We start from the raw sequence: 57,671 nt of genomic DNA on the forward strand, positions 1-57,671 counted from the left end.
GGGTTTCCGGCGGCCGGCTTTTTTATTCGTCTTCCCTCCGCCGTGTTATCGGCAGGCTTGCCTCCCAGCTGCGCAGGTGCAGATCCCGCTGCGGGAAGGGCACCTCTATGTCTTTCTCGCGGAACTCGCGCAGCAGTTCCAGGTTGTAGAGCGCGTAGGGATCGCCCAGCGGCGACACCATATTGCTGTTGATCCACACCACCAGTTTGAAATTCAGTGCATTGTCACCGAATTCCATCAGCCACACCTCGGTCTTACGCTTCCAGTCGGTGTGGGTGATGTTGACCCGTTCCGCCGCCTCCAGCGCCGCCTCGCGCACCAGGTCCGGGTCCGAACCGTAGGCCACACCGAAGGGCACGTGGATGCGGCGTACCGGGTCATCGAGGGTGTGGTTGATCACGCGGCCGGCGACAAACTCGGTGTTGGGCACCAGTATGTCCACATTGTCGCGGGTGGTGATGCGGGTGGAGCGCACATTGATATCGCGGATTCGGCCGAAGACACCGGACTCCAGCTCCACCAGGTCGCCGACCCGCAGCGGTTGCTCGAACAGCAGTATCAGCCCGGATATGAAGTTGGAGAATATCGCCTGCATGCCGAAGCCGATACCCACCGACAGGGCGCCGGCGACAATGGCCAGCTTGGAGGTGTCGAGGCCGAGCATGGCCAGCACCACGATGATCGCCACGCCGATGATGCTGTAGTGCAGCACCCGGCCCAGGTTGTACATGGAGGATTCGCTGGCGTGCTTCTTGCGCACCAGGCGGTTGAGGAAGCGCCGGGTCAGGCCGGAGATCAGCCAGGCGCAGACCATCACGAAAATGATCTTGGCGATATCGCGCAGGGTGATGGGATTCTGCGCTATGGAGAACAACTGGTAGTCCGCCAGCTGGCGCCAGCGCTTGTAGGCCTGCTCGGCCATATAGCTGGTGCGCTCGCGCACCGTCGCCCACCAGCCCTGGCGCTGTTTGTAGATCTGCAGTTGCGCCGCCTCATAGCGCTGCACATCCTCTACCAGGTCGCTGGCGCGCCCCAGGCCGCTGTCGATGCGCTCGAAGTAGCGCCACCAGCGACTCAGGTCCTCGCCCTCCTCGCCGCGCCAGGCCATTACCTGGCGCTGGCGGAGATTCAGCTCCCGTGAATTGCCGTCGATCAGGGTGCGCGCCGTCTCCAACAGGTCGCGACTCACCACCAGCGTCTGCTCTTCCTCCGCTGTCTCGTCGAGGACATTGTTGATCGACTGCAGCAGTTCCGCCTTGCGCTTTTTCAGGTGCCCTTCAAGCAGGTCGACCTCCAGCTCCATCAGCGTGAGGTCCTTTTTCATATTGGTATCCGGGTCGGTGGAGGTCTCCGGGGAGCCCTGGATACTGGTGCGCGTCGCGCCAATCCTCTCGATTTTCTCCGTCTGCTCTTCGATATCTTTTTCCAGCGCCTTTGCGGCTTCGGCACTGTACTGCAGCTCATCCAGCATCTGATTGAGCTGCCCCTCTGCCAGGTCTACCTTCTCCTGCCAGTTGCCGAGAAATTCCTCCAGGGTTTCACGCTGCTCGATGATGTTGATGTGATTGATCTGAGTCTGCAGCAGCGCCAACGCGGCCGCTTCTTTCTCCGCCTCACCGCTGGCTTCGCGCAGCAGTACCACCTGTTTGCGCAACTGGCTGAGAGACTGGCCCAGCGTTTCATCCAGCTGGCGCGCCTCCAGCTGTATGCCCATCAGGCGCCGGCGCCCGCGGGTCACAGCGGCATCCGCCTTGGCCCAGGCCTGCACATCCGGGTTTTTCGGGAATTTGACGTCCGGCAGCACCGAGATCTTTTCGTATTCCTGGTGCTTCTGCCAGGTGACTGCGACGCCCTTGAGGCTCTGGCTGATCGCCTTGGCCCGCTTCTGCAGCTCCTCGTCCTCGGGCAGGTTTTCGCGCCGCGCGCTCCAGGCCTTGTCCAGCGCTTCCAGCCACTGCTTGCGCTCCTCGGTGGACGCCTCTACCCAGCCCGTCCACCAGTCGGCAGAGGGCTCGGTGAAATCGGGTACGACCGGTTCGAACTTATCCGGCTTCTTGCCGGGAAGCTGGGCGCTGGCAAACAGGGTGCTGGAGGCCAGCAGCAGGGTGAGCAGGAAGGTGAAAATTGCACGAACAGTGTTGCGACCGCGTTCACTGCGCCCAGGGCAAAGGGGGGAAAAGCTGCAGTCACCCGCCATAGTGCGCATCTGTCCGTGATAAAAGATCCGACGCAAGAAGTAACACGGATAACTGAAAATCCGTCTTTTCAGTGTAGCCGAGGCGGAATCGGTGCCCTTTCGCCTCAATCGTTGAGTATCACAATCAGGCTGTTCACCGCCATATTGTCCGCACCGGTCCCGTAGCCTCCCTCGGCGTAGAGCCGTTTTGCCAGGGCGCCGGCGGCGAGACGCCGGTCCAGATCAGTGGCGAAATCGCCGAAGTCAGAGAACATGAAAACGATGTCTCCCACGACCACGACATAGAGACCGCCCTCCTCTACCGGCAGCAGTCGCGGCACCGTAAACAGCGACAGCAGGTCCTCGCGAACAGCGCCGCGGCGGATGAAGTGATCCACGCCCAACAGCTCCTGGGTCAGGTTGATGCTGAGGCCAGTGGCGTCCAGCGCCAGGAAAGGCGCGGCTGTGCCCGTATCAATCCAGTCCACCAGGAATTCACTGCCGCTCTCGCTGAAATCCTGTAGCGAGATGGCGTCGAAGTCCGGCGGTGCCAGGCCGAAGGGCGCGACATAGCCGCGAAACTGCAGTGGTGTGCCTACCGCCAGTGAATCGACGATTAATTCGCTGATATCGACCTGGTAGTTGTCCGGGTCGGCATCCAATGCCTCTTCAGAGCCGGTGCCGGTATAGTCGAACTGCAGCGCGTCGCGCCCACCGAATTCCAGCGCCGTAACCAGCATTTCATCGCCGGCGCGGTCGTTCAGGAGGCTGTCCAGGCGACTGGGTAGCAGACGCACGCGGCCCGCGTCGAGATCCAGTCGCACTAGTTCGCCATCCCAGTGCCCGAGGGCGATGATACGCTGGCCAACGGAAACAGCGCTGATAGTTTCCTGGCGCAGTGGGAATCCCGGTACGCTGACTAAAGTGTTGTCGGTGAGCTGCAGGTCGACCTGATCGCGAAATGCAACGCTGCCATCGGTGCGGATCAGGCGCGCACCGATCATTCTGAGCAGATTACCCTGGCGTCGCAGAACCTGTCCCTTCAGTGCATCCAGGGTGTCACCCGGCACACTGCTGCCGGCGTAGACCTGGTCTGCGATGAAGCTGCGCGCGGCGCGATCGTATTGGCCAAATGCCAGTGTCGCAGTGTCCGGGGGCAGGCCCACCATTTCGCTGAGGCCGCTGGACCCGAAGAAACGCTCGCCGTTGATTTCCCAATCGGTCTCGCCGCGGATCTGGATATCAACCCCGCCGAAGCGCCCCTTGGTACTGTCAAAGGGCCGCACGGCGATGCGGAAGGAAACCTGCCTCTCGTCCACACTGATCAGCGGGCCGCGCAGCCGAAACGCTTTCGGCTGCAGAGGATTGTTGTCCGCAGTGACCACCGGAAATACAGTCACCTGCGGCGGCGTCGGGGCGGTATCGACACGGTTTGAGACGAGCAGGTTGAAGTCCAGTTGCAGCAGCGCCGGCAGATCCGGCTGAACGACTAACGGCCTGAGACTGTCCAGCTCCAGATCCAGGGTGACCTCGCGCACTCTCCGGCCGTCCTCGAAAAAGGCCCGCGCCATTTCGGCGCGACCATCGACATCGACACGAATGTCCGCGTCGGTATATTCGAGGGTGATCTGGCCGCGCACATAGTTACCGATACGCAGTGTCGCCGCCGTCACCAGTTCAGACTTGTCCTGGTACTCAACGAAGTCCACCGCATTTGACGATGACAGGACCTCGCTCCAGGAGCCATCAAAGCGCTGCAGCCGCAGGGAAACCAATTCCACCCGATAGCGGATAAAGTCCCCCTCGAGATCGGTGATGCCGACAAACAGCTGACCGCAATTTTCAGAAGTTGGGCCGGCATCACTGGTTTCGCAACTGATCTCGTCGGCGCCGGAATCGGTATCGGAACCTGACGACCCGCCACTACTGCTGCCACTGCCGCAGGACGACAGACTCAACGCGAGCAACAGGACTGCAATGATGCGCCAGCCCGCGGATAGATCCCTGTTCATCAGTTTGCGCTTCCCTTCCACTTTTCCCTGCGTCCACGCGCGACAGCGGCCATCCGGCTGGCCGCTGTCATTCTTAAATACTAGGGCATAGAGCGGGAAGAACTGCTAGCGCATGCACCGTTTAAACTCATCCCAGTAACCGCCTGGCTGGCGACGATAGGGGCCAACCCCGGCGCGACGCGACTGGTCGCTCGCTATGCGGCGACAGGTCGCTCTGCGCTCGCGGTAGCTTTCGTCGTAGATGTCGTCGCGGAAGCCATAGCGGCCGTAATACTCATCGCCACGATAGTAGTAGTCAGCGCGACTGCGACCGTAGTAACTGTCCGGGCGATATCTGGGATCGGGCTGCGGCTGGGCCCGGGGCATTACTTCCGGACGCTGCGCCGGCTGTGGCGCCGGCAGCGAGCGGAGTTGCGGCGGCGCGCGGTAGTAGTCACGCCAGCCGGGCGGCGGGGTGACGACCGCGAAGTCGTCGCCTTGCGGGTCGTACAGCAGGAAAGCGCCGTCGGAAGTGACGAAATAGCGGTCGCCGCGCAGGGTAAAGGTGCCGCTACTGCCCGGAACACTGGGCACCTTGGCGCCCAGTGGCGGCTCCACGCGCAGGTAGCCGCCCTTGCCCAGACGGTAAAAGGATCCGCGGGAGTAGTAGTAGGTCTTGCCGTTCACCAGGAGTTGCGAGGTGTCGGAAGGCAAGGTGCTCAGCCTGTCCTGGGCCCAGGCGAATGAGACGGCGAGGCTGAGCAGGAGTGCAATGGCATGGTGCATGGCAACGTCCCCTCTGTTGCAAACTACTGCAAGTTTACTCAGCGGCGACGCCTATCCCCAATCTGGGCCTCGGGACTATATCGAACTTCCCGCCTCTTCCCGCGCCGCCACCTCCGACAGCACCTTGACCGCCTGGTCCGGCTGCAGGTTTTCCGCGCCGCGCACTATCACCCGGTCTCCGTCCGCCAGTTCGCCGCGCACAGATATCCACTCGCCGTCGCCGCTGCCGGTGGTTACCGGCAGCCGCTCGGCCTTGCTGTCGGCACCGACGCGAAACACGAAGGCGTCGCCATTGCGCAGCACCAGGGCATCCCGCGGCACCGCCATCACCTGCTGTGCCGCGGCGACGGGTACCGCCACCTGCACCGGCATGCCGGCGATCCACCCCGACTGCTGTGGCAATTCCACCATCAACTTGACCCGGCGCGAGTTGGCGCTGGCCACGGGCACCGACTGCCGCACACGCCCCTCGAGCAGGCCGCCGCCGGCTTCGCGCTTTTCCTGTGTCTGCGACACGGCGTCGCTGCGCAGCGCTATGGGATCGCCGGTGCGCAGAAGGGCCAGCGATGCCAGTGGAATATCCGCCTCCACTTCCAGCTGCGACATATCCAGCGCGCGCAGCAGTTGGGTGCCGGTGCGCACATACTCACCGGCCTGTTGCTCGCGGCTCACCACCAGTGTGTCGAAGGGAGCGTTGATGGTGGCCTTGGACAGCTCATAGGCGCGGCGGTCGCGCTCTATCCCCGCCGCCACCAGGTCCTGGGCCATGGCCTCGCGCTCCGCCTGCTGTTCTTCCAGAGCCGCGCGGGATGTGCTGTTGGTTTCCGCCAGTTTGGACAGCCGCTGCAACTGCGCGTCCAGGTAGGTCAGGCGCGCGCGCAGCTGCGCGATGCGGCTGTCGCTGTTGCGCAGCTGCAGTTTCCAGTGGGTTGCCTCCAGCTGCGCCAGTCGCTCGCCCTTTTTCACCAGGCTGCCCGGCTCGGCGACGAACTCCAGCGCACCGTCCAGTTCCGACGAGATGCGGATATCGCGACGGCTCACCACCCTGCCCGCAGACCACTGGCTGGGCGCTATCTCGCGCAGCTGGGCGCGGTCGACAGTGACGGCCGCACCTTCGCCCTGCTGCGCCAGTGCCGGCGCGGCCGCCAACAGCGCCAGGAAGGAGGCGCCGATTATCTTTCTCATTGGGAATTCCTCGCTATGGTGCGACCGCGCATAAGCGCGAATTTCGGCAGGGCCAGGCGGCCCGTCTGCAACAGGGCCGGCAGCAGCACCAGGGTAAAGAGGGTGCTGACCGCCATGCCGCCGACGATCACCGCCGCCAGGCCGCGGTAGATGACACTGCCCTCCCCCGGTGCGACCAGCAAAGGCAGCATGCCGAAGACACTGGTCAGGGTACTCATAAAGATGGGTCTCAGGCGCAGGCGCAGCGCCTGCTCCACCGCCTCGACGCGGCTCGCGCCCTCCCCCTCGGCGGCGCGGGTCTGGTGCACCAGCAGTATCGCGTTGTTGACCACCAGGCCCAGCAGTATCACGAAGCCGATCATTGTCAGCAGGTCGAGGGGCTGGAAGCCGATCAGGTTCAGTATCTGCAACGCCAGCACGCCACCCACCGTCGCCAGCGGCACCGTCAGCAGCACCAGCCCGGCATCCTTGAGGGAGCGGAAGAGTGCACTCATCAGCAGAAACAGGATCAGTAATGCCAGGGCGAAGTTCTGCGAGAGGGACTGCAGCGCCTTGTCCAGGTCGCTGGCATTGCCACCCACCAGGATGCTGCCATCGGCGGGCATGGCCGCCTGTATCTGCGGTAGTACCTCCGCCTCTATCTGCGCCCTCACCTCCTCCAGGGAGACGTCGTCCGGCGGCACTATGTTGAGGGTGATGGTGCGGCGGCCGTCCACCCGCCGCAGGCTGCCGGGGCCGACGGTGCGCTCGACACTGGCGAGCTGGTTCAGCGGCACAATTTCGCCCCGCGGTGTGACCAGCGGTGTGTTCTGCAGCTGCTCGGGAGTGCTCCACTCGCGCGCCTTGAAGATGACATCCAGGCGCTTCTCACCGTTGAAGTACTCGCCCACATAGAGGCCATCGCCGAGGGCGCGCACCAGGCTGCCCATATCCTGGCGGTTCCAGCCCTGCTCGTGCATGGCGCGGTCGTTGGGGTAGACGGTCAATTCCGGCTCGGACAGGGACAGGCCCGGGTTCGGTTGCACCGGCACTCCGGGCATCGCTTCGCCCATCACTTCCACACCGCGGGCGGCGGCCTTCATCAGGCCCTCGGCGTCGCGGGACTGCAGGTGCAGGGCAATGCGACGGTCGCCGCCGAACTGCCCGAAGAGGTTGCCGCGGGCGGCGAAGCCGCGGAAGTCGGGAATATCTGTCAGGATGTCCTCGCGCAATATGCGCTCCATGTCCTGCGCCTTATCCATGTCTTGGACGCGCACACCCATGGTGCCGCCATTGGGCCAGGTGATGATGTAGTAGTTCTTGAGCGCCGGCTCGCGATCGCCGCTCATATAGGGCGTCATACGCCGGTCAATTTCGGCGACGATTTCCCGGCCTATGGTCTCGACATTGGTGGCGGAGGGAAAATTCATCCACACGTCCACCGCGTCGCGCTTCACCGGCGGCAGATAGTCCAGCTTCGGCAGCAGGAACCAGGTGGCCAGCACCGGCAGCATCAACAGCGCGCCAATCACCTTCCAGCGCCGCGCCGGCGTGCGCGTCAGGCCCATGATTCTCGACGTGATCTTTTCCCACAGCCCGGCGAGACGGTCCCGGCTTGAGATATCCGGCAGCCACTGCCTGGCCGCCAGCGGCACCACCGCCACCGCCACCAGCAGCGAGAAAACAACGGCCACCGCGATGGTCAGTGCCAGGTCGCCGAACACCTGGCCCTCGACGCTGTTGAGGAAAAATACCGGCAGGAATATGGCCACGGTGGTGGCAGTGCTGGCGAGCAGCGCGCCCCACACCTGGCCGGCACCCTGTTCAGAGGCATCCTCCGCGCCCAGGCCCTTCTCGCGCAGGCGCACTATGTTTTCCAGCACGACGATGGCCGCATCCAGCACCATGCCGGTGGCGAAGGCGAGGCCGGCGAGGGAAATCACATTGACACTGCGCCCGGCGGCGGACAGCACCACAAAGGTGGCGAACAGGGAAATCGGTATCGCCGCGGCGACGATCAATGTCGCGCGCATCCGGCGCATAAACCACCAGAGCACCCCCACCGCCAGCAGCATACCCAGCAGCAGGTTGCCGCCGAGTAGATTCAGCGCGCGGTAGACGAATACCGAGGCGTCGAAGGACTGCACCAGCACCAGCTTCTCGTCCTTCAGGGTCGTCTCGTTCAGCTCTGCAACCTTTTTCTTTACGCGCTCCAGGGTGGCGAGCATATTGGCGTCATTGGTGCGGTTGATGCGCATCGAGACCGCCGGGTTGCCATTCTGGGTGGTGACGCCGCCGCTCTCGGAGGGCCCGACTTTGACTTCGGCGATATCGCCCAGGCGCACCGGCTGACCGTCGCGCCACTCGAGCACCAGCTCGGACAGTCGCGCCGGATCGTACTCGCCGACAAAGCGCAGGGTATAGCGGCGCCGGCCCACATCGGTAAATCCGCCGGACACATCCCGCGCCGAGGCCAGCTGGCCGCTCACCGCCGGCAGCTGAATACCCAGCTCGGCGGCCTTCCAGGGATCGAAGACCACCTGCAGCTCCTCGCGCCCGGCGCGCCCGGACTGCGCCTCGACACTGGCCACGCCCTGCACGGCCTCCAGTTCCGGGCGCAGCACATCCTCGATCAGGCCGGTGTAGTCCTCCAGGCTGTTGGGATTGTCTGGCAGCAGCTGCAGGAAGAAATAGGTCAGCGCGGTGGCGTCACCGCCCCAGCCACCCAGCATGACCCGCGGCGGTTCGGCATCGCGGGGCAGCGGCGGCAGGCTGCTCATGCGGCTGATGACGTCGATCAGCACCTTGTCCATATCGGTGCCCATGGTGAATTCCAGGTTCACCCAGGCGAAACCGCGACCGGCATTGACCTGCATCATTTCCAGGCCGGTCAGGCCCTGCAGTACCGACTCGATCGGCTCGACGATTTCCGCCTCCACTTCCTGCGGTGAGGCGGCGCGCCAGCCGGCGGCGATGGTGATCTGCGGGTTTTCGATATCGGGGAAGAGTTGTACCGGCAAGCGGCTGGCGAGAAAGGCGCCGAGCAACACGGCCATGACCACGGCCACCGCGGTGGCGGCGGGATTCTTGAGAGCGGCTCTGGTGAGCGCCATACCCTGGACCTTTTGATTTTTTTAATAATGGGGCAAGGCTAATCGGTTGCCGGGTCGGCGCAAGGGGATTGCGACCAGCGGATCTTTTTAGCGGATATAGTACGACTTATCCTGCGGGCGCCCGCCCGGCTCCCGGACCCGCTGATGCGCGCCATCCCCGACAAAAAACCATTCCCGCGCCGGCCCCGTCAAGAGAATGGAGGGCAGGCGCGGGAAACTATTTCCTAATCGATAGCGGTTAGCGAATCATTTTCATGCAGCGGTTGTACTCCCGGAGATACACCTTGCCGCCTGTACTCGGATTGCGGTTGGCGCGCTCCGAGGCCAGGTTTCGACACCCCTCCTCACTGTTGATGTTGGGGCGCTGTGGCTGCATGTCGCGGCGGTAATAATGCGCCTGCTCGTCCTGCAGCAGGCTCCGGGGCGGCTGCACTTCATAGAAGTATCCGCCCTGCGGGTGGAAACGGTAGAAGGTATCGCCGTGTTGGTAGTATGTCTGCCCCATTACCTGCACCTCAGAAGTATTCGAGGGCAGCTGGCGCAACTGTTCCTGGGCCTGGCTGTAGCCGGCGAGAGAGCACATCAATAGCACGGGAATCAAAATACGCATATGGACCTCCTGCTCTTACGATGTGCCCGGAAGTCTATTTACTGCGGAGGCCAATCCCCAATGCGATTTGGTGCAACGACCCTCCCCAGTTACAGGAAATGCTGCACCTTGTTTTTATAACTGCGGCTCATTTTCAGGCGCTCGCCGTTGTTCAGTACCAGATGATACTCGCCATTGATATGGGCGCAGATCTCGCGCACGCGGCTCAGGTTGACGATGGTGGAGCGATGGATGCGCTGGAAGACTTTCGGGTCCAGCTGCTGTTCCAGTTCCTTCATCGTGATGCGCATCACGTGTGTTTCACCGTTGGCGTGCACGCACATGTAATCGCCGGCGGCGTCGATCCAGTCGATTTCCCGCGCCGGTACCAGGGTGATCTTGCCGGAGTCCTTGATGGCGATTTTTTCCGGATAGGCACTGCCGCCCCACTCACCCTGAAGAGCGCCGGCAACCAGCTTCTGCTCCAGCGCCTCAGGGGATTCCCTGGTCAGGTCGGCGACCGCCTCCAGCAGCTGTTCGCGCTGGCTGGCAATATCGGCGCTGGCGAGCTTGTCCCGCACCCGCTCCAGCGCCCTGGCCAGGCGCTGCTCCTCGATGGGTTTCAGCACATAGTCCACCGCGTTGACTTCGAAGGCCTCCACCGCGTACTGGTCGTAGGCAGTGACGAAAACCACCTGTGGCAGCTTCTCCGGCGGCAGTTGCTGTACCAGCTGCAGGCCACTGACGCCGGGCATCTGGATATCCACGAAGGCCACATCCGGGTGCAGCTCGAGAATCCGCTCCCGCGCCTCGCGGCCGTTGCCGCACTCGGCGACCACCTCGACGCCGCCCACCTGCTCCAGGCGCAGGCGCAGACCGCGCCGCGCCAGCGGCTCGTCGTCGACGACTATGGCTTTCAAAGCGCCCGCGGCCTTGGAGGAAGCGCCTGCGGCTTTGGATGAAGAGAAGTCCGTCTTGCCGTTCATGGTTCTATTCCTGTTCATAGGGGAGGCGGAGGTGTACCGCCAGGCCGCCCTCAGGGCGATTGCGGAAGCGCACCTTCTGCTCGTCGCCATAGAGAGCGCGCAATCGCTCGCAGGTATTGCGGATACCGACGCCGTAGCCGGAACTGGACCTGGTAGCCAGGGTCGCCAGCTCATTTTCCGGTATCCCCGGCCCATTGTCGCTGACTTCCAGCAGCAGTTCGCCGGCAAATACCCGCGCTTTTATCGCCACCTCGCCGCCCCACTCCCGCTGCGAGATGCCGTACTTGATCGCGTTTTCCACCAGCGGCTGCAGCAACAGGCTGGGCACCAGCGCCCGCGGTGAATCCCCCTCGAGATCCAGGTTTACCCCCAAGCGGTCGGCAAAGCGCACCTTCTCGATATCCAGGTAGAGCATCAGTGCCTCCACCTCCTTGGCGAGGGTCACCTTCTGCATCGGGTCGTTGTCGAGGGAGTGGCGCAGGAACTGGGACAGGCGCGTGACCATATCGTTGGCGGTGCGCCCCTCATTGTCGAGAATCAGGGTAGAGATGGCATTCAGGGTATTGAACAGGAAATGGGGGTTCAGCTGGTAGCGCAGCATCTTAAGCTGCGCTTGGTGCGCCATGGATTCGGCCCGCAGCGCCTTTTCCTGCTGCAATAGGGAGGCCTTGTAGAACTTGATGCCGTAGTAGAGCGCCGCCCATGTCATCAGGATCAGGAAGGAATAGGAGAACCAGTAGATGGCCAGCAGTGCCGGGTGCTCGTCGCTCTCCTTGCCGTAGAGCCACAGGGAGCCGCCGAACTTGATCGCCGCCCACAGGACCGCGGCCAGTATCACCACCACCAAGGAACCGAACAGGCGCGACGCCGGCGGCTTGTCCCAGAGCTTCTGGAAACCGCGGCGCATGGCCTCGGACAGCAGCACGCCGGACGCGGTGGCCACGGCGATATAGCCGGTGTGCAGCCAGTGGTCCTTGACCCAGAAAAAGCTGCCGACAAAGGTCAGCAGCGTATAGCCGCCCCAGCCGGACAGTTGCAGTGCCCAGTACTGCCAGTGCTGCATGGCCAGCCGCGCGGACAGCCATTGAATCGTGTTGTTACCCATAAATTCCTGTGATCGCGGCGCCATCTGTGGGGCGTCGATTTGAGGAACCGTTGAAAAATGTCGCGAGCGGGTGGCTGGTGGTGACCGCCGGAGCGCAGCAAGCGGAGTGTACTTTAGTACATGAGCATTGCGACCGGGTCGGCCCACCGGCACCGCCGGACGCCGCCAGGCATCCGCGCAGTAGTTTTTCAGTGGTTCCTTGACACTTTCGTATGGCTCAATACTAAATGGCGATATCTGCCGGCGGAATACCGCCGAGCGCAACATTTGAGCAGACTGCCGCAAGGGCACGCGCATGAACTACTGGTTATTCAAATCCGAACCGGACGAATACAGCATTAGAGACCTGGCCGCAGAGCGGGGCCATATCGGCCGCTGGGACGGCATCCGCAACTACCAGGCGCGCAACTTTCTTCGCGACCGGGTACAGGAGGGCGACGAGGTGTTCTTCTACCACAGCGCCTGCAAGGTGCCCGCCATAGTCGGCACCGCCCAGGTAGTGCGCGCGGCCTATCCGGATCCGGCCCAGTTCGATCCCGGGAGCAGGTACTTCGACCCCAAGGCCAGCGGGGACAAGCCGCGCTGGTACTGCGTGGATATCCGCTGGCAGAGCGAATTAGCCCGGCCTGTGCCGCTGGCTGAGATAAAGCGGAATCCGGAGCTGGCAGAAATGGTGCTGGTGAAACAGGGGCGACTGTCGATTCAGCCGGTGACCAGGGAGGAGTGGAAGGCGATAGTGCGCTTGGGCAGCGCCGCGCCCTGATTGGGCGCCGCTCAGGGCGCGGCAACCCTCGGGAACGGCGGGCACCGAAGTCGCTGCCCGCGCGAAACCTGTTACCCGCCTTCCGGCAGATTGCGCCCCACGCTGTACCAATCCAGCTTGCGGGTCAGCACCATGATGCCGCTGAGCACACCGAATACCAGTAGCGAACCCATCAGCAGGGCGTAGTCTTCGGCGCTGAGCAGGCCGTACAGCAGCCCGTAAAGCGCCGCCAGCAATGCGGCGAAGCCCAGCCCCCGACGCCAACTGTGCAGCACGAAACTGACGTAGAAACCGATCAAGCCGACACAGGCGACGGCGGACAGGACATAGGCGCGGGCGAAGGCGATATGCTCGGACAGCGACAGCAGCAGCAGGTAGAAGAGGGCCAGGGCCAGCCCCACCAGGGCGTACTGCACCGGGTGCACCGCCAGGCGCTTGAGTACTTCGAACAGGAAAAAGGTGGCAAAGGTCAGGGACAGAAACAGCAGCGCGTATTTGATCGCGCGGTCGGTCTTCAGGTACTGGTCCACCGGATCGAGAAAGCTGACCCCGAAGCTGCGCTCGAGCAGGCTCCCGCAGGGCTTGTCCTGTCCGCAGCGCTGCAGCGTCTCCTCCAGGTTGGTGGCAAAGAAGCTGGTCTGCCACTCGGCGGTGAAGCCGCGCTCGGTCACCTCGCGTCGGCTCGGTAAATACTCACCGACAAAGCTCGGGTGCGGCCAGTCTGCGCTCAGCATCACCCGGCTGTCGCGCCCCACCGGTACCAGGCGCAGGTGCTCGGTGCCGGCGAGATCGAGATCGAAGGCGAACTCCAGTGTCTGGCCACCCTCGCGTTGCAACTCAGGCAGTTGTGCGTGCACGCCGGCACCGAGTATCGGTGTGCCACTGCCGGGGGCGAACTCCAGGGTGCGGCCATTCAGCTGCAGTCGCAGGTCGTTGCGGATACCGCGGATATCGCTGATACCCACGGACAGGAAGGGTCTGTCGAAACGATATTGGTCCAGTTCCTCACCCAACCCCAGGCGCGCCGGCAGGCGAAACTGGCCGCTGACCTGGCTGTCGCTGTGGTATAGCAGCGCCTCGTAAATACCCCGTGCGCGCCGTTCGGTGCTCAGTTCGGCATCGAAACTGAAGCGCTCCGGCAGGAAGTACAACTGCCCGCTTTTTTTGCGCTGCTCCGCGTAGCGCTCGCCGGTCTTTTCACGGACTTTCCACTGCTGGATGGTCCTCACGTAGGGCACCACCAGGATGGGCCCGACGATCTGCTGGCTGTAGCTCGAGCTGCGGGCAATATCCCGCAACACCCCGCGCTGGTATTGCTGTCGTTCGTCAATCAGGCCGCCGATCATGCTCAGGGGAATCAGCAGCAGCAGTATCAGCAGGGCGATAGCGCCCAGTTTGAAAGCCAGGGTTCGGTTCATGGTTCAGCGCTCCGTGTCGAATGTCGATAGCACAAAGTCTGAATTGACAATGTGGAGCGCCGATGGGAGGAGTATGGAGACTGTGTGGGATTTTGAGGCGCAGGACTTCCGTTCAAATCCCGGGCAGGCTCAGGCGCACCTGCACGCCGCCCTCAATATTGCCGATGGCCAGTTCACCGCCGTGCAGATCGACCACTTCCTGTACGAAGTTGAGCCCCAGTCCGGTGCTCTTGCGCCCGCCCGCCGGTCGCGGCAGGGAGTAGAAGCGCTCGGTCAGGCGCGCCAGCGCATAGTCGGGAATCGCCTCGCCCTCGTTGAACAGGTAGAGCTCAATAAATGCCCCGCGCCGCTCGGCACCGAAACGGATAAGGCCGCCCGGCGGCGTGAAGTCCAGCGCGTTGTCGAGCAGATTGGCCAGTGCCTGCCGCAACAGGAAGCGCTCACCGCACAACCGCAATGCCGGCTCCAGCGCCAGCTCCACCCGCAAGTCCCCGGCGGCGATGCGCGCCTGCTGGGCCGATACCAGTTCCTCCACCAGGGCCGCCAGCGGCACCTCCACCCGCTCCTCCAGGCCCTGGCGCTGTTCAACCTGGGCCAGGTGCAGGAGGCGTTCGCTCAGTTGCTGCAGGCGCGCGCCCTCCTGTTGAATATTGGCCACGAAACGCCGGCGCTGCTCCGCCGGCATCTCTCCGTCGAGCAACTCTCCACCGAGCAATTCGGCGGCGCCGCGAATGGCTGCCAGGGGGCTCTTCAGTTCGTGGGTCAGGGTGTGCACATAGCGCTCCACATAGGCCTTGCCTTCCAGCTCGGTGCGCATCTGCTCCACCGCCGTCGCCAACTGGCCCAGTTCTCCGCTACGCACCCCCGGCGACTCTGCGCGCCGCCCTTCACTGACGGCCTGGGCAAAGCGGGTTACCCTGCCCAGCGCAGCGCTGAGCCACCAGGACAGCAGTGCCCCAATTGCCAACCCCAGGGCGATCAGCCCGGCGCCGAGCCAGCCCAGACGCCGCTGCGAACGCTCGATATAGGGTTGCAGGGTCCGGTTGGGCTTGGCCACCGAGACCACGCCTATGACCTCCTGGCCATCGAGAATAGGCGCGGCCACATACATTACCGAGGAGTCGGGGTTGTCCGGGTCTTCGCGGGTGGAGCGCGCGCCGTATTCACCGCGCAACGTCAGGTACACATCGTTCCAGCGCGAATAGTCCTGGCCCACCGCGCGGCCGCTGGAATCCAGTAGCACCTCGCCGCGGGCATCGGTGACATAGATGCGGTGGTTGACCTGGTTTTTGGTCAGCCCCCAGATGCTCGCCTGCGGCCGGCGCCGGCCATAGGCTTCCAGCAGCGCGGGCAGGTGGCTCTGGGCCAGGTTGCCGCTCCTGACCTCATCGCGCAGGATTTCGGCCAGCAGGTTGGCGGTGTCCACCAGGGTCTCCTCGGTGGACTGGCGCACACCGGGGCGTATCTCGTCCATCACCGTGCTCAGCACGAACCAGCCGGACAGGCCGACGAACAGGAAGTAGACCGCAAAGATACGCACGCCCAGCGGCATCTCAGTGCTCCAAAAGGCAGCTGTAGCCCAGCCCGCGGTGGGTCTGGATCGGCTTGGTAGCGGGCGCCACCGCGCGCAGTTTGGCGCGCAGGCCCTTGATATGGCTGTCTATATTGCGCTCGTAGCCGGCCTCGCGTGCCACCCCCAGGGCGTCGAGCAGCTGTTCGCGGGAAAACACCCGCCCGGGCTGGCCCAGCAGGGTTTCGAGCAGGCGGAATTCGTGGCGGGTCAGGGGCAGCAGTTGGCCGTGGAAATGGATCTGGTAGCGCAGCAGGTCGATTTGAAAGGCGCCCACAGGATCCGCCGCTGTCGGCGCCGCCGCATGGCGCGGGACCACGCGCTTGAGGATGACCTTGACGCGCGCCGCCACCTCGCGCGGGCTGAAGGGTTTGGTCACATAGTCGTCGGCGCCGATTTCCAGGCCCACAACCCGGTCTATCTCCTCGTTGCGCGCGGTGAGGAAGATGACCGGTACCTCGGAGAAGCGGCGCAGGCGCTTGCAGGCCTCGAAACCGCTGATATCCGGCAGGCCCACATCCAGGATCACCAGGTCAAAAGGCTCGTCTTCGAGCAGCGCCAGTGCTTCGCCGGCCACGGCCACCCAGCGGGTGGCGAAACCCTCGGCCTGCAGGGCATAGACCAGGGTATCGGCGATTGCGGCTTCGTCTTCGACGATCAGTATTTTCGGCATAGGGACTTGTGTTCGTTAGCGAATGGTCGACGCGGGAAGATTTCCTGAGTACAAAATTTAAGCGGAACCTCACCATGCCGGGCAAGGGCGAACTCGAGATTCGTTGCGGCCGCTCCACGCAGTCGCGGCGCCTTCGGCCCCTACAGGGGCGCTATCGTCATTCCGGCAAAGGCCGGACTGCGAAGGCATGGATGCCGTAGCGAGCATTCGCGAAGCGAATGGCCCGAAGGGCGTGGCGCAGGAGCGCTACCTAATCCAAATGCCACCGAACTGGACACCGGCCTTCGCCGGTATGACGAGCCAATGGACGACTGTTTTGCAACAGAGTATCTACAGATAAAATCATTGCGGTTAAATGAAGTCCGCAATTTCCTCCAGCGGTTTCTTGTCTATCGCCGGCACCTGCGCTCCCTCCGCCGGCAGGCCCGTGACCAGGATCATATAGGGCTTCTCCGTCGCCGGGCGGCCGAGGATTTCGTTGAGGAACTTCATCGGGCTGGGCGTGTGGGTCAGGGTGGCGACACCGGCATTGTGCAGGGCCGCGATCAGCATGCCTGTGGCGATTCCGACACTCTCCGCCGTGTAGTAGTTCTTCAGCTTCTCGCCGGCATCTCCACTGGAAAACTTCTTCAGGAATATGACGATCAGGTAGGGCGCGGTTTCCAGGAACGGCTTATTCGCGTCTGTACCCAGCGGTTCCAGGGCATTCAGCCACTCGGCGGACGCGCGGCGCAGGTAGAACTCGCGCTCCTCCTCTTCCGCCGCCTCGCGTATCTGCCGCTTTATCTCGGCGTTCTCCACCACGACAAAGTGCCACGGCTGCATATTGGCACCGCTGGGGGCGCTGCCAGCGGTGCGGATCGCGCCCTCTATGACCTGGCGCGGCAGCGACTCGGCGGAGAAGTCACGCACGGTACGGCGCTGGCACATAAGGCTGTTGAAGGCCTCGGCGCGGCGGCACATCTCCGCATCAGTGAGGCGCTCGAACGACAGGGGCAGAAAAGTCTTTTCTTCGCTCATGGATCTCCTCAAACCACGCCTTTGGTGCGCACTATAAAAATACTGACCAGCGACAGCAGCGTCAGCACACCGACGATCACCAGCAACAGCAGCAGCGGGCGGAAGGGCTTGCGCTCCACCCAGTTGACGCTGCTGTGCAGGTACTTGTCGACCTTGGCCTGGTCTCCGTCGGAGAGTTTATTTTCCGGTTTCTCGGGCATGGACTGCCACCTCCTGCGGCACCGGCTCGGACGAAAAGTCTCGCACATAACGTCGTGTGCGCATCTTCTGGCATTGCGCCTCGGCACGGCACGGCACGGCACGGCACGGCACGGCACGGCACGGCAACAGGTAACTTGCTGTTTGAAGACGCGTAAAATCTAGTGCTTTCGAACTACCCATAGTTACAAGACATATCGTTATTCATACAGCGTATTTCAACTACGTCTTGCACCTATAACATTTACATACACCCAGGATTTGTCACACCCCAATATGCATTTAATATAAATACACTGCTCCCGCCGCATAGGCACTATCATCACGCTGATTACCTCCAACACCAGTAGCTATACTCCACTCCATATCAGCACCGACAGCTAAAACTTCCCCATCTCCGGAAAGAGCTACAGATGAGCCAAAAAAATCAACTCTACCGGTATTGGGAGCTTTTATATATGCCGAATGGCTCCAACCGTTGCCATTCTTTTGATACAGGTAAGCGGCGCCTGCATTGCCATAAGAATTATCATCCTGACCGCCATTAATGGCCCTGCTGCCACTGTCCTCTTCCGGAGCCCCAACCACCAAAAGAAGACCATCGCCTGATAGAGACAAAGATTCACCAAACTGATCACTTGCATCAGTATTCGACGCTTTGATATAAGCCTCTTGCGTCCAGCCTCCATCGGACCTAACAAAAACATAGGCCGCACCTGCCCCTTCATCCGAGCTGCCAGACGCCGAATTATCGACCTGATCACCATTTACGCCAGTAGCCGCGCTTCCCTCATAAGGAGCAGATACTGCCAGACTGTTGCCATTACCTGACAATGCTAAGCCAAAACCAAATCGATCACCGATATCTGGATTAGAGGCCTTAATGTAGGCCTGTTGTGACCATCCGCCCAGTTCTCTGACAAAAATATACACAGCGCCAGAACTCGGCATAGCATTGTCATCTTGCTCCCCATCAACACCAGTAGTTGCGCTACTTTCATATGGTGCGCCAACTGCCAAAGTGTTTGCATCATCCGAAAGTGCAACTGATTGGCCAAAACGGTCCGACGCATCGCTGTTCGAGGCTTTAATATAGGCCTCCTGAAACCAGCCCACCTCACGTCTACGAAATATGTAAGCGGCGCCAGCGCCATTGGCAGAATTGTCAGCTTGCTCTCCATTAATCCCTGCTGCGCTACTATCTTCATGCGCAGCCCCTACCACTAAGGTCTCACCATCGGCAGCAAGAGCCAAGGACTCGCCAAACCCGTCCGAATAGTCTGTATTGGACGCTTTTATATATGCGCTTTGCTGCCAAATCTCACCAGTTCGCGAGAACACATAAACTGCTCCAGAATATTTCCCAATTTCGTCGTTACCCTGATCCCCTTCCACTCCCTTGGCACTGCTCCCCTCCATGCTTGCGCTCACCGCCAGAGTATTTCCGTCTTGGGAAAGCGCTACCGACCATCCAAACGCGTCATCTTCGTCTGTATTAGATGCTTTGATGTAGGCCTGTTGTGCCCAGCCATGCTCCCCTTTACTAAACACATAAACAGCGCCAGAATAGGACGCGTTGTTATCACCCTGATCACCATCTATCCCAGTAGCACCACTTGCTTCCGGCGGCGCACCGGCAGCCATGGTCCGACCATCACCGGAAAGTGCAAGAGAAAAACCAAACCGATCCCATGCACCCGTACTGGTGTTTGACGCTTTAAAGTACCCGATCATGCTTTCCACCGTGACGTCAGCAATGGACACTTCTTCGGAACGGTCTAACTCATCCCCCCCTTCTCCTACAGCGACCAACTGATATCGGGCCAATTCCCAATGCATCAAGTGCAAAGGCATCTCCACCTCTACCACAGTAGAGTCTCCTGCTATTTCCCCATCAATATCCACTTCTTTATAACCGGACTTTCCATCAGGGTTCACCTCAAGAACGAAATGATGCGGATTAGAATCAGAAGCCCAAGAAAACTTTAACAATTTAGGGTTGGCACCATCCCCACCTGGCTCGACTTTAAAATTACTTATATCAGTCACAGGATCTACTGTGATTGCCACAGCGGCAGTAGCACTACTATTATCTTCACCAGTAATTCGATACCGAAAATGATCACTACCATTAAAATTTGGAGCAGGAGTATATAGAAGACTAAATCTTTCGACCCCACTTGATTCAGCGTTGCTCACGACACTAACTTCACCGCTAGCTGGGCCATCCACCACCTCCAATGAAATCAGCTTCCCGCCAATTTTATCATTAGCCAATACATTGGCAGTCAGGCTACCTCCATCCTCGTCCATCAAAAACTCGTCATCTACAGCAGTTATAGACCGGGACGTGTCTCCTCCGCCAGCTCCACCGCTGCTTCCTGAACCACTCATGCCACTGGAGCCACCACCACTGGAACTGCTACTAGAACCACTGCTAGAGCTGCCCCCGCTGGAGTTGGTTACGTCATGTGCGCCAGAACTGCCTCCACCGCCTCCGCAGGCAGAAAGTGATAGTGATAGCAGAGCCACTATCACCACTTTAAATAATGGATTTTTATCGGGTATAGCGATTGACCTGTTCATTTTTTAAACCAGCTCGCAGTAATTAGGAAACCGCAGAATGTATATTCTGCTTACGTAATCTCGAAACAGCATCTATGTATTGGCGGTCAACAATTAACCTATACAACACCTTTAGTGCGCGCGATAAAGATACTGACCAGGGACAGCAGGGTCAGCACGCCGACGATCACCAGCAACAACAGCAGCGGGCGGAAGGGCTTGCGCTCCACCCTGTTGACGCCGCGATGCAGGTATTCGTCGACCTTGGCCTGGTCTTCGTCGGAGAGTTTCTTTCTAGGGTGCTGGTCGGGTTCGTCGGACATGGGCAGTGCTGCTCGTTATTGTTTGCCCCGAGTCTAGGAGATACTGCAGACATAGAAAAGCCCCGCGAAGCGGGGCCTGATCGGCAGATCGTAAGAGTGCATAGACAAGCGGTGCGGGCCCGTGGCCCGGAGCCCTCTCCCCTAACAGGGGATCAGAAGAGATCTTCGTCGATATCCATCAGCGTGGCGCTGCCGGCATTGGCACTGGCGGCCAGGGCCAGGGCCTGGGGCAGCAGGCGGGCGAAATAGAAGCGCGCCGTCTTGACCTGGCCCTGGTAGAAATCGTCCTCGCCGGTTTTCGGCAGCGCCACCGAGGCGGCCCTGGCCCACATATAGGCGTAGGCCACATGGCCGAACAGGTGCAGGTATTCCACCGAGGCGGCACCGGGCGCGTGCGGGTCTTCCTGGCTCGCGGCGATCATATTGGCGGTGGCCTCTTTCAGGCGCTGCAGTTCGCTCGCCAGCGGCTGTACGAACTCGGCCATCTCCTCGCGATCTATTTCAGCATCGATAAACTTCTGCACATCCGCGGCGAACAGGTCGAAGAAGGCGCCGCCGTTGGCGACCGTCTTGCGCCCCGCCAGGTCCAGGGCCTGGATGCCGTTGGTGCCCTCGTAGATCTGGGTGATGCGCACGTCGCGCACCAGCTGCTCCTGGCCCCACTCGCGGATATAGCCGTGGCCGCCGAACACCTGCTGGCCGATGACAGTGCAGTCCAGGCCCTTGTCAGTGAAAAAGGCCTTGGCCACCGGAGTGAGCAGCGCCACCATCGCCTCGGCGTGCTTCTTCTCCTCGCCCTCGCCGAACTTGGCGATATCCAGCCACTGGGCCACATAGGTGGACAGGGCGCGGCCGCCGCCGATCAGCGCCTTCTGGGTCAGCAGCATGCGGCGCACATCCGGGTGCACGATGATCGGGTCTGCGGCCTTGTCCGGTTGCTGCGGGCCGGCCGGGGAGCGGCTCTGGATACGGTCGCGGGCGTATTCCAGCGCGTTTTGATAGCTGCGCTCCGAGGCACCCAGGCCCTGGATACCGACGCCCAGGCGCTCGTAATTCATCATGGTGAACATGGCAGCGAGACCCTTGTTCACCTCGCCCACCAGCCAGCCCCTGGCCCCGTCGAAATTCATCGCACAGGTGGCGGAGGCCTTGATACCCATCTTGTGTTCTATGGAACCACAGGTGACCGCATTGCGCTCGCCCAGGCTGCCGTCCTCATCGACCAGGTATTTCGGTACCAGGAACAGGGAAATGCCCCTGGGGCCCCTGGGCGCGTCGGGCAGCTTGGCCAGCACCAGGTGAATGATGTTCTCGGACAGGTCCTGGTCGCCACCGGTAATGAAGATCTTGCTGCCGGTGATGCTGTAACTGCCGTCCTCCTGCGGCTCCGCCCTGGTGCGGATAATGCCCAGGTCGGTACCGGCGTGGGGCTCGGTCAGGTCCATGGCACCGGCCCAGCTGCCCTCGTACATCTTCGGCAGGTATTGCTGTTTCAGTTCCTCGCTGGCGTGGGCGTCGATGGCCAGGCAGGCACCGGCGGTCAGCACCGGGTAGAGGGCGAAGGAGATATTGGCAGAGTTGATCATTTCCTCCACTTGGGCGCCGAGCATCTTCGGCATACCCATGCCGCCATACTCCGGGTTGCCCAGCAGCGAGCCCCAGCCGCCCTCGCAGAAGGTGGCGTAGGCCTCCGGGAATCCTTTTGGTGTCGTGACCACACCCTCGTTCCAGTGGCAGCCCTCTTCGTCGCCGCTGCGATTGATCGGGTCCAGGGTGTTGGCCGCCAGCTTGGCCATCTCCTCCAGAATTGCGTCCGCAGTCTCGCGGTCCACCGCGCCTTCCAGTCCGGGCAGTCGCGCCCAGAGTTGATCCGCGGCAAATACTTCGTGCAGCAGGAAGTGCATCTCCCGCAGTGGCGCCTTGTACTCGGCCATGCTCCCGGTCCTCATTCAAGCGTTTGAAACAGTTGTTTGAATCTAGGCTCGAAGACAGGGATTGTCAACTGTGCAGGTGGACTGGAAGCGGGGATTGATTCGCGTGGCCACCTGCGCTGCATGGCCGGAGTGAGCGCCTGGGCGCCTATTCGCCCAGGAGTGGGGTCAGGTCCAGGTGTTCGGCCGCACGACGGTAGTCGGCGACCTCGTCGAACGGCAGGGTGCCCAACAGCGGCGCCGGCAGCAGGGTCTTGAGGGTGGCCAGGTTCTCGTCCGGCCGCTGCATCGGCACCGGAGATCGAAAGTTTGCCACCCAGCCCGCCAGCGGCAGGCCGTCGCGGCGGATTGCCTCGGCGGTCAACAGCGCGTGGTTGATACAGCCAAGTTGCATACCCACCACCAGGATCACCGGAATATTCAGCTCCCGCGGCAGCTGCGAAAGAAAAGCCCGGGGACCGAGCGGTGTGCGCCAGCCGCCGGCGCCCTCGATCAGCACCAGGTCGGCGCCGGTGGACATGACACCGCGGCAGACGCCGGCCATGCGCCCCAGGTCCAGCCGCCTGCCCGCCTCCATGGCGGCAATATGGGGGGCTATGGCAGGCTCCAGCGCGAAGGGATTGACCTGCTGGTAGGGCAGATCCAGGGTCATGGCCTCCTGCAACAGCAGGGCGTCGGCGTTGCGCAGCCCCTCGGCTGTGTCTTCACAACCGGACGCGACCGGTTTAACCGCCGCGGTTTTCAATCCGCGCACTGCGGCACTCGCGAGCAATGCTGCGGTCACATAAGTCTTGCCGACTTCGGTGTCGGTACCGGCGACAAAATAATTCTGGGGCACGGTGACTCTCCAATTCTTGCCAATTTTTTATTGACGCCTCTTTAAACGTCGCCTACTTGATGATAAATTACCCATATAGAGCAATTTTTAACCGCATCTCGAGAACATTTTCGATTCGGGATTAGGATAATTGCCTAAATAATTGCCCCGGCACGCTTGGGGCAGACAGCAAAAGACAACGCTGTCAAAAAAGAATTCCCACCGCGGGAATGACACGGCAGGGAAGCTACCGGAACTCCGGAAAAACGTATTACTAGCCAAACCGCTTGCGAGACCATGAAATACCTGATTTTTGCTCTGCTGATGTTGGCGCCGCTGTTCGCCTCCGCCACGATCAAACCCGTCGACCAGGTGGTCGTCTACAAATCCAAGGGACTGATGCAACTGAAACGCGACGGCCGTGTGGTCAAGAGCTACAAGGTCGTGTTCGGCGAGAACCCCAGGGGTCACAAGGTCCAGCAGGGCGATGAGCGCACGCCGGAGGGCCGCTATACCCTCGACTGGAAGAACCCCAAGAGCCGTTTCTACCGCTCCATTCATATCTCCTACCCCAACAAGCGCGACCGCGCCCGCGCGGCCCGCCTGGGTGTGGACCCGGGCGGCGATATCATGATCCACGGCATGAAGCCGCAGTGGAGGGGCATGGAGCAATACCTGCAGAAGATGAACTGGACCGACGGCTGTATCGCCGTGACCAACCGCGAGATGGACGAGATCTGGGCGATGGTGAAGACACCGACGCCGATCGATATCTACCCCTGAGTCCAGACTCACTCCCCAACAATCGCGCGGGCCACAACTGGCCCGCGCTGTCGTTCAGGCGCCCCTTACCAGTTTCGTCCGCGCAACCTGCGCCAGCTTCAGATAGATCACCTCGTAACTGGCCGGCAGGCCCGCAGCGCTGCGCAGCGGCTCATAGGCCTCCGCCAGCCGGCGCAGCTTTCCTCGGACCATCAGCCCGCGCCCGGCATCGCGATTCACATTGTGTGCGCCGACGCTCTTCAGCTCTCGCATCAGTTCCCGCACGCTATCGAAGTGCAGCACCCTCTCTTCGATACGCAGCTCGCCCGGCAGGCCGCTTGCAGCAGCGGCACTGATCCACTCGCTCCGGGACAGGAAACGGTTTACATGCACACCGTCGTCCACCCGGCTCCAGCTGTCCTTCAGTTCGCTCAGCGTGCCCGGTCCCAGGGTCGCCACCAGGCAGCGGCCGCCATCCGCCAGCACCCTGTTCAATTCCGCGAACAACTGCGGCAGCCTGTAGCACCACTGCAGCGCCATGCTGGAAAAGACCAGATCCACGCTGCCGTCTGCCAGGGGTAATTGCTCGGCATCAGCGGCGATATGGAAATCCGCCACCGGCCGCTCGCTGCGCGCGAATTGCAGCATGCCCTCGGCCAGGTCCAGGGCGATAATGCGCGCCTGTGGAAAGCGCCGGCGCAGCAGCTCGCTGCCGTAACCGGTACCGCTGCCCAGATCGAGGATTGTCTTCGGTGCCCGGACGCTGTCGGCTTCGCTGAGCAGCTGGCGGCAGACGGCGCGCTGCAGATGCGCGGCACTGTCGTAGTTTTGGGCTGCGCGGCCGAAGGATCTGGCTACCGCGCTCTTGTCGAACGGCGATTCGTCGGGTTGTACCGGGCGAACCCGGGATTCGCCCCCAGGGGTCTGGTGCAAAAACTCGCGCAGCTTTTCGGCAATCCATTCGGGCCGGGATATCTGCGGCGCGTGACCGCAGCCGGGCAGTATCTCCACGGCTGTGCCCAGTGCACGGACTTGTTCCGCTGCCGCAGCCGGTACCAGAGTATCTTTTTCACCGAACAGGTGCAGCGCCGGCACCGATATCTCTTTCAGGGTTTCGCGGTTATCCAGGTTGCCGAGACAGTCCAGTGCCTGCAGCCAGGCACCATCTATCGACTGCGGTCGCCACTGTTTCAACTGCTTCAATACCGCACGCATCGCAGCGTCGCCGCGGGCCTGCAGGCCGCAGAATGTTTCCCAGGTCGATTGCGGCCCATCGTGCACCGACTGCCGGAATGTGGCGAAGGTCTCTCGATCCATACCGGGCCAGTCTCCGCGCTGCACGAAGTTGGCGTTGGCGGCGATGGTAAGCAGCGACGATATTTTTTCCTGCCCGGGCAGTGCCGCCAGGCGCGCGGCCAGCATGCCACCGAGGGAGTGGCCCACCAGCAGGCAGCTCTGCGGCAGCTGTTCGTAGAGCTGCTGCAACAGTGCTTCTTCACCGGGCCAGGGCTGGCCGGAATTGTTGCCGAAACCGGGCAACTCAAGCACCGCAATCGAACCGTTGGGGCCAAACTCCGGTCGGGCCGACAGCGCATCGAGCAGCGGCTGCCAGATACGCTTGTCGCAGCCCCAGCCGTGCACGAATACCAGATTCACGATGTCACCGCTGGAAAAGTGCGCAGGGATTCTGCCAGCGCTACAAGCAGTTGCTCAATCTGCGCCTCGCTGTGATTGGCACTCAGCGTAATGCGCAGCCGCGCCGTGCCGGCGGGCACTGTCGGCGGCCTTATGGCGCCGACCAGGAAACCCCGCTCCTGCAGCTCGGCGGCGACGGTCACTACCTTTTTTTCACAGCCGAGCAGCAGCGGCTGTATCGCGCTGGCGGATTGCGCCAGCGGCAGTTCGAGCCCCGCCGCGCGCGCGCGGAAAAACTCGATATTGCGGCCGAGGCGCACACGCCGCTCGGGCTCCCGCTGCATTACGTCTATCGCCACCAGGCAACCGGCGGCCACCGCCGGCGGCATGCCGGTGGTATAGATATAGGGGCGCGCGAACTGCACCAGGAAATCGATCAGCTCCCGCGAGCCGGCGACAAAGGCACCGGCGTTGCCGGCGGCCTTGCCCAGGGTCCCCATCATTACCGGTACTTCGTCCTGGGTCAGCCCGGCGGCGGCGATGCTGCCGGCCAGCGGAAACTGTTCGCTGCCCACTAATCCGCCCATGGTGCCGAAGCCGTGGGCCTCATCCACCATCAGCCAGGCATTGTGTTTGCGGCACAGTTCGGCCATCTGTGCCAGCGGCGCCAGGTCGCCGTCCATGCTGTAGACGCCGTCCACCGCCACCAATGTGTTGCCGCCGTTTTGCGCCGCGCGCTCGAGCTGTCGCTCGAGGCCGTCCAGGTCATTGTGGGGGAAGCGCAGGCTGGCGGCGCTACTGAGGCGCGCGCCGTCGATCAGGGAAGCGTGGTTGAGCCGGTCGGAAATGATGTTGTCGCCGCGACCGACCAGCGCGCAGATGGTGCCGATATTGGCCATATAGCCGCTGGAGAAGACCAGTGCCGCTTCGCGTCCGGTGACATCGGCTATGGTGTCCTGCAGTTGCTGATGAATCCGCAGGTGGCCGTTGACCAGGTGCGAGGCGGTGGTGCCGGCGCCGAGGCTGGCGCCAGACTGCTGCGCGGCAATCACGTCCGGGTGGGTGGCCAGGCCCAGGTAATCGTTGCTGCTGAAGGTCAGCAGTGCGCGACCGTCCACGATCGCCCGCGGCCCCGGCGCGGCGTCCAGGGTTTTCAGTTGGCGATAGAGGTTCTGCGCGCGCCGCTCGTCGAGGCGCCGGCGCAGCGTCTCGGTCAGTGTCATTTTGCCGCGTCGTAGAAATAGGGATCGCTCTGCTGTTCGGAGATCTGCGCCTGCAGCTCCGCCTCTACTGCCACTTCGTCCTCGTACTGCTGGTACTCCTCGGGCTGGATGCCGAGGCGGGCGAACAGTTGCATGTCTTTATTCGCCTCCGGATTGCCGGTGGTCAGCAGCTTTTCACCGTAGAAAATGGAGTTGGCACCGGCGAGGAAAGCGAGAGACTGCATCTCGTCGTTCATGGACTCGCGGCCGGCAGAGAGTCGCACATGGGATTTCGGCATCATTATGCGGGCCACGGCAATGCAGCGAATAAACTCGAAGGGATCCAGGTCTTCGTTGTCCGCCAGCGGCGTGCCAGCCACTTTCACCAGCATATTGATGGGTACAGATTCCGGGTGATCCGGCAGGTTGGCCAGCTGCATCAGCAGGCCGGCGCGATCCTTTTCCCCCTCACCGAGGCCGATGATGCCGCCGGCGCAGACCTTCATACCCGCCGCGCGCACGTTCGCCAGGGTATCCAGGCGGTTCTGGTAGGTGCGGGTGGTGATGATCTCGCCGTAATATTCCGGCGAGGTATCCAGGTTGTGGTTGTAGTAATCGAGGCCGGCATTCGCCAGGTCCTGAGCCTGCTCGTCGGAGAGCATACCCAGGGTCATGCAGGTTTCCAGCCCCAGTGATTTCACCTCTTTGACCATCTGGGTGACATAGGACATGTCCTTTTTCTTCGGCGAGCGCCAGGCGGCGCCCATGCAGAAGCGGGTGGCGCCGCTGGCCTTGGCCGCGCGGGCCTCCTCCACCACCTTCTCCACCTTCATCAGTTTTTCCCGCTCCAGGCCGGTATCATAGCGGGCGCTCTGCGGGCAGTAGGTGCAGTCCTCCGGGCAGGCGCCGGTTTTGATGGAGCAGAGGGTGCTCACCTGCACCCGGTTCGCATCGAAGTGCTGGCGGTGCACCTGCTGGGCGGTGAACAGCAGGTCGTTGAACGGCAGTGCGAACAGGTCCAGTACCTGCTGGCGGGTCCAGTCGTGGCGACTCTTGTTGTAATCGACGGAGGCTAGGGGCATTTGCTGGGCGGCAGTCACTGGGCTTAATTCTCCCCGGTAGTTATCGTTGTAGGAGCGGCCCATGGCCGCGATCGGAAAAGCCGGCCGGTAAAGAGCCCGAAAGATTGATCGCGGCCATGGGCCGCTCCTACAGTTGTGATCGGTGCATCGAAGCCGCCAGTGTAGCGGGGGCCGGTTCGCTGTCAACCAGAGGGCCAGGGAATGGTTTACAGACCGCTAACTCACTTTTCGTCACTTTTTTCCCCGCCGCGTCTGGCGGTCTGCCTGCTGTGCGGCGACATGGCCAGCCACAGCGGCCTCTGCGCGCCCTGTGCCGCCGAGTTGCCCTGTCTGCACAGCGCCTGTATGCGCTGCGCCCTGCCACTCGCTGCGGGGGCGAATGTCTGTGCCCGCTGCCTGCAGCAGCCGCCCTTTTTCGCCACCGCCAGCGCCGCCTGGCACTACGCCTTTCCCATTGGCCAGCTGGTGCAGCGCTTCAAATACCGCAATGATCTCGCCGCCGGCCACAGCCTGGCGCAGCTGGCCGCCGAGCATCTCTCCCCGGGAATAGAGCAGCCGGACCTGCTGGTGCCAATACCTCTGCACTGGCGCCGCTACTGGAGTCGCGGCTACAACCAGGCGCAGCTGATCGCGACCGAGTTCGGCCGCCGCTGGCGGATTCCGGTCGATGCGCGCCTGTTGCGCAAGCTGGCCGGTGGCGACACCCAGCAGCAGCTGAAGCGGGCGCAGCGACTGCGCAACCTGAGGGGAAGTTTTGTCGCCAGCCGCCCCGTCGATGGCCTGCATATCGGCCTGGTGGACGATGTCATCACCACCGGCGCCACCCTGGATGCCGCCGCCCGCACCCTGCTCGATACCGGCGCGGTAAAGGTCAGCGCCTATACACTGGCCAGAACACCCTGATTGGTCGGCCCGACCGGACATGGACCGAAATAGACATTCCCGTCACAATTACGCTCGAAGCGGAATTGGGCGCCAAATGCATCCAAGGACCGGGCCAGATGCGGCGCCGGTCGCAATAGCCGCAATTTTCAGGGCTGGCACCCGCGCCTCAACCGGGGGCCGGCACTGCTAAGGTTTAAATTAGTGACTAGTCGCTCGCGCTTCGTTTGCCGCGAGCCGGGGAAATCAGCGATGAGTGAAAACAAGCTGCCGCGGAGCATAGTAATCAGCGGCACCGGCCTGTGGACGCCGCCGGAGTCGATCAGCAACGAGGAGCTGGTGGACGCCTACAACGCCCACGCGGCCCTCTACAACCGCAAAAATGCCGCGAAAATCGAGGCCGGCGAACTGGCGGCAAAACCGGAGTCCTCGGCGGAATTTATCGAAAAGGCCTCGGGCATCAAGAGCCGCTTTGTGGTCAGCCGCGAAGGCATACTGGACCCGGAGCGCATGCGCCCCTACCTGCCGGAGCGCGCCGAAGACGAGCTGTGCCTGCAGGCGGAAATGGGCCTCAAGGCCGCAAAGCTGGCGCTGGAGAAGGCGGGCAAGAAGCCCGAAGATATCGATATGGTTGTCGTCGGCGCCTCCTACCTGCAGCGCGCCTATCCCGCCATCGCCATTGAGACCCAGGGAGCCCTGGGTATCGACGGCTTCGCCTTCGATATGGAAGTGGCCTGCTCCTCCGCGACCTTTTCCCTGCAGCGCGCCGTGGATGCCATCAGTTCCGGCGCCGCGCGCGCGGTGCTGGTGATCAATCCGGAACTGGCCTCGCCCCAGGTGGATTACACCGATCGCGACAGCCACTTTATTTTCGGCGACGTGGCCGTGGCCAGTGTTGTGGAGCGGCGCGAGAGCTGTAGCGCTGACAGCGCCTGGGAGGTGCTGGGCACCAGGGCAAAGACTGTCTACTCCAACAATATCCGCTCCAACTTCGGCTACACCGCCCGCGCCGCAGACGTGGATCCTTTCGGCCCAGGCAAGCTGTTCCGCCAGAACGGCCGCAAGGTGTTCAAGGAAGTCTGCCCCATGGCCGCCGCACATATCGAGGATCACGTGCGCGAGGCCGGCAGTGAACCGGCGGAGGTGCGCCGCTACTGGCTGCACCAGGCCAACATCAATATGAACAACCTGATCGCGAAGAAGCTGATGGGCGACGGCGCCAACGAGGAGCGCGCCCCCATAGTACTGGACCGCTACGCCAACACCGGCTGCGCCGGCTCCGTGATCGCCTTCAACCTGCACAGTGACGACCTGCAGCCCGGCGACCGCGGGGTTATCTGCTCCTTCGGCGCCGGCTATTCGATCGGCAGCCTGGTGGTGGAGAAAATCGCCCTTTGAGCTGCCGCGCGAGACTGAAGGGCCGGGATAACGCCTGGCCTTTTTACATTTTCAGCGGCAGTTGCTATCGATTGCCCATCGCCCTGTCCAGGCGCAACGCATAGCAGCCGTAGGCGGCAAAGCGCAGCAGTGCGAAGTCGATATGCTCCCGGGCAAAATACTCGGCCACTTTCTCTTCAATCTGCTCCGGCGTCACCAGTTGCGCCGCCGCTATATCCTCTTCCGCACTGTAGGCACGCAGCACCAGTTGCGCGCCCGCTTTCCAATAATCCCCGGCGCTGTTGTTCGGCAAAGGCAGCTCAATCCGGGCTGCGGGCTTTTCCTCGGCTTGCGCCAGCACGAACACAGGTCCGTATTCCCGATAGGGCCCGGGGCGCGTGAAGGGACAGTAGCTGGCCAGCAGGATTTTCTCCCCCGGCCGCGCCCGCCGCAGCGCATCGCGGCAGGGCTCGCCGCCCTCGGCCACTATCTGCCGCACTGGCTGCTCCAGGTCGTCCAGGCCTGTCTCCCTGGCTTTGCGCAAAAAATTTTCGCGGATGGGGGTTACTGTGTAAATCATGGCTGCGCTCTTCCCGCTTGTTGTGGAGAGAGGCAGGGTATTGGATGGCAACCGCCGATACCGGCCGGATTCGGAAGTCGCATTGGGCAAATCGCGGAGGGGGTCGCTACTGTTTATCCGGCTCTCCCAGTTTCCGCAGCATCTTCTCCCCCCACTCGATCCAGGTTCTCTCCGCCTCTATCCCCAGCAGCAGTGTCTGGTGTGCCAGCCAGTACTGTTCCTGCAACTTCGGGTCGCTGTGCAGAACCTTCTCATTCTGCTCGAGATAGCTGTCCAGCAACGCGCGGTGCTGATCCAGCTGTCGCTGCACCGCATCCTGCGCCTGTTCGCGACTCAGATGGTGGCCGGCGAACAACTGGATCAGGAAGGGCTCGCGAATCTTCTGCGCGGGAGGTGGCTGCTGCACCCAGGCTCGCAGTGCCTCGCGGCCTCTGTCGGTGAGGCTGTAGATTTTCTTGTCCGGCTTGCCGGCCTGGGGCTGCTCGGTACAGTCCAGCAGGCCCTCGTCGTGCAGCCTGTGCAATTCGCGGTACATCTGCTGGTGGCTGGCGCTCCAGAAATGGGACACGCTGCGCTCGAAACGGCGTTTCAGGTCGTAGCCACTGCCGGGCTCTATATCCAGCAGGGTGAGGACGGCGTAGCGCAGGGACATGGGGGCTCCGATCGGACTATGCAAAGAATTGCATATTAATCCCTGCGGCCGGCGGTGACTATGTGACCGCCCGGACAGATTTAAAATATTCAGATTACTAAAAACTGTAACAATAGGATGGTTATATCGATATTGCGATTATATTGATATGAAAGACTAGATTTTACACAAGTAGTGGATATAATCGCCTGCCGTAATTGGCCGCAACTTTCCCGGAGTCGCGGCCCGCTGTACCCAGAGAGCTGTACCCCCATGTCCGCCACTGCGCCCGCCGATACCATAGCCCCGGAAACCGCCGCCGGAAGCGGCGCGGACACCCCCGCGCGCCGCCGCGAGCTGCTGCTGGACATAGTTGCGATGAACAGCTTTTCCTGGGCCATCGCCGTACCCATAGAACTGGTGCTGGCGGGCATGAGCTGGCAGGAGCACCTGAAGGTGCGACTGCTGGCGGTGATCTTCAATACGCTGATCGCGCGGCCGTTCAGCCTCTACCGCAACTGGGTGATGGGCCGTTTTGGTGGCCGCGGCACCCTGCACGCCTACCTGGTGGACACCTTCGTGTTCCTGAGTTTCCAGTTGCCGCTTTACCTGGGCAATATGTATCTCGGCGGCGCCAGCTGGGCGGAGATGGCCACTGCCAGCGCCACCTTTATGCTGATCGCGGGCGCCCTCGGCCGTCCCTATGGAATTTATCTCGACTGGCTGCGCCGGGTATGGAAGGACAACCCCGCCATGGCAGAGCCGCGCGCGCTCGCCTGAGAGACTCTATTCGGCAAACTGCGGTAACTATCGGCCACCACCAGTTAGCACTCACGTACACGCGACTGCTCGCCCAGCGGCAAATTTCACTTGTATGCACCGCCGGATTGCAGTATCAAACTGACCTGAAACCTCTGGAGGTACGACTCAAAACAATAAAAGCGGACTGCTGGATTTAGTCCGCGCCAACACAACTGGTAACAAGGATGACCAAGACCATTACCCGCGGGGAAGCCCATTCTCCCGGCTTTGCCCTGCGCGCCGCTACCCTCGGCGGCCTGGCGAGTGCTAGCACCCTGTGGTCGGCAGCTGCCGCTGCGGCCTCTCCCTCCCTCACCGATACCCAGGTCGCCCTGCTCTGGCCGGCGCTGCTCGCCACTGCGCTGCTGGCGATTTCGGCATTGGCCCTGTCTCTGTGGTTGCGCCTGGGCCGGGAGACCGCAGAGGCCACACAGAGAGCCTCGGCCCAGAAAATCGACAACAGCAACCTCCACCGCCAACTGCAGTCCTACAGCACCGAGCTGTCCTCCCGTGAAAAGCAGCTGGCCGAGGCGCGCAAAAACCTCGAGCGGCAGCGGCAGGAAAACACCGACATGCTGGCGATCATCGGCCACCATCTGCGCCAGCCCCTGGAGGCACTGCGCGGCACCCTGGGCCTGCTCGCGCGCAGCGGCGCCAGCGAAACCACACAGCTGGTGACGATGGCACAGCGCCAGCTGCAAACTGCCATTAAGTCGATGGAGGAACTGCAGAAATGCGACGGGCTGGAGACTGTCGAGTTGAAGCTGCCGGCTCAGCAGCCGAAGGCGGAAAGCCGGCCACTGTCGATACTGCTGGTGGAAAACGACAACGATGAATCCCTGCGCAACGCACTGGAGAGCCGCGGCCACAGGGTGCAACGGGAAAACAATGGTGTCGACGGCGCCGACGCGGCGCTGCAGAAGGAATTCGACCTGATACTGATCGACAGCCACCTACCGCTGATGGACGGTGTCGAGGCGACGCAGAAGATTCGCCGCGGTGCCGGGCGCGAGCTGCCGATCTTCGCCCTGCTCCGCGAACCGCGCGCCGGCGACAGGGAGCGCTATCGGGACCGCGGCCTGACCGGCGTACTGGCGCGCCCGGTCTCCGACTTCCAGCTGCAACAGCTGCTCAGCTGGGCCGGTCGCCGCGCACGCGACACCGGCGAACAGAAGCCGGCGCGCCCCACGCGCCTGCTCAACACCAGTACCCTGTGCCGGCAGCGGGACACCCTCGGCCACCTGCCGTTTGCGGAGCTGCTCAGCGACCGCAGCGCCACACTGCCGAAGAGAACCACCGCACTCACCAGCGCCCTCACCGGCCGCCACTGGCCGGACGCCGAGCACCAGGCCCAGGCCATTGCCGCCAGCGCCGAGGAGTTAGGCCTGGAGGCGGTGGCCGCGCGCCTGCGCGCCCTGGCCGCGCGCCTGTCGATCGACAGCGAGCGGGAGTACTGCCGCCACCAGCGTACCGAGCTGCTGAACCTGATGCGTGCCTCCGTCCAGCAGTTGAAGGCCTGGCGCGAGGAGAATGTGCACACCGAGTGGGCGCTGAGGTGAGCCCGGGGGCGGCCGAGTTGAAGCTTGAATATCTGCAGGCCGCCCGCACACTATTGAACTGATATTCCTGCGAGAAGAAGAACCATGACCGAGCAGTATCCCACCAGGACCCAGGAAGCCCGCGAGCAGAGCGGTAGCGACCTGGCCACCCTCGTCTACCTGATCCAGGCCATCAGCCTGTTCACCGCCGTGCCTTTTTTTGTCGGTGTGCTGATCAACTATTTCAAGCGCGGCGACGTGCGTGGCACCCTGGCCGAATCCCATTTCCGCTGGCAGATACGCACCTTCTGGTTCTGGCTGCTGTGGACGGTGATCGGCTCACTGACCTGGTGGCTGCTCGGCCTGGGCTTTGTGATCCTGGGCATCGCCTGGGTGTGGGCTGTCTACCGGGTAATCCGCGGCTGGCTGGCGCTGGCGGATAACCGCCCCGCCTATTGATCCACTCTGCACCTGCAACTGTGCAGAAACTGGGCGCGGCATAAGGCCGCGCTGCCCTCAACTCCCGTCCGTTTCGATACAACTGAAACTTTCCCGGATCACAGCCGGGCTCCCACTCCTGTAATCGTCTTCAAATCCCCAATTTGCATAAGAAATTAAGTCCCGCGCGATTGAAGCCGCGGAACTTGCAAGATTGTTTCTGCCTGTTTACCACAGGATATGACATTCATTTCAGTATTTTCGTGTAATTAGTAGCTGCTGTGCGAAATTGAAAACCAGTTCAACAAACGCGACTCCGAATGCGCCAAAAAATAGCGAAATCCAGGGATTTTCAGCAAGTAGCGCCGTTGAAGCATCCCGCCGCAGCGACGCTTAACCGCCGAAATATGCGAAGATGTGCGCCTCGTTCTTCCAGGGAGAAAAGCTTCGTGAACCAGGATAAAAATGCCCCTCTGCGGGAGGACGTGCGCCTGCTCGGTGAAGAGCTGGGTGCAGTACTGCGGGAACAGGCCGGTGAGCCACTGTTCGACACCGTTGAAACCATTCGCCAGGCGGCGGTGGAAAGCCGCAGCCAGGGGGAGATGCAGGTCGACCGACTGCGCGAACTGCTGGATCCCCTCGACGATGCAACCCTGCTGGAAGTCGCGCGCGCATTCAGCCAGTTCCTCAACCTGGCCAATATTGCCGAGCAGCGCCACCGCGAGCGGCTGCACCGACATCACCAGCGATTTCCCGGCGATCCCGATACCGACCGCGGCCTGCGCCAGGTGCTGGCGGAGCTGAACAATGCCGATATCGACCGGCAGAATATTCGCACGGTACTGGAGGGACTCTCCGTCGAGCTGGTGCTCACCGCCCACCCCACAGAAGTCACCCGCCGCACACTGATCCGCAAATACGACCGGGTCGCCGACCTGCTCACTGCCCTGGACAGGCCGGACCTCACCCAGGAGGAGCTGGAAGACCTGCGCCGTCACCTGCGCGAACAGATTCTCTCTGCCTGGAGCACCGACGAGATCCGGCGCGAGAGACCCTCGCCGGTGGACGAGGCCAAGTGGGGCTTTGCCACCATCGAACAGTCCCTGTGGCAGGCTGTTCCACAGGGCATGCGGGAAATAGAGGCGGAGCTGGAGCTGGCCGGGCTGCCGCCGATGCCGGTGGACTGGGTGCCCATCCGCTTCGCCTCCTGGATGGGCGGGGATCGCGACGGCAACCCGAATGTCACCGCCGCGGTGACCCGCGAAGTGCTGCAGCTGGCCCGCTGGATGGCGGCGGACCTCTACCTGCGGGATGTGGAAAACCTGCTGGCCGACCTGTCGATGCACAGGGCCAGCGACGAACTGCTGGCGCGCACCGGCCCCAGCCACGAACCCTATCGCCTGGTATTGCGCAGTGTCCGCGATCGCCTGCGCACCACGCGCGCGCAGATGGAAGCGCGGGTCAACGGGCAACCGGAACCCGGGGGCGAGGGCTTCACCAGCGGCCGGCAACTGTTCGACGAGCTGAGCCTGATCGACCGCTCCCTGCGCGCCGTCGGCCTCGCCGCCATCGCCGACGGCCAGCTCAAGGACACGCTGCGCCGCCTCAACTGCTTCGGCATCACGCTGCTGCGCCTGGATATCCGCCAGGAATCCACCCGTCACACAGAGGCGCTGGACGCCATCACCCGCTACCTGGGGCTGGGCGGCTACGCGGACTGGGACGAAGCGCAGAGGATCCGCTTCCTGCTCTCCGAGCTGGACAGCCGTCGGCCACTGGTTGACGAGGCCTTCTACAGCAGCGACTTCTGCGAAGACGATGTAGCGCAGGTACTGGAAACCTGCCGGGTGATCGCCGAGCAGGGGCCGGAGGGACTGGGCGCCTACGTCATCTCCATGGCCAGGACATCTTCCGATGTACTGGCGGTCATGCTGCTGCAGAAGATCGCCGGCGTGCGCCGGCCGATGCGCGTGGTACCGCTGTTCGAGACCCTCGACGACCTCGACAATGCCGCCGCCACCATGAGCGCGCTGCTCGATATCCCGCTGTACAAGCAGCGCGTGCTCGACGGCCAGGAAGTGATGATCGGCTATTCCGATTCCGCCAAGGATGCGGGCTTCCTGGGCGCGGCCTGGGCCCAGTTTCGCACCCAGGAACAGCTCACCACCATTTTCAGGAACCACGGCATTCCGCTGACGCTGTTCCACGGCCGCGGCGGATCCATTTCCCGCGGCGGCTCGCCCACTCGCATGGCGCTGCTGTCGCAGCCCCCGGGGTCGGTGGCGGGCCGAATCCGCGTCACCGAGCAGGGCGAAATGATCCGCTTCAAGTACGGCCGCCCCAAGGTGGCGGCCTACAACCTGGAACAGTATGTGGCCGCCACCCTTGAGGCCACGCTGATGCCGCCGGCACAGCCGCGCGCAGAGTGGCGCGCACAGATGGATCGCCTGACCGAAGTGTCGGTGGGCAGTTACCGCCAGGTAGTGCGCGACGATCCGGCGCTGGTGGCCTACCTGCGCACCGTGACACCGGAGACCGAACTCAGCCGCCTGGCCCTGGGCAGCCGGCCGGCGCGGCGCAAGCCCGGCGGCGGCGTGGAGACGCTGCGCGCCATTCCCTGGGTCTTTGCCTGGACGCAGATTCGCCTGATGCTGCCGGCCTGGCTGGGAACCGGCGCGGCACTGGAGAGCGCACTGAAGCACGCCGATGAGACTGACACCCTGCGCGCGATGAACGAGAACTGGCCCTTCTTCCAGGGTGTCGTGGATATGCTGGAGATGGTGCTGGCCAAAACCGACACCCGTGTCGCCTCCTGGTATGAAGAGCGCCTCACCGGCGAGAGCGAACTGATCCGCCTCGGCGACACACTGCGCGAGCGCCTGGCCCACACGGTGAGCGCGCTGCAGCGGCTCACCGGTCGGGAGAGTCTGTTGGACAATAATCCGGTAATGCGCTGGTCCATCCGCGTGCGCGACCCCTACACGGATCCGCTGCACCTGCTGCAGGCGGAGCTGATGGCGCGCCTGCGCGAGCGGGAGACAGATCCGCTACTGGAGAGCGCCCTGATGGTCACCATCGCCGGCATAGCCGCGGGGATGCGCAATACGGGGTGATGGGCGGAAGCCTGGAAGGGAGCGGTCCGGCCGCTCCCGGATGGGACTTGCCTTAGAAATTACCGGTCAACGCCAGCATAAACAGGTCCGGCGGCAACAGTTGGCCGTTGACCTGCAACTGGCCCCGGTCCACCTGCAGGTGCATCTGCAGCTCGCCGTTGTCCTCCAGCAGCAGTCCGTACTGGCGCAGCATCATCACCTGACCCACCAGCGGCGACTGTATCAGTGCCTGCTCCGCGGCGCTGAAAGTCATGGAACCGGTCAGCGGCACCAGCCACTGATCCACGGCATTGTCGGCCCGCCGCCCCCTCGACCGCATGCCGCGCCAGTCGACATCCGCATCCACCAGAATCGGCCCGTTGCGGGATTGCACCGCCAACTGCTGCTGCAGTTGCAGCGGTCGCTGCATGGTCTGCGGCCAGTCGCGCTCGGCGGCCGGCAGCAGGGCGCGCAGGTAGTGCCCCAGGTCGGCGGCGGCAATCTGCGGCAGGGTCATCTGCTGCTGCAGCGAAGTCACCGGCGTGGCCGATTGCACCTGCGGCAGCTGCAGGTCGCTGACCAGCTTCAACCTGCCCGCGGCCAGCTGCTCCAGGTTCAGCTTGAGGCTGACATCGCGCAGTTCCAGCGGGCCGGATTCGGCTTCGCCGCGCAACAGCGGCAGCTGCAGTGAGATATCGCCCCCCCTGCCGGGAACAAACTGGAATTCGCCGCTGGCCGGCTCGGTAAACAGCTTCTCCTGCCCGCCCCGGGTCTGCTGCAGTGAGCCTATCTGCAGCGTGCCGGTCAACAGGGCACCGCTGTAGTCGGTCTCGATCAGTACCTCGCCACCGTCGAACACCAGTTCGCCGCTGCCATCGCTGCGCCTGAAGGGCTCCAGGCGCAGATGGTTGATCACCCGGTTGTCCGCCTTGACCAGGGACTCCAGTACCAGCGGGCTCTGCTCCAGGCGACCGTAGATCTTCTCCAGCTGGGCGCGCAGCTGCGGGGCCAGCTGCTCCAGCGACAGGCGCGTCTCGCTGTACACGAGACCGATGCGCGGGCCGCGGGCGGTCAGCAGCAGCGGGCCGTGGTGGATATCCGTATGCAGCTGGGTGCTGCCCTCGGGGCTCTCCAGCTCGGTGCTGGTCTCGGCGCCGAACCAGCCGCGCCGGTAGTCGGCAATACTGCCGCCCTGCAGCCGACCCAGCTGCTGCTTCCAGATTTCCTCGACCTTGGGACCGATAAATCCGGGCGCGGCCAGGGCGGTGGCCACGGCGAGGCCGAGCAGGGAGAAGAGGGACAGGCGCAGTAGTTTCATGGCAAACATTCGATCGGGACAGGTTGCGCCGATGTTAGCAAATTCTCGTGTCTACCGTAGGGTGCGCCGTGCGCACCGCTCGGGCCAATGGTGCGCACGGCGCACTCTACCGGCATGAATCAGGCGGTCAGCGCCCTGGCCACGCGGGAATTACTCTCGCGCCCCAGTTCGGTGGAGATAAAGTTGCCGGCGTCCGCCAGCAGTTGCAGATCCACACCCGTGTCTATGCCCAGGCCATCCAGCATATAGAGCACATCCTCGCTGGCCACGTTGCCGGATGCGCCCTTCGCATAGGGACAGGCGCCGAGGCCGGCCACGGCGGGATCCACCACAGCCACACCCCTCTGCCGCGCCGCGTAGGTGTTGGTCAGCGCCTGGCCGTAGGTATCGTGGAAGTGCACCGCCAGCTTTTCCAGCGGCACCTTGGCGCTGACCTGTTCGATCATGCGCTTGGCCGCTTCCGGTGTACCCACGCCGATGGTGTCGCCGAGGGAGATCTCGTAGCAGCCCATCTCCAGCAGCGCGCCACTCACTTCGGCGACCTTGAGTGGATCTATCTCGCCCTCGTAGGGACAGCCGAGCACACAGGAGACATAGCCGCGCACCGGAATGCCGTCGCGCTGCGCCTGCTCCAGCAGAGGACGGAAGCGCTCCAGGCTCTCGGCGATGGTGCAGTTGATGTTTTTCTGGGTGAAGGCCTCTGACGCTGCGCCGAACACGGCCACCTCGTCCGCCTTCGCCGCCAGCGCGCGCTCGTAGCCTTTCATATTTGGCGTCAGCGCGCTGTAGACGGTGCCGGTTTTTCTCCGGATGCCCGCCAGTACCTCCTCGCTCGCCGCCATCTGCGGCACCCATTTCGGGCTGACAAAGCTGCCCGCCTCGATCACCGGCAGGCCGCTGCCACTGAGCCGGTCTATCAGCGCTATGCGGGTGTCGACGGAGATGGGTTGCTTCTCGTTCTGCAGGCCATCGCGGGGGCCCACCTCGACCATTTTTACCTGTTTCGGAAGGCTCACCTTACTCCTCCTCGAAGTCGATCAGCAGGCTGCCGCCGTCCACCAGCTCGCCCTCGGCGCAGAAAAACTGCTGTACCGTGCCGGCAGCTGGGGCGCGCAGTGTGTGCTCCATTTTCATCGCCTCCATCACCAGCAGCGGCTGGTCCTTCTCGACCTGCGCGCCCGGTTCCACCAGCAGTGCGATGATGGTGCCGTTCATCGGCGCCTCAAGGCCGTGGGCGCTATCGTCGCTCTCACCGATATCCGGTGGCAGCAGCTTGAATTCCACCTGGGTGCCGTCGATAAAGATGACACCGCCGTCCCCGGTGTCGACGCAGGAGAAATTCAGCCGGCGGCCGTCCACCAGCGCCAGTCCCCCCCCTTCCAGCACGCGAATCTCGCCGCTCTTGATGTCGCCGTCGAGGGCATCGCACTGCCACTGCACCGAATCGCCGGTGGCGATAAAGCTGATCTCTGCGTGCTGACCGCGATAGTCGACATTGTGCGCGCGCCTGGCGGCGAGACCGGAGCGCCAGTTGTCGCCGCTGTGCCAGGGGGAGTGCGGATCCGACGCGGGTGCGGATTCACGCATATCCTGCCTCTCGCGCCGATTCAGGTATCCGGCGATGGCGGCGCATTTCAGCGGCGTCAGCTGCTGTTCCCGCTGCAGGATTTCCGCCTCGTAGTCCTCGATAAAATGTGTGGTGACACGGCCGCTGGCGAAGGCACCGTGGTTGATGACCCGGCGCAGGAATTCGATATTGTGGCGCACGCCGGCGATCTGGTACTGCTGTAGCGCGCGATCCAATTTCGCCAGCGCCTCCTTGCGAGTGCGGCCGTGGCAGATCAGCTTGGCGATCATCGGGTCATAGTGCACGCTGATCTCGTCGCCACTCTGCACACCGGTATCCACCCGCACGCTCTCGCTCGCTTTCGGCGGCCGGTGGCGAACCAGGGTTCCGGTGGCCGGCAGGAAGTCGTTGTCCGGATCCTCGGCGTAGATACGCACCTCGAAGGCGTGGCCGAGTATATGCAGGTCGTCCTGCTGCAGCGGCAGCGGATCGCCGGCGGCGACCGCCAGCTGCCAGGCCACCAGGTCCTGGCCGGTAATCATCTCGGTGACCGGATGCTCCACCTGCAGGCGGGTATTCATTTCCATGAAATAGAAGGCACCGCTGGCATCCAGCAGGAACTCCACCGTGCCGGCGCCGACATAGCCGATGGCGTGGGCCGCGCGCAGGGCCGCCTCGCCCATGCGCGCGCGCAGCTCCTCGGACAGGCCCGGCGCCGGCGCCTCCTCGACCACCTTCTGGTGGCGGCGCTGTACCGAACAGTCGCGCTCGAACAGGTAGACACCGTTGCCCTTCTGGTCGCAGAACACCTGGATCTCCACGTGGCGAGGACTGAGCACATAGCGCTCCAGCAGCATCAGGTCGTCGCCGAAGGCGTTCATCGCCTCGCGCTTGGCAGCTTCCAGGGCGCTGTGGAATTCATCCGCGCTGTCCACGCGGCGCATACCCTTGCCGCCACCGCCGGCGGCGGCCTTCAGCAGCACCGGATAGCCGATGCGGTTGGCGTGCCCCTCGAGGATGTCGGCATTCTGGTTGGTACCGTGATAGCCGGGCACCAGCGGTACCTTGGCCTCTTCCATGATGCGCTTGGCGGCGGACTTTGAGCCCATGGCATCGATGGCGCCGGCGGGCGGGCCGACAAAGATAATACCGGCGCTGTCGCAGGCGCGACAAAACTGCGCGTTCTCCGACAGGAAGCCGTAGCCGGGGTGTATCGCATCGGCACCGGTGTGCCTGGCCGCATCGAGGACTTTATCGATATCGAGATAGGAATCCTTCGCCGGCGCCGGCCCCAGGCGTACCGCCTCGTCGGCCAGCTGCACGTGCAGCGCGTCGGCATCCGCGTCGGAGTAGACGGCCACAGTGGCCACGCCGAGGCGGCGGGCTGTGTCGATGATGCGGCAGGCAATTTCGCCGCGGTTGGCAATTAACAGTTTGCGAATCATAGAGAATCCGGAAAATTATTTGTCGCTGCTATTCATCCAGTTGGGCGCACGCTTCTCGAGGAATGCGCCCAGGCCCTCCTGCCCCTCCGGGGATACGCGCACCGCGGCGATCAGCGCGCTGGTCTGGCCCTGCAACTCCTCGTTGACCACGCGGTTGGACATGGACATGGCCAGCTGCTTGGCCATGGACACGGCGCGTGGGCCATTGTCGGTAATCGCGTTCACCAGTTTCTGCACTTGCAGATCCAGCTCTCCCTCGGCGCAGACTTCCGACACCAGGCCTATCTGCTGCGCGCGCTCGGCGGAAAAGCGTTCGGCGGTGACGAAGTAGCGCCGCGCCTGGCGGGTACCCACGGCATTGATTACGTAGGGGCTGATAGTGGCCGGCAACAGGCCTATTTTCACTTCGGACAGACAGAAACTGGCGCGTTCACTGGCCACCGCCATGTCGCAGCAGCTGACCAGGCCGACGGCGCCACCAAAGGCGGCGCCCTGCACCCGCGCAATGGTCGGCGCGGGGAAGGTGTCCAGCTTGTACAACATGGCCGCCAATGCGGCAGCGTCGCGGCGGTTCTCCTCTTCGGAGTAGTTCGCCATGCGCTTCATCCAGTTCAGGTCGGCGCCGGCGGAAAAGCTCTTGCCGTTGGAAGCCAGCACCAGTGCGCGTATCGAAGTGTCCCGCGCCAGGCGGTCGAAGGTCTCACCCAGTTCACGGATTAGTTCGTCGTCGAAGGCGTTGTGAATTTCCGGCCGGTTCAGGGTGACCGTGGCCACGCCTTCGCTGTCGATTTCGGTTAGCAGCTTGTCGCTCATTGTGAATTCCTTGTTTCCTGCGCGCCTGTTCGTTTACTTGTAGGAGCGGTCCGGCCGGGAGCGGCTCATGGCCGCGATCAATCTATCAGAGCTCTCTGGAATCCGATCGCGGCCACGGGCCGCTCCTACGGCGTACTGCCCGAGTTACATGCGGAAGACGCCGAACTTCGTTTCCTCCGGCTCCTTGTGGCTGGCCGCAGCCAGGCACAGTCCCAGCACGCGGCGGGTATCCGCCGGATCAATCACACCGTCGTCCCACAGGCGCGCGGAGGCATAGTAGGGGTGGCCCTGGTGCTCGTAGTCATCGACGATCGGCTGGCGGAAATCCTGCTCCTCGTCCTCGCTCCAGGATTCACCGCGGGCCTCCATCTGGTCGCGTTTCACCTGCGCCAGCACGCCGGCGGCCTGTTCGCCGCCCATGACCGAGATGCGCGCATTGGGCCACATGAACAGGAAATTCGGATCGTAGGCGCGGCCGCACATGCCGTAGTTGCCGGCACCGAAGGAACCGCCGATCAGGATTGTGATCTTCGGCACCTTTGCCGTCGCCACCGCGGTCACCATCTTGGCGCCGTGCTTGGCAATGCCGCCGGCCTCGTACTGCTTGCCCACCATAAAGCCGGTGATGTTCTGCAGGAATACCAGCGGAATATTGCGCTGGGCGCACAGCTCGATAAAGTGCGCGCCCTTCTGCGCGCTCTCGGCAAACAGAATACCGTTGTTGGCGACTATGCCCACCGGGTAGCCGCAAATGCGCGCAAAGCCGGTCACCAGGGTGGTGCCGTAGAGGGCCTTGAATTCATCGAATTCGGAGCCGTCGACGGTGCGGGCGATAATTTCGCGCACATCGTATGGCTGGCGAGCATCGCTCGGCACCACGCCGTATATTTCCTCCGGCGGATAAATCGGCTCGATCGGTTTGTGGATATCCAGGCCCAGATGCTTGATGCGATTCAGACGGCTCACCGAGCGACGCGCCAGCTGCAGTGCGTGCACGTCGTTATTGGCGTAATGGTCGGACACACCGGAAGTGCGGCAGTGCACCTCGGCTCCGCCCAGCTCCTCCGCAGACACCTCTTCACCGGTGGCGGCCTTCACCAGCGGCGGGCCGGCGAGGAAAATCGTCGCCTGCTCCTTCACCATGATGGATTCGTCGGCCATGGCCGGCACATAGGCGCCGCCGGCGGTGCAGCTGCCCATCACCACGGCGATCTGCGGGATGTTTTTTGCCGACAGGTTGGCCTGGTTGAAGAAGATGCGACCGAAATGCTCGCGGTCCGGGAATACATCGTCCTGGCGCGGCAGGTTGGCGCCGCCGGAATCCACCAGGTAGATACACGGCAGGTTGTTCTGCTCGGCAATGGTCTGCGCGCGCAGGTGTTTTTTTACCGTCAGCGGGTAGTAGGTACCACCTTTCACCGTTGCATCGTTGGCGACGATGACGCAGGGCTGGCCGGACACTGTGCCGATACCGGTAATGATACCCGCGGCCGGGACCTCCTCACCGTAGACGTCGTGGGCGGCCAGCTGGGAAAATTCCAGGAAGGGGCTGCCCGGATCCAGCAGTGCGTCTATGCGATCCCGCGGCAACAGCTTGCCGCGCGACTGGTGTTTTTCCCGCGCGCGCTCGCTGCCACCCAGGGCGATCTTCTCGACTTTCCCACGCAGGTCCGCGACCAGTTTCTGCATCTGCTCGCGGTTATCCGCGAAGGCGGCGTCGCGGGTGTTAATTTTGCTCTGTAGCTGGTTCATAAACTCTGATTCGCTTTTTCAGAGAAGAGATTCTTTGTAGGAGCGGCGAGGCGGCCGTCCGCCCATGGCCGCGAGCCATGTCCGAGCGGCAGTAAGCGGCTGTTTGATAGAGCGATCGCGGCCATGGGCCGCTCCTACAGTACACATTTAATCCGAGCCTCGAAAATTACCGAGTCTCATTGAACAGCTCGCGGCCGATCAGCATACGGCGGATTTCCGAGGTGCCGGCGCCGATTTCGTACAGCTTGGCATCGCGCAGCAGGCGGCCGGTGGCGTACTCGTTGATATAGCCATTGCCGCCCAGGGTCTGGATGGCCTGCAGGGCCATCTGCGTGGCGCGCTCGGCGGTGAACAGTATCACCGCGGCGGAGTCCTTGCGCGAGTCCTCGCCGCGGTCGCAGGCTTTTGCCACCGCATAGAGATAGGCGCGGCTGGCATTCAGGTCCGCGTACATATCCGCGATCTTACCCTGCATCAGCTGGAATTCGCCGATCGCCTTGCCGAACTGTTTGCGCTCGTGCACATAGGGCACCACCACATCCAGGCAGGCTTGCATGATACCCACGGGACCGCCGGATAGAATGGTGCGCTCGTAGTCGAGGCCGCTCATCAACACGCGCACGCCGCCGTTCAGCTCACCGAGGATATTCTCTTCCGGCACCTCGCAATCCTCGAACACCAGTTCGCAGGTGTTGGAACCGCGCATACCCAGCTTGTCGAGCTTCTGCGCCTGGCTGAAACCGGGGAAATCCCGCTCGACGATAAAGGCGGTGATGCCACCGGAGCTGACACCCGGCTCGGTGCGCGCGTAGATCACATAGGTGTTGGCGTCGGGGCCATTGGTGATCCACATCTTGTTGCCGTTGAGGATAAAGCGGTCGCCCTTCTTCTCCGCGCGCAGCTGCAGGCTGACCACGTCGGAGCCGGAATTGGGCTCGCTCATTGCCAGCGCGCCCACGTGCTCACCGGAGCACAGTTTGGGCAGGTATTTCTCTTTTTGCGCCTGGGTGCCGTTCTTGCGAATCTGGTTGACACACAGATTGGAGTGGGCACCGTAGGACAGGCCGACGGACGCGGATGCGCGGGAAATTTCCTCCATCGCTACCGCGTGAGCCAGGTAGCCCATGTTGGAACCGCCGTACTCCTCCTCGACGGTCATGCCCAGCAGGCCCAGCTCGCCGAATTTTTTCCACATATCCGCCGGGAACAGATTGTCCTCGTCGATCTGCGCCGCGCGCGGCGCCAGTTCTGCCTGGCTGAATTTGTAGACCATATCGCGCAGCATATCGATCTCTTCGCCGAGATCGAAATTCAGGGTCGGGTAGGAGGTGTTCATAGCGACTCCGTAAGTGAGTTATCTCGTCAATTTTCAGAATTCTGTTTCAGCGAGGCACGGGCGCGCGCCTCCGCCTCATCCAGCTCGCCCATCAGGCTCTGGATATCGCGCAGCTGCTGTTCGAGCTGCGCGCGCTTCTGTTCTATATGCAGCAGCAACCGCTGCAGCTGCTCCACGTTGCCGTGGGCCGGGTCGTACATATCGATGATTGCCCGGCTCTCGTCGAGGGAAAAACCCAGCCGCTTGCCGCGCAGTATCAGCTTCAGGCGCACCCGGTCCTCGGGACTGTAGATGCGGGTCTGGCCGCGCCGTGCCGGCGCAATCAGGCCCTTGTCCTCATAGAAGCGGATGGCGCGGGTAGTGATACCGAATTCCCGCGCCAGCTCGGAAATGCTGTAACTGGCGGGCTCGACGGCTTTGGCTTCGGGTTTCATGGCAACTTCCTCTGGACGCGCTGAAGCCTAGCAAGAGTTTACGTTAACGTAAACGTCAACTTCGTGACAAAAACAGACCCTCGCCCAGCAACTGGTCACCGGACAAGGGGAATCCTGTTACAGGGGAAGTCTAGGCGTTGAGCAGTTGGCGCAGCTGGTTGTCCAGCAACTTCTGGTAAGCCGGCACCAGGCCGGTCACTTCGGCGCCCCAGCTGGCGCCGTGGCACTGGATGCGCCCCTCGAGGGATTCCGCCTCGAGCAGATCCGGATGCAGTGACAGGCCGCGCCCCTGGGCGAGCAGCTGCTCGCCGGAGAAGTCGAAGGCATCAGATCGCGCCGACACCACAGCCAGCGCCAGTTTCAGGCCGGTAGCGCGGCTGGCGCCCTGCAGCTCACGCAGCAACAGGCCGCAGCAGACGGCGCGGAAGGCGGCGTCGTCGCCACTGAAGCCCAGCCCCTGCTGTGGGCCGGCGTGCTTCAGCGGTCGCGCGTCGTAGATACGCCTGAGCAGCTGCAGCCGCTCGTCCAACTCCAGCTGCAGCTTTTCCAGGGCACTGCGACTCAGCTGATTGGCCAGTTGGGCCCAATTCAAAGGACGGATATAGAGGCCCACGGCGACCTCCGGTTCCGGCCGCGGCTGGGGCGCGGATCCGACCTCCACGACCGGCACGGGGCGGCGCCGGCTGCCGGCGCTCGATGACAGAAGCGCTGTCGCCGTCAGCGCTGCAGCGGCACTGAACGGCAGCGCAAAAACCAGGCTCAACAGCAGGCTGGCCCAGGGAAACTCGACGCCACTGCCCGGCAGCAAATGTACGGTGACACTGCCGGCAATACTGTCGTGCAGCACGACTGGTGCACTGACAGTCTCGCCCGTCTCGGTGTCGCCCACCTGTGCCAGGGTGTTGGACTCCACGTCCTGCACCGCTATGCCGCTGATCGCCGGCAGCCTCAACAGCTGCTGGGCCAGCAGCTGCATGCTGATGCGGTCGCCGGCGACGATGCGCTCCAGGCTCTGGCCGGCCAGGAAGGCCGCCGCGGCCTCCGCCGAGGCCCTGTCCCGCGCGGCGGCCACCGACTTCTGCTGGCCGTAGTAGTGGCCCAGGGCCGCAGTGCAGAAGAGCGCCAGCACCAGCCAGATGACGCCGGCCAGCAATTGCTGCTGGGTGCGCTGGGGCAACTGTGCCAGTAGCTTGGGCAGGCTCGTCGAAAACAGGGTGGCAAACGAAGCAAACATAGGAGCGGTGGTTTTTGTCGTTGTGAGGGATGATTTTAGCGAATAATGCGAGCGGGGCTATAATGCTGCGCCTCCGACTTCCGCAACTAGACACAGGGATGCAGCGCCATGGGCAAAACCTCGACTCAAGAATTTCACCTGCCCCTGGCACAGATCACACAGAGCCCGATCGACTGCACCCTGCGCTACCTCGAGTACCGAAAGCAGGAACATCACGGCGATTGCGCCCACCTGGGGCTCGAGTACAGCGGCGTCGCCCCCTTTGAAGATATTGCCAGCCGCGAGCTGGCAGCGCCGCGGCGGGAGCCCACCCCGGTTTCCAGCCCCTGGTGTGTCACCCTGCTCTCCCCCGCCGCAACCCTGGCGCAGCTGCAGCAATTGTTGCGATTCTTCGCCGACCGCGACTGGCCGGTAGCCGCTGTCGACACATTGGCCCAGCGCCGCGATTGCACGGTATTGCGCTTTCAGCTGGCAGCGGACCTGGAGTTTTCCGCGGCCAAACACGCCTGCCTGCAACTGGCGCGGGACATAGGCGCCGACCTGGTGCTGCAACCGGGCAGCAGCCAGCAGGTTCCGGCCCTGGCCGGCTTCGATATGGACTCGACCCTGATCGATGCCGAGGTGATCGATGAGCTGGCAAGGATTTCCGGTATCGGCGATGAGGTCGCCGCCATTACCGAGGCGGCCATGCGCGGCGAGCTGGATTTCCGCCAGAGTTTCAAAAAGCGCATGGCGCTGCTGAAGGGTTTTTCCGAAACCCGCCTGGCGGAGATAGCGGCACAGCTGCCACTCAAGTCCGGCGCCGACCGACTGCTGGGCGCCCTGCGCGCGCTGGGGTGCAAGACCGCGATACTGTCCGGCGGCTTTACCTATTTCGCCAATTACCTGCAGCGGGAGCGGCTGCCGGTGGATTTCGTGCACGCCAACCAGCTGGCGTTCAGTGACGGCGCCCTGACCGGCGACGTGATAGAGCCGATTGTCGACGGCCTGCGCAAGCGGGAGCTGCTGCAGCAGATGGCGGGAGAGTTGGGACTGGGGCTGGAGCAGGTGATCGCCGTCGGCGACGGCGCCAACGACATCCCGATGCTGAACCTGGGGGCGCTGGGTATCGCGATACACCCCAAGCCCAAGGTGCGCCTGGAGGCGCCCCAGTCCATCGGCAGCTTCGGCCTGGATGCGGCGCTGTACCTATTCGGCCTGAACGACCAGCAGATAGAAAGGCTCTTGTAGGGTTGAAGCCCGGCGAGTGCGTGGAGCGGTCAAAGGTCGCTCGTGCAGCGGGGCGAACTGCAGCGTGTTATGCCATCGCGTGGGGGAAAGGCTGCGGTCCGCGCCTGTCGTTATCGGAACAGGCGCCGATACCACTGCCGCCCGTGCAGCTGCTGAGCAGGAACGCCGCCAGCAGCAATAAAGCCAGTCGAACCTTCATAAGTGCCTCCCTTCACCCAATCTGTTGAGTCCGCATCGCGTTCGGGTACTTTTTTCCGACTGCAGATTACGCAAAGCGTTCAGCACAGGGTAGTACCTAGTGGAAAAATACGCCACAAATTTGGCGGCGTGTGACGGCGGTGATGACACTATCCTCTCCAGAGGCAGTGGCCCATTGCCCGCGGGGCCCATTTGCACCCACTGAACCTTTGGCCGGATCTTATGAAAGCCTCGAGCGAAGAAAGAGAGCCCCTTCTCGAAAACATTCGCGCCCTGTCGCAGCCGCTGCGCAACAGGGCGGACCTGGATCCGCTGGTCGAAACACTGGCGGGCGCCCGTATCGTCATGCTCGGCGAAGCCACCCACGGCACCTCGGAATTCTACCTATGGCGCGCCGCCATCAGTCGGCAACTGATCGAGAAACACGGCTTCGACTTCATCGCCGTGGAGGGGGACTGGCCGGACTGCTATCGCGTCAACCGCTTTGTCAAAAACTATCCGCAATCAGGCGAGCGCGCCCGAGAGGTACTGTGCGGCTTCGACCGCTGGCCCACCTGGATGTGGGCCAACTGGGAGACGGTGGCCTTCGCCGAGTGGCTGCGCAAATACAACTGCGGGCGCGAACGCGCGGCTGGCTTCTACGGCCTGGACGTCTACAGCCTGTGGGAATCGCTGGATGCCATCATAGGCCACGTGCGCGCCACCGACCCGCAATCGCTGGCGCTGGCAGAGCGGGTCTTTGGCTGCTTCCAGCCCCATGACCGCGACGAGCGGCACTACGCGCGGCACACGGCAGCGACGCACCAGGACTGCGCGGATGAGGTGGTCGGCCTGCTGCTGCGGCTGGCACACCGGCGCCCGCGCCATGAAGCGGATCCCGAGGGCGATTTCGATACGGAGCAGAATGCCCATGTCATGGTGAATGCGGAGCGCTACTACCGCACCATGGTGGCCGCCGGTCCCGGCTCCTGGAACCTGCGCGACACCCATATGATGGAAACCCTCAATCGCCTGCTGCTGTACCACGGTGCGGACAGCAAGGGGATTGTGTGGGCGCACAACACTCACGTCGGCGACGCCCGCGCCACCGACATGCGGCGTGCGGGAATGCACAATATCGGCCAGCTGGCGCGGGAGGAATGGGGGGCAGATCTGGTGCGGCTGGTGGGTTTCGGCTGTCACCGCGGCAGCGTGATCGCCGGCCGGCGCTGGGGCGGTGAACGGCAGAAGATGCCGCTGCCCGAAGCGCCGGCACACGCCTGGGAGGGGCTGGTGCACAGGGCACTGGGCGACGACGGACTCTTCCTGTTCGACGGAGAGGGGGGATGCGACCAGTTTTTACAGAGCCGCGGCCACCGGGCCATCGGTGTGGTGTACAACCCGCAATACGAGCGCTTCCAGTATGTGCCCACCGAGCTGGCGCGCCGCTACGATGCCTTTGTTCACCTGGAGGAGACCCGGGCACTGCACCCACTGCATATCGAAGCATCCAGGGAAGCAGAGCCGCCGGATACTTATCCGTGGGGTTTTTGATTCCCGCCCCACGCCTGCCCGCTGCTCAGGCGCTGGATAACCGGAGCACCTTCGCAACGCCGGGATCTGCAGCCATCTTCTGCATAAAGGGGGAGAGACTGCGGTAATCGCGCCAGGTCTTGGGAAAGTTTTCCGACCAGCGAGCCATCACAAAGGCATCGGCGACGGTGCGCCCCGCCTTACCCCTGCAAGGCGGGCATCATGACCTCCTGCACCAGCCGGCTGCCCTCCGGTGTACTCCAGTCGCCGGCGAGCTCTGCGATCACCTGATTGGTACTGGTCAGGGTGACGCCGCCCCGCTCCATCCGGCGCAGGGCCATATCGTCGCCGATAGCACCGGACGAGAGGCGAATAGCCGTTTTATCAGCACCAATCTCATCGGCGATGGCCGCGGCCACTTCGATGGCAAAGCGGGCGCGATTCTCGACGGAGCCGCCGTATTCATCGCTGCGGCTATTGGCACTGGGCACGAAAAACTGCCGGATGAGGTAGGCATTGGCGCCGTGAATCTCTACGCCATCTGCACCGGCTTCGATAGCGCGGCGGGCCGCATAGCGAAAGTCAGCCACTGTCTGGCGCACTTCTTCAGTTGCCAGGGCTCGCGGCACAGGGATTTCCTGCATGCCGGTAGCCGTGAACATTTCGCCCCCCGGCGCTATCGCTGAAGGCGCGACGCCCTGGCGGTAGCGGCAGTAGGGTCTGTTTGGCTAGCCGCGGGAGGCAGGAGAAAGGAAGGGGCGGCCACAGGGCCACCCCCGAATCGGTTATTCGCCGTCTTCGCCGTAGATAACCCAGCTGTTCACCTTCACAGACAGCGGGTGGTAACCCGGCTTGGCCTCATCGAAGATACGAACAGCCAGCTCCTTCTGATCCGTTTCCACCAGGTTGCGGTACAGCGGGCGCAGGAACTTGTTGCGGCCGATACTGGTGAGGAAATTTTCCAGGCGCGGATAGGCGGGTTTGTACTGGTTGCGCACTGCGATCATCAGCCAGCTGAAGGCCACTTCGTTGTTCTTCGACTCGGTCAGGCCGAAGGCACTGTCCAGTTCCTTCAGTTTTTCTCCACTCAGCTTTTCTGGCATGCCGTCGAGGAAGTATTTCCACTGGTGGTAGGTCCAGCCTTTCGTGTCGATGTCCCCGGCTTTGATCTCGCCATCCAGCCACTGCTGGCGAATCGGGTCCAGTTTGGTGAAGGCGTCGGACTGCGGGTGCGGCGCGCCTTCGGGAATACCCGGCTCGAAGATCCACTCGTTGATGCGCTCGGCATCCAGCTTGTCCGGGTACTGCTTCAGCAGGGTTTCGTTCAGGTGCTGGACGAAATCCTCGGTGGCGATACTCTGGAAGGCGAACTTGTTGAAGTAATCCAGCAGGAACTGGTCGAAATTCTCACGGCCGATTTTCTGCTCCAGTTCGTACAGGAACAGGGAGCCCTTCTCGTAAGGGATATCGGAGAAGACTTCATCCGGATCGCGGCCGCGCGAATTCACCGCCAGTATCTCATCGCTGTCCGGCCTGTCCTTCAGTGTCGCCTGCAGATCGTCGTAGCCCAGCGCCATCTCCATCTGGTAGCGCTCGTCGCCGTAGATGTTCTGCATGATGCGATTGGTCAGGTAGGTGGTGAAGCCCTCGTTCAGCCACAGGTCGCGCCAGCTGGAGTTGGTCACCAGGTTGCCGGACCAGGAGTGCGCCAGTTCGTGGGCGATCAGCGCCACCAGGCTCTTGTCACCGGCGATTACCGTCGGGGTGATAAAGCTCAGGCGCGGGTTTTCCATGCCGCCGAAGGGGAAGCTGGGCGGCAGAATCAGCAGGTCGTAGCGGTCCCAGCGGTAGGGGCCGTAGACCTTCTCGGTGGCCTCGAGCATGGATTCGGTGTCCTCGAACTCGGCTGCCGCCGCGTCGAGAATTTCTCTCTCGGCGTAGACGCCGGTGCGCTCGCCCATCGGCTTGAACTCCAGGTCGCCCACCGCAAGCGCGAGCAGGTAGGAGGGAATCGGCTGCGGCATCTCGAATTCGTAGACGCCGTCCTTTTCCGCCTGCGGGTCGTTGTCCGCGCTCATCACCGCGCGCAGTTCTTCCGGCGTGCGGATGGTCGCGTTATAGGTGATGCGCACCTTGGGAGAGTCCTGCAGCGGCACGAAGCTGCGCGCGTGAATCGCCTGGGCCTGGGTAAACAGGAAGGGATGTGCCTTGCCGGCGGTCTGCTGCGGTTCCAGCCACTGCACGCCGGACGCGTCCGGAGAGGTGCGATACTGGATGGCGACGCTGGTGGCGCCCTTCGGCAGTTTGATCTCCAGCGGCGTGCCCAGGTGATCGTCTTTTTTCCCCATGGAGAATTTGACCGGCTCCATCTGCTCACCGCGGCCCGCCTTTATGGATTCGATCTCCAGGCCGCGAGTGTCGAGGATCATCGGCGGGTTCTTTTTGCTGAGACGCTTGAACTTCAACACCGCCTCGCCCTCGAGCACCTTGCGCGGGAAGTCGACAGTCAGGTCGAGATCCAGATGCTGCACTCGGTAGTCGTCGCTGTTGGCGAAGGAGTGGTGGTCAACACCAGGTTCCGGCGCCTTGTCCGCGGCTGCTTTCATCGCCGTTTCGGCCGGCTGGGTTGCGGCGCCATCGGCTTTTGCCTGCGACTCGGCGGGCGGTTCAGATTTTGAGCAGCCGCCCGCCAGCGCCAGGGCGCCGACAAACAGGCTGGTACAGAGTAAGCGGGGCAACATGGGATAGCTCCAAAGGTATTCTGTTTATTCAATCGCGGCACAGGATACAGGAGCGGTGGAGAATGATGAATGCGGAATGCGGAGTGCGGAATGAAGAAAAGGATAGCCTGTAGGAGCGGCCCATGGCCGCCCCGCCGCTCCTGCAGGGATGAGTGTCAGTTCGGGGCTACGCAGGCGGCGTGGACGTTTACCTCGCTGAACAGACCCAGCACGCCGCCCGTATGCCGAATGCGCAGGCTGTCGAACGTCTCCGTGGTTTCAAAAACGGCCAGCTGGCGATCTGACGCACCCGCGAGCAGCAGCAGGCTCAACAGGCTGGCGCCGCCGGCACTGTCCACTTCCTCACCGCCAGAAAGTACGGACACCTTCAGGCTGTCGAGCAGGCTCAGCTCCAGCAGGCCACCCGGTTTGGAGATGATAAAACCGGCCCGATTCGATCCGCTGTAGACACTGTCAGTATCGCGCACGGTGACCTCGCCCCAACCGGCGCCGAGTAGTGCAATCGATATGGAAATCCGCGCAGCATTGTCCTGGTCGCTGTCGATCACATTGTTTGCACCGCTCACGCTGCAGGTGCCGAGCAGGCAGCCCTTGTCGGTGGTGACACTGGCAGCCGGAGCCACGATCGGCTCGAAATAGGCACCGGGCGCACAGGTAAATTCAGCCGGCGCAGGATCACAGCTGTCACCGAGACCGTCGCGATCGCTATCCTGCTGGTCGCTATTTGATACCAGCGGACAGTTGTCGCTGCCGTCGCTGACGCCGTCACCATCGTCATCGGTGTCGCAGGCATCGCCCTCGCCATCGCCATCCAGGTCACCCTGGCCGGCATTGGGCACCGCGACGCAGTTATCCGCACCATTGTCGACGCCATCCCCGTCCAGATCGCCATCGCAGGCATCGCCCAGGCCGTCGCCGTCCGCATCTGCCTGGTCGCTGTTGGCGGTCAGCGGACAGTTGTCGCTACCGTTGGCGACGCCATCGTTGTCAGCATCGGAATCGCAATCGTCACCGAGACCGTCGCCGTCCGCATCCGCCTGGCCCGGATTGGCATCCAGTGGGCAGTTGTCGCTGCCGTCGGCAACGCCGTCGCCATCATCGTCTCCGTCGCAGACATCACCCACACCGTCCCCGTCCAGATCGAACTGATCGCTGTTAAACACCAGCGGACAGTTATCGGCGCCATCGTCAACACCGTCACCGTCGTCATCCGTGTCGCAGGCATCGCCGAGCCCGTCGCCATCCAGATCGTCCTGGCCGGGGTTGGCGGCCAGCGGGCAGTTGTCGTCACCGTCTTCGATACCGTCGCTGTCGTCATCGGCATCGCAGGCGTCGCCGATATCGTCGCCATCGGTATCCGCCTGCCCCGGGTTGGCGAGCAGCGGGCAGTTGTCGGCGGCGTTTTCAATGGCGTCGCCGTCGGCATCGCTGTCGCAGTTGTCGCCTATGCCGTCGCCGTCCTGATCTTCCTGTCCCGGGTTCGGCGCCAGGGGACAGTTGTCGCTGCCGTCGTCCACGCCGTCGCCGTCATCGTCCGCGTCGCAGGCGTCACCGGTGCCGTCGCCGTCGCTGTCCGTCTGGCCGGCGTTGGGTTCCGCGGGGCAGTTGTCATCGTCATCGTCGATACCGTCACCATCGCCGTCCTCACAGGCGTCGCCGATACCGTCACCGTCACTGTCGACCTGTCCGGCGTTGGCGATCTGGGGGCAGTTATCCACAGGATCCAGGACACCATCGCCGTCGCCATCGGTCTCACAGGCGTCGCCAATACCGTCCGTATCCATATCCCCTTGGCCGGGATTGGCCACCAGCGGACAGTTATCGCTGCCGTCGCCCACGCCGTCGCCGTCGTCATCGCCGTCACAGGCGTCGCCCAGGCCATCGCTATCGGTATCCGCCTGCGCGGCATTGGCGGCCAGCGGACAGTTGTCCACGCCGTCATCTATGCCGTCGCCGTCATCATCCAGGTCACAGGCATTGCCGGCGTTGTCTCCATCGGTGTCCTCCTGGGCCGGGTTGGCGGCGAGGGGGCAGTTGTCGGAATCGTCGGCAATGCCGTCACCGTCGTCGTCGCTGTCACAGATGTCACCGGTGCCGTCACCATCCAGGTCTTCCTGGACCGGGTTTTCCTTCTGTGGACAATTGTCGGCCGCGTCCTCGACGCCGTCGCTGTCGCTGTCCTGGCAGGCGTCACCGGCGCCGTCACCGTTCCAGTCTCCCTGGCCCGGATTACCCACCAGCGCGCAGTTGTCGTCGCCGTTGTCGATGCCGTCGCCGTCGATATCGTCGTCGCAACTGTCTCCGATCAGGTCGCTGTCCAGATCCGACTGGCTGGGGTTGCCGATGTTTGGGCAATTGTCGTTGGCGTCGCCGACACTATCGCCGTCCCGGTCTAGGTCACAGCTGTCGCCAAGGCCGTCGCCATCGAGATCGGCCTGGGTAGGATTTGGTTCGGAGGGGCAGTTGTCGGACCGATCCGGCACACCGTCGCCGTCGCCATCGGCATCGTCGCTGTCGTCGCAGGCGTCGCCGATGCCGTCACCATCACCGTCGCCCTGGCCGGGATTGGCCGTGCCCGGGCAATTGTCGGCCGAATCGGCGACACCGTCGCCGTCCCGATCGCTCAGGCTGTCGCACGCATCGCCGAGACCATCTCCATCGCTGTCGGCCTGGTCCCCGTTGGCCATTGCCGGGCAGTTGTCGACATGGTTCGCCGCACCGTCACCGTCGCGATCGCCGTCGCAGTCGTCGCCGAGGCCGTCGCCGTCCCCGTCTGCCTGGTCGCCATTGGCCAGCTTCGGGCAGTTGTCCTCGCTGTCGGCGATTCCGTCGCCGTCGCTGTCCACCGCGGCTGGCGGTTCGCCGCCGCTGTTGCCGGGATTGTCCGCGTCCCTGCCGGTGGAACAGCCGGTCAGCAGCATGGCCATCACGCAGGCGGCGAGCAGGTGGATAAGGTTCATGGACGCTCTCTAGGAATTCTTATGGCTTTTCTGGCTGGAACGCGAATTGATTGGTGTTCGGCACGCGGTAAATACACGCGACAACAGAGTAGTTAGTCCAAAAACTCCCTCTTCGCCATCGGCGAGGCGGTGTGACTGGCGGCCCAGTTCACGCGGACTGCCGAGTTTGTGTCTATGTACCAGTTGGAAGCTGCCCGCGGAGGAAAAACGCGGTAACGGGAGGATTTCGCGGAAGCGGGTCAGGGGAAAGGGAGGGAATCTTGACGCGGACATCCCTGTCCGACCAAGGGTGCCTTTGTTCAGTCGAGACTGAAATCGAAGCTCATGTCTTCTGCCGGGGCCTGGACATAGTAGCCCTGGATATAGTCGGTGCCCGTCTGCCACAGGGTGGGCAGCATGCTGGCCTGCTCGATATGCGGCACTATCACGCGGGTGTTGGCCTCGCCCAGTTGCTTGACCAGGTTTGCGAGGGTCTCGCTGCTCTCGCCCTCGTCCTGTACTTCGCGCACGAAGGACGGATCCACCTTGGCGATATCCACCTTCACATGCTCCAGCGCCTTGAAGGGGCTCAGGCCGGTGCCGAAATGGCAGACGGCCACGCGGCAGCCGAGCTCCTGTACCTGCTTGGTGAAGTCGCGCGCGGCGTGCAGGTTGCTGGTGATATCCTCCTGGCGCAGCTGGAACACCACCGCCTTGGGCGGCACCTTGGCGGCCTTGAAGGCCACACCGAGCCACGCCGGCAGACCGTTGTCGGTCAGGGAGGCGGCGGTGATATGCAACAACAGGGAGACGTCCTTGCCGGCGGCGCGCTGGGCGGCCGCGGACTTGATCGCGGTGAGAATCACCCAGCGGTCCATCTTGCTGGAGAGACCGGCATCACCGAGGGCCTCGAGGAAGGCCATGGGTGCCAGCTGCTCCTTGCCATCCACCAGGCGCACCAGCACCTCGTACATCTGCTCGCCGGTACCCTGCAGGCTGAGGATCGGCTGGTAGAGCAGTTTCAGGTTGCCCGCCTCCAGCGCCTGCACAACCCGTGCGCGGTGGTAGGTGTCGGCGTCGCCTTCCTGGCTGGCGTCCGGCTCGAAGAGGGCGACGGCACCGCCCTTGTCATTCTGCCTCAGCGCCTGGTCGTGCGCCTCCAGTGCCTGGTCCAGTACCTTCTGCGCATTGCCGGAGGCCTCACTCAGCAGCGAAATACCCACCGACGCGGTAACCTGCAGCGTCTTGCCGGCGGCCTCGAAGATGGTGTCGGAAACCTTTTTCACGATTTCCTTTGCGCGATGCTCGGCGCTGTCCGGCGTCGTGTCCGGCATCAGCAGGCAGAAACTCTCGTCGCTGTAGCGCGCCACCACGTCGCCGCGGCGCAGGCTGGACTGCACCAGCTCCGCCATTTTCTTCTGCAGCGCATCGGCACCGGCCACCCCCACAACCTTCTGCACCGTCTCCTCGAAACGATCCACCTCGATAAACATCAGGCCGCCAGTACGCTGGGAGCCGGCGGTGGACTTGATCGCCGAACCCAGCAGCTGCAGGAAATGCTGGCGATTGTAGAGGCCGGTGAGCGGGTCGCGGTTCTTGATATCGCTGAGCTGCGCCTCCAGCTGCTCGGTGTCGCCGCCGCGCGCGGCGATGCGCACTTGCAGGCAACGCTCTTCGTCATAGGTGGTGGAGAGCACCTCGGCGCGGGTCGGCAGAGGGCTGCCGGAGGCGGTCTTGGCGGTGAACTTCCACTCGCTCGCCTCCACTTCGTTGTTGTCGATGGCGCACTGTTTAAGGAACTCCCGCGCTTCTTCCTGCTCCCCCTCGGTGAGCATATCGATCAGTGGCTGGTATTCGACATCCTCGCTGCTGCCGTAGCCGAAACGCTCGGCGAAGGATTCATTGGCGTAGACGATCAGCCCGTCGGATACGTAAGCGATGGCA

General features: G+C 62.9%; 45 protein-coding genes (1 of these 45 running past the window's edge). 10 read left to right on the forward strand and 35 right to left on the reverse strand.

Annotation, left to right across the window (positions count from 1 at the left end):
- Positions 1–22 precede the first annotated feature (22 nt).
- The 8 genes from IG627_RS02845 to IG627_RS02880 all read right to left on the reverse strand — a co-directional run bounded on the left by IG627_RS02845 (position 23) and on the right by IG627_RS02880 (position 11,934).
- Positions 23–2,206, reverse strand: a complete 2,184-nt coding sequence (locus IG627_RS02845) for a mechanosensitive ion channel family protein (RefSeq protein ID WP_226864652.1) — start codon at positions 2,204–2,206, stop codon at positions 23–25.
- 95 nt (positions 2,207–2,301) lie between these two features.
- Positions 2,302–4,188: a hypothetical protein gene (locus IG627_RS02850; protein WP_193189735.1), complete on the reverse strand. Its 1,887-nt coding sequence runs from the start codon at positions 4,186–4,188 to the stop codon at positions 2,302–2,304.
- 105 nt (positions 4,189–4,293) lie between these two features.
- Complete coding sequence (locus IG627_RS02855; protein WP_193189736.1) at positions 4,294–4,953, reverse strand: DUF6515 family protein; 660 nt, start codon at positions 4,951–4,953, stop codon at positions 4,294–4,296.
- 75 nt (positions 4,954–5,028) lie between these two features.
- Positions 5,029–6,138: an efflux RND transporter periplasmic adaptor subunit gene (locus tag IG627_RS02860; RefSeq protein WP_193189738.1), complete on the reverse strand. Its 1,110-nt coding sequence runs from the start codon at positions 6,136–6,138 to the stop codon at positions 5,029–5,031.
- Positions 6,135–9,230: an efflux RND transporter permease subunit gene (locus tag IG627_RS02865; protein ID WP_193189740.1), complete on the reverse strand. Its 3,096-nt coding sequence runs from the start codon at positions 9,228–9,230 to the stop codon at positions 6,135–6,137. Before IG627_RS02865 ends, IG627_RS02860 begins: the two co-directional genes overlap by 4 nt.
- A 238-nt stretch (positions 9,231–9,468) precedes the next feature.
- Complete coding sequence (locus tag IG627_RS02870; protein ID WP_193189742.1) at positions 9,469–9,840, reverse strand: hypothetical protein; 372 nt, start codon at positions 9,838–9,840, stop codon at positions 9,469–9,471.
- A gap of 89 nt (positions 9,841–9,929) precedes the next feature.
- Positions 9,930–10,805, reverse strand: coding sequence for a LytR/AlgR family response regulator transcription factor (locus IG627_RS02875; protein ID WP_193189744.1), 876 nt, complete (start codon positions 10,803–10,805; stop codon positions 9,930–9,932).
- A gap of 4 nt (positions 10,806–10,809) precedes the next feature.
- Positions 10,810–11,934, reverse strand: a complete 1,125-nt coding sequence (locus IG627_RS02880) for a sensor histidine kinase (RefSeq protein ID WP_226864653.1) — start codon at positions 11,932–11,934, stop codon at positions 10,810–10,812.
- A gap of 271 nt (positions 11,935–12,205) precedes the next feature.
- Here IG627_RS02880 and IG627_RS02885 point away from each other — a divergent pair, with 271 nt between their 5' ends.
- Complete coding sequence (locus tag IG627_RS02885; RefSeq protein WP_193189748.1) at positions 12,206–12,673, forward strand: EVE domain-containing protein; 468 nt, start codon at positions 12,206–12,208, stop codon at positions 12,671–12,673.
- Between the two features lie 71 nt (positions 12,674–12,744).
- Here IG627_RS02885 and creD read toward each other — a convergent pair whose 3' ends face one another.
- The 9 genes from creD to bioD all read right to left on the reverse strand — a co-directional run bounded on the left by creD (position 12,745) and on the right by bioD (position 23,209).
- Entirely contained in the window at positions 12,745–14,091 is a 1,347-nt protein-coding gene (gene creD, locus IG627_RS02890) for a cell envelope integrity protein CreD (protein ID WP_193189750.1), read from the reverse strand.
- Between the two features lie 112 nt (positions 14,092–14,203).
- Entirely contained in the window at positions 14,204–15,643 is a 1,440-nt protein-coding gene (creC, locus tag IG627_RS02895; protein WP_193189752.1) for a two-component system sensor histidine kinase CreC, read from the reverse strand.
- Between the two features lies 1 nt (position 15,644).
- Positions 15,645–16,334: a two-component system response regulator CreB gene (gene creB, locus IG627_RS02900; RefSeq protein ID WP_193189754.1), complete on the reverse strand. Its 690-nt coding sequence runs from the start codon at positions 16,332–16,334 to the stop codon at positions 15,645–15,647.
- A gap of 351 nt (positions 16,335–16,685) precedes the next feature.
- Positions 16,686–17,354 (reverse strand): nitroreductase family protein, encoded by a 669-nt coding sequence (locus IG627_RS02905; RefSeq protein WP_193189756.1) that lies wholly within the window; start codon positions 17,352–17,354, stop codon positions 16,686–16,688.
- A gap of 8 nt (positions 17,355–17,362) precedes the next feature.
- Positions 17,363–17,554, reverse strand: a complete 192-nt coding sequence (locus IG627_RS02910) for a DUF3094 family protein (RefSeq protein ID WP_193189758.1) — start codon at positions 17,552–17,554, stop codon at positions 17,363–17,365.
- A 280-nt stretch (positions 17,555–17,834) separates the two neighbouring features.
- Positions 17,835–20,138, reverse strand: a complete 2,304-nt coding sequence (locus tag IG627_RS02915; RefSeq protein ID WP_319024480.1) for an Ig-like domain-containing protein — start codon at positions 20,136–20,138, stop codon at positions 17,835–17,837.
- Between the two features lie 98 nt (positions 20,139–20,236).
- Positions 20,237–20,440, reverse strand: coding sequence for a DUF3094 family protein (locus IG627_RS02920; RefSeq protein ID WP_193189762.1), 204 nt, complete (start codon positions 20,438–20,440; stop codon positions 20,237–20,239).
- Positions 20,441–20,592: 152 nt separating this feature from the next.
- Positions 20,593–22,374: an acyl-CoA dehydrogenase C-terminal domain-containing protein gene (locus IG627_RS02925; RefSeq protein WP_193189764.1), complete on the reverse strand. Its 1,782-nt coding sequence runs from the start codon at positions 22,372–22,374 to the stop codon at positions 20,593–20,595.
- A gap of 145 nt (positions 22,375–22,519) precedes the next feature.
- Positions 22,520–23,209 carry a dethiobiotin synthase gene (bioD, locus tag IG627_RS02930; protein WP_193189766.1) on the reverse strand — a complete coding sequence of 230 codons (690 nt, stop codon included), beginning with the start codon at positions 23,207–23,209 and terminating at the stop codon, positions 22,520–22,522.
- A gap of 276 nt (positions 23,210–23,485) precedes the next feature.
- Between bioD and IG627_RS02935 the strand changes: the two genes are divergently transcribed.
- Positions 23,486–23,971: a L,D-transpeptidase family protein gene (locus IG627_RS02935; RefSeq protein WP_193189770.1), complete on the forward strand. Its 486-nt coding sequence runs from the start codon at positions 23,486–23,488 to the stop codon at positions 23,969–23,971.
- 54 nt (positions 23,972–24,025) lie between these two features.
- Here IG627_RS02935 and bioC read toward each other — a convergent pair whose 3' ends face one another.
- The 3 genes from bioC to bioB are packed head-to-tail and all read right to left on the reverse strand — an operon-like array spanning position 24,026 to position 27,869.
- Entirely contained in the window at positions 24,026–25,606 is a 1,581-nt protein-coding gene (gene bioC, locus IG627_RS02940; protein WP_319024481.1) for a malonyl-ACP O-methyltransferase BioC, read from the reverse strand.
- Positions 25,603–26,808, reverse strand: coding sequence for an 8-amino-7-oxononanoate synthase (bioF, locus tag IG627_RS02945; RefSeq protein ID WP_193189772.1), 1,206 nt, complete (start codon positions 26,806–26,808; stop codon positions 25,603–25,605). The genes bioC and bioF overlap by 4 nt, the downstream gene beginning before the upstream one ends.
- The gene (gene bioB, locus IG627_RS02950; protein ID WP_193189774.1) at positions 26,805–27,869 is read right to left on the reverse strand and encodes a biotin synthase BioB; all 1,065 of its coding nucleotides are present in this window, start codon (positions 27,867–27,869) and stop codon (positions 26,805–26,807) included. Before bioB ends, bioF begins: the two co-directional genes overlap by 4 nt.
- A gap of 201 nt (positions 27,870–28,070) precedes the next feature.
- Here bioB and IG627_RS02955 point away from each other — a divergent pair, with 201 nt between their 5' ends.
- Positions 28,071–28,772, forward strand: coding sequence for a ComF family protein (locus IG627_RS02955; protein ID WP_193189776.1), 702 nt, complete (start codon positions 28,071–28,073; stop codon positions 28,770–28,772).
- Positions 28,773–29,003: 231 nt separating this feature from the next.
- Positions 29,004–30,149 carry a beta-ketoacyl-ACP synthase III gene (locus IG627_RS02960; RefSeq protein ID WP_226864655.1) on the forward strand — a complete coding sequence of 382 codons (1,146 nt, stop codon included), beginning with the start codon at positions 29,004–29,006 and terminating at the stop codon, positions 30,147–30,149.
- A 64-nt stretch (positions 30,150–30,213) separates the two neighbouring features.
- Here IG627_RS02960 and IG627_RS02965 read toward each other — a convergent pair whose 3' ends face one another.
- Together IG627_RS02965 and IG627_RS02970 are read right to left on the reverse strand one after the other, a co-directional pair.
- On the reverse strand, positions 30,214–30,708 hold the full coding sequence (locus IG627_RS02965; protein ID WP_193189778.1) for a DUF1203 domain-containing protein: 495 nt from the start codon (positions 30,706–30,708) through the stop codon (positions 30,214–30,216).
- A 106-nt stretch (positions 30,709–30,814) separates the two neighbouring features.
- Positions 30,815–31,360, reverse strand: a complete 546-nt coding sequence (locus IG627_RS02970; RefSeq protein ID WP_193189780.1) for a PadR family transcriptional regulator — start codon at positions 31,358–31,360, stop codon at positions 30,815–30,817.
- Between the two features lie 252 nt (positions 31,361–31,612).
- On the opposite strand from IG627_RS02970, the gene alaE reads away from it, so the two are divergent.
- The 4 genes from alaE to ppc all read left to right on the forward strand — a co-directional run bounded on the left by alaE (position 31,613) and on the right by ppc (position 37,229).
- Positions 31,613–32,119 (forward strand): L-alanine exporter AlaE, encoded by a 507-nt coding sequence (gene alaE / locus IG627_RS02975; RefSeq protein ID WP_193189782.1) that lies wholly within the window; start codon positions 31,613–31,615, stop codon positions 32,117–32,119.
- Positions 32,120–32,325: 206 nt separating this feature from the next.
- Positions 32,326–33,699, forward strand: coding sequence for an ATP-binding response regulator (locus tag IG627_RS02980; RefSeq protein WP_193189784.1), 1,374 nt, complete (start codon positions 32,326–32,328; stop codon positions 33,697–33,699).
- Positions 33,700–33,783: 84 nt separating this feature from the next.
- Positions 33,784–34,137 (forward strand): DUF4870 family protein, encoded by a 354-nt coding sequence (locus tag IG627_RS02985; protein ID WP_193189786.1) that lies wholly within the window; start codon positions 33,784–33,786, stop codon positions 34,135–34,137.
- A 428-nt stretch (positions 34,138–34,565) separates the two neighbouring features.
- Positions 34,566–37,229: a phosphoenolpyruvate carboxylase gene (ppc, locus tag IG627_RS02990; protein ID WP_319024482.1), complete on the forward strand. Its 2,664-nt coding sequence runs from the start codon at positions 34,566–34,568 to the stop codon at positions 37,227–37,229.
- 52 nt (positions 37,230–37,281) lie between these two features.
- Here the strand turns inward: ppc and IG627_RS02995 are convergent, their stop codons facing one another.
- The 8 genes from IG627_RS02995 to IG627_RS03030 form a co-directional block, all read right to left on the reverse strand.
- Positions 37,282–38,526, reverse strand: a complete 1,245-nt coding sequence (locus IG627_RS02995) for a DUF945 family protein (protein ID WP_193189790.1) — start codon at positions 38,524–38,526, stop codon at positions 37,282–37,284.
- A gap of 119 nt (positions 38,527–38,645) precedes the next feature.
- Positions 38,646–39,542, reverse strand: coding sequence for a hydroxymethylglutaryl-CoA lyase (locus IG627_RS03000; protein WP_193189792.1), 897 nt, complete (start codon positions 39,540–39,542; stop codon positions 38,646–38,648).
- A gap of 1 nt (position 39,543) precedes the next feature.
- A complete protein-coding gene (locus tag IG627_RS03005) occupies positions 39,544–41,538 on the reverse strand; it encodes an acetyl/propionyl/methylcrotonyl-CoA carboxylase subunit alpha (RefSeq protein WP_193189801.1) in 1,995 nt (664 codons plus the stop codon).
- Positions 41,539–41,553: 15 nt separating this feature from the next.
- A complete protein-coding gene (locus IG627_RS03010; RefSeq protein ID WP_193189803.1) occupies positions 41,554–42,351 on the reverse strand; it encodes an enoyl-CoA hydratase/isomerase family protein in 798 nt (265 codons plus the stop codon).
- Positions 42,352–42,495: 144 nt separating this feature from the next.
- The gene (locus IG627_RS03015) at positions 42,496–44,103 is read right to left on the reverse strand and encodes a carboxyl transferase domain-containing protein (RefSeq protein WP_193189805.1); all 1,608 of its coding nucleotides are present in this window, start codon (positions 44,101–44,103) and stop codon (positions 42,496–42,498) included.
- A gap of 166 nt (positions 44,104–44,269) precedes the next feature.
- The gene (locus IG627_RS03020; protein WP_193189807.1) at positions 44,270–45,439 is read right to left on the reverse strand and encodes an isovaleryl-CoA dehydrogenase; all 1,170 of its coding nucleotides are present in this window, start codon (positions 45,437–45,439) and stop codon (positions 44,270–44,272) included.
- 26 nt (positions 45,440–45,465) lie between these two features.
- Positions 45,466–45,873: a MerR family transcriptional regulator gene (locus IG627_RS03025; protein WP_193189809.1), complete on the reverse strand. Its 408-nt coding sequence runs from the start codon at positions 45,871–45,873 to the stop codon at positions 45,466–45,468.
- A gap of 130 nt (positions 45,874–46,003) precedes the next feature.
- A complete protein-coding gene (locus tag IG627_RS03030) occupies positions 46,004–47,107 on the reverse strand; it encodes a hypothetical protein (protein ID WP_193189810.1) in 1,104 nt (367 codons plus the stop codon).
- A gap of 108 nt (positions 47,108–47,215) precedes the next feature.
- Here IG627_RS03030 and serB point away from each other — a divergent pair, with 108 nt between their 5' ends.
- Entirely contained in the window at positions 47,216–48,337 is a 1,122-nt protein-coding gene (gene serB / locus IG627_RS03035; RefSeq protein ID WP_193189812.1) for a phosphoserine phosphatase SerB, read from the forward strand.
- Positions 48,338–48,404: 67 nt separating this feature from the next.
- On the opposite strand, the gene IG627_RS21050 is transcribed toward serB, so the two are convergent.
- On the reverse strand, positions 48,405–48,536 hold the full coding sequence (locus tag IG627_RS21050) for a hypothetical protein (protein WP_264299857.1): 132 nt from the start codon (positions 48,534–48,536) through the stop codon (positions 48,405–48,407).
- Between the two features lie 221 nt (positions 48,537–48,757).
- Here IG627_RS21050 and IG627_RS03040 point away from each other — a divergent pair, with 221 nt between their 5' ends.
- Entirely contained in the window at positions 48,758–50,068 is a 1,311-nt protein-coding gene (locus IG627_RS03040; RefSeq protein ID WP_193189814.1) for an erythromycin esterase family protein, read from the forward strand.
- A gap of 179 nt (positions 50,069–50,247) precedes the next feature.
- Here IG627_RS03040 and IG627_RS03045 read toward each other — a convergent pair whose 3' ends face one another.
- The 4 genes from IG627_RS03045 to IG627_RS03060 all read right to left on the reverse strand — a co-directional run.
- Positions 50,248–50,709, reverse strand: a complete 462-nt coding sequence (locus tag IG627_RS03045; protein ID WP_226864656.1) for an oxidoreductase — start codon at positions 50,707–50,709, stop codon at positions 50,248–50,250.
- A 123-nt stretch (positions 50,710–50,832) separates the two neighbouring features.
- Entirely contained in the window at positions 50,833–52,788 is a 1,956-nt protein-coding gene (locus IG627_RS03050) for a M1 family metallopeptidase (protein WP_193189816.1), read from the reverse strand.
- Positions 52,789–52,943: 155 nt separating this feature from the next.
- The gene (locus IG627_RS03055; protein WP_193189818.1) at positions 52,944–55,748 is read right to left on the reverse strand and encodes a thrombospondin type 3 repeat-containing protein; all 2,805 of its coding nucleotides are present in this window, start codon (positions 55,746–55,748) and stop codon (positions 52,944–52,946) included.
- 299 nt (positions 55,749–56,047) lie between these two features.
- Positions 56,048–57,671 carry the 3' portion of an EAL domain-containing response regulator gene (locus IG627_RS03060; RefSeq protein ID WP_193189820.1) on the reverse strand. Its footprint extends 464 nt past the window's final position, so only the last 1,624 of its 2,088 coding nucleotides appear in the window; the start codon falls outside the window, past its right edge — the gene reads right to left on this strand; it ends in the stop codon at positions 56,048–56,050.

It is taken from the genome of Microbulbifer taiwanensis, assembly GCF_014904815.1.
GTDB classification, from domain to species: domain Bacteria; phylum Pseudomonadota; class Gammaproteobacteria; order Pseudomonadales; family Cellvibrionaceae; genus Microbulbifer; species Microbulbifer taiwanensis.

Coding starts and splice junctions, on each gene's coding strand:
- IG627_RS02955 (WP_193189776.1), top strand. CDS start 28,071: ATGGTTTACAGACCGCTAACTCACTTTTCGTCACTTTTTTCCCCGCCG.
- IG627_RS02995 (WP_193189790.1), bottom strand. CDS start 38,526: ATGAAACTACTGCGCCTGTCCCTCTTCTCCCTGCTCGGCCTCGCCGTG.
- IG627_RS02855 (WP_193189736.1), bottom strand. CDS start 4,953: ATGCACCATGCCATTGCACTCCTGCTCAGCCTCGCCGTCTCATTCGCC.
- bioF (WP_193189772.1), bottom strand. CDS start 26,808: ATGACACTGACCGAGACGCTGCGCCGGCGCCTCGACGAGCGGCGCGCG.
- IG627_RS02845 (WP_226864652.1), bottom strand. CDS start 2,206: ATGCGCACTATGGCGGGTGACTGCAGCTTTTCCCCCCTTTGCCCTGGG.
- IG627_RS03040 (WP_193189814.1), top strand. CDS start 48,758: ATGAAAGCCTCGAGCGAAGAAAGAGAGCCCCTTCTCGAAAACATTCGC.
- IG627_RS02850 (WP_193189735.1), bottom strand. CDS start 4,188: ATGAACAGGGATCTATCCGCGGGCTGGCGCATCATTGCAGTCCTGTTG.
- IG627_RS02910 (WP_193189758.1), bottom strand. CDS start 17,554: ATGCCCGAGAAACCGGAAAATAAACTCTCCGACGGAGACCAGGCCAAG.
- serB (WP_193189812.1), top strand. CDS start 47,216: ATGGGCAAAACCTCGACTCAAGAATTTCACCTGCCCCTGGCACAGATC.
- IG627_RS03025 (WP_193189809.1), bottom strand. CDS start 45,873: ATGAAACCCGAAGCCAAAGCCGTCGAGCCCGCCAGTTACAGCATTTCC.
- IG627_RS02915 (WP_319024480.1), bottom strand. CDS start 20,138: ATGAACAGGTCAATCGCTATACCCGATAAAAATCCATTATTTAAAGTG.
- IG627_RS02970 (WP_193189780.1), bottom strand. CDS start 31,360: ATGTCCCTGCGCTACGCCGTCCTCACCCTGCTGGATATAGAGCCCGGC.
- creD (WP_193189750.1), bottom strand. CDS start 14,091: ATGAACCGAACCCTGGCTTTCAAACTGGGCGCTATCGCCCTGCTGATA.
- IG627_RS02875 (WP_193189744.1), bottom strand. CDS start 10,805: ATGAACGGCAAGACGGACTTCTCTTCATCCAAAGCCGCAGGCGCTTCC.
- IG627_RS03045 (WP_226864656.1), bottom strand. CDS start 50,709: ATGTTCACGGCTACCGGCATGCAGGAAATCCCTGTGCCGCGAGCCCTG.
- IG627_RS03010 (WP_193189803.1), bottom strand. CDS start 42,351: ATGAGCGACAAGCTGCTAACCGAAATCGACAGCGAAGGCGTGGCCACG.
- IG627_RS02880 (WP_226864653.1), bottom strand. CDS start 11,934: ATGGCGCCGCGATCACAGGAATTTATGGGTAACAACACGATTCAATGG.
- IG627_RS02920 (WP_193189762.1), bottom strand. CDS start 20,440: ATGTCCGACGAACCCGACCAGCACCCTAGAAAGAAACTCTCCGACGAA.
- creC (WP_193189752.1), bottom strand. CDS start 15,643: ATGCCGCTGGGCGTGCGTATCTTTGCGGTCTACTTCCTGTTCGTCGGC.
- IG627_RS02925 (WP_193189764.1), bottom strand. CDS start 22,374: ATGGCCGAGTACAAGGCGCCACTGCGGGAGATGCACTTCCTGCTGCAC.
- IG627_RS02980 (WP_193189784.1), top strand. CDS start 32,326: ATGACCAAGACCATTACCCGCGGGGAAGCCCATTCTCCCGGCTTTGCC.
- IG627_RS03055 (WP_193189818.1), bottom strand. CDS start 55,748: ATGAACCTTATCCACCTGCTCGCCGCCTGCGTGATGGCCATGCTGCTG.
- IG627_RS03050 (WP_193189816.1), bottom strand. CDS start 52,788: ATGTTGCCCCGCTTACTCTGTACCAGCCTGTTTGTCGGCGCCCTGGCG.
- IG627_RS21050 (WP_264299857.1), bottom strand. CDS start 48,536: ATGAAGGTTCGACTGGCTTTATTGCTGCTGGCGGCGTTCCTGCTCAGC.
- IG627_RS03020 (WP_193189807.1), bottom strand. CDS start 45,439: ATGAACACCTCCTACCCGACCCTGAATTTCGATCTCGGCGAAGAGATC.
- creB (WP_193189754.1), bottom strand. CDS start 16,334: ATGCCGAAAATACTGATCGTCGAAGACGAAGCCGCAATCGCCGATACC.
- IG627_RS02960 (WP_226864655.1), top strand. CDS start 29,004: ATGAGTGAAAACAAGCTGCCGCGGAGCATAGTAATCAGCGGCACCGGC.
- IG627_RS02935 (WP_193189770.1), top strand. CDS start 23,486: ATGAAATACCTGATTTTTGCTCTGCTGATGTTGGCGCCGCTGTTCGCC.
- IG627_RS02865 (WP_193189740.1), bottom strand. CDS start 9,230: ATGGCGCTCACCAGAGCCGCTCTCAAGAATCCCGCCGCCACCGCGGTG.
- IG627_RS02905 (WP_193189756.1), bottom strand. CDS start 17,354: ATGAGCGAAGAAAAGACTTTTCTGCCCCTGTCGTTCGAGCGCCTCACT.
- IG627_RS03005 (WP_193189801.1), bottom strand. CDS start 41,538: ATGATTCGCAAACTGTTAATTGCCAACCGCGGCGAAATTGCCTGCCGC.
- IG627_RS02965 (WP_193189778.1), bottom strand. CDS start 30,708: ATGATTTACACAGTAACCCCCATCCGCGAAAATTTTTTGCGCAAAGCC.
- IG627_RS03015 (WP_193189805.1), bottom strand. CDS start 44,103: ATGAACCAGCTACAGAGCAAAATTAACACCCGCGACGCCGCCTTCGCG.
- alaE (WP_193189782.1), top strand. CDS start 31,613: ATGTCCGCCACTGCGCCCGCCGATACCATAGCCCCGGAAACCGCCGCC.
- IG627_RS02885 (WP_193189748.1), top strand. CDS start 12,206: ATGAACTACTGGTTATTCAAATCCGAACCGGACGAATACAGCATTAGA.
- bioB (WP_193189774.1), bottom strand. CDS start 27,869: ATGCCCCTAGCCTCCGTCGATTACAACAAGAGTCGCCACGACTGGACC.
- IG627_RS02860 (WP_193189738.1), bottom strand. CDS start 6,138: ATGAGAAAGATAATCGGCGCCTCCTTCCTGGCGCTGTTGGCGGCCGCG.
- IG627_RS02985 (WP_193189786.1), top strand. CDS start 33,784: ATGACCGAGCAGTATCCCACCAGGACCCAGGAAGCCCGCGAGCAGAGC.
- IG627_RS02870 (WP_193189742.1), bottom strand. CDS start 9,840: ATGCGTATTTTGATTCCCGTGCTATTGATGTGCTCTCTCGCCGGCTAC.
- IG627_RS03030 (WP_193189810.1), bottom strand. CDS start 47,107: ATGTTTGCTTCGTTTGCCACCCTGTTTTCGACGAGCCTGCCCAAGCTA.